Source organism: Mycoplasmopsis iners ATCC 19705, from assembly GCF_000701805.1.
Taxonomy (GTDB): Bacteria; Bacillota_I; Bacilli_A; order Mycoplasmatales; family Metamycoplasmataceae; genus Mycoplasmopsis; species Mycoplasmopsis iners.
The window spans coordinates 1-43,698 of sequence record NZ_JNJW01000004.1 but is presented as its reverse complement, the minus strand read 5'-3'; the positions used below and the strand labels follow the sequence as shown (position 1 = coordinate 43,698).

36 protein-coding genes and 1 pseudogene are annotated in these 43,698 nt (G+C 28.3%); 21 read left to right on the top strand and 16 right to left on the bottom strand.

Features of this window, described 5'->3' with window-relative positions; all coding sequences use genetic code 4:
• Together T395_RS0101665 and T395_RS03380 are read left to right on the top strand one after the other, a co-directional pair.
• Window positions 1-222, top strand: a pseudogene (locus T395_RS0101665) (IS1634-like element ISMsy1 family transposase); the annotation flags it as partial.
• Between the two features lie 66 nt (window positions 223-288).
• Window positions 289-534 (top strand): putative quinol monooxygenase, encoded by a 246-nt coding sequence (locus T395_RS03380; protein ID WP_036458388.1) that lies wholly within the window; start codon window positions 289-291, stop codon window positions 532-534.
• Window positions 535-731: 197 nt separating this feature from the next.
• On the opposite strand, the gene ftsH is transcribed toward T395_RS03380, so the two are convergent.
• From ftsH to T395_RS0101640, 4 genes are all read right to left on the bottom strand, one after another.
• Complete coding sequence (gene ftsH, locus T395_RS0101655; protein ID WP_029512772.1) at window positions 732-2,822, bottom strand: ATP-dependent zinc metalloprotease FtsH; 2,091 nt, start codon at window positions 2,820-2,822, stop codon at window positions 732-734.
• A gap of 62 nt (window positions 2,823-2,884) precedes the next feature.
• Complete coding sequence (gene tilS, locus T395_RS0101650; protein WP_029512771.1) at window positions 2,885-3,781, bottom strand: tRNA lysidine(34) synthetase TilS; 897 nt, start codon at window positions 3,779-3,781, stop codon at window positions 2,885-2,887.
• Complete coding sequence (gene pth / locus T395_RS0101645; RefSeq protein ID WP_029512770.1) at window positions 3,741-4,319, bottom strand: aminoacyl-tRNA hydrolase; 579 nt, start codon at window positions 4,317-4,319, stop codon at window positions 3,741-3,743. Before pth ends, tilS begins: the two co-directional genes overlap by 41 nt.
• Window position 4,320: 1 nt before the next feature.
• The gene (locus T395_RS0101640; protein WP_029512769.1) at window positions 4,321-6,453 is read right to left on the bottom strand and encodes an ATP-dependent DNA helicase; all 2,133 of its coding nucleotides are present in this window, start codon (window positions 6,451-6,453) and stop codon (window positions 4,321-4,323) included.
• 230 nt (window positions 6,454-6,683) lie between these two features.
• On the opposite strand from T395_RS0101640, the gene dnaA reads away from it, so the two are divergent.
• Genes dnaA through T395_RS0101625 form a run of 3 tightly spaced genes read left to right on the top strand, consistent with a single transcriptional unit; the run spans window position 6,684 to window position 9,414 of the window.
• Complete coding sequence (gene dnaA, locus T395_RS0101635) at window positions 6,684-8,084, top strand: chromosomal replication initiator protein DnaA (RefSeq protein ID WP_029512768.1); 1,401 nt, start codon at window positions 6,684-6,686, stop codon at window positions 8,082-8,084.
• Between the two features lie 7 nt (window positions 8,085-8,091).
• A complete protein-coding gene (locus tag T395_RS0101630; protein ID WP_029512767.1) occupies window positions 8,092-9,195 on the top strand; it encodes a DNA polymerase III subunit beta in 1,104 nt (367 codons plus the stop codon).
• Between the two features lie 3 nt (window positions 9,196-9,198).
• Window positions 9,199-9,414: an RNA-binding S4 domain-containing protein gene (locus T395_RS0101625; protein WP_029512766.1), complete on the top strand. Its 216-nt coding sequence runs from the start codon at window positions 9,199-9,201 to the stop codon at window positions 9,412-9,414.
• A 203-nt stretch (window positions 9,415-9,617) separates the two neighbouring features.
• Here T395_RS0101625 and T395_RS0101620 read toward each other — a convergent pair whose 3' ends face one another.
• The 5 genes from T395_RS0101620 to rpmH all read right to left on the bottom strand — a co-directional run bounded on the left by T395_RS0101620 (window position 9,618) and on the right by rpmH (window position 13,968).
• Window positions 9,618-10,598: an aspartate--ammonia ligase gene (locus tag T395_RS0101620; protein WP_029512765.1), complete on the bottom strand. Its 981-nt coding sequence runs from the start codon at window positions 10,596-10,598 to the stop codon at window positions 9,618-9,620.
• Window positions 10,591-11,316 carry a PQ-loop domain-containing transporter gene (locus T395_RS0101615; protein WP_051617797.1) on the bottom strand — a complete coding sequence of 242 codons (726 nt, stop codon included), beginning with the start codon at window positions 11,314-11,316 and terminating at the stop codon, window positions 10,591-10,593. Before T395_RS0101615 ends, T395_RS0101620 begins: the two co-directional genes overlap by 8 nt.
• A 138-nt stretch (window positions 11,317-11,454) precedes the next feature.
• Window positions 11,455-13,488, bottom strand: a complete 2,034-nt coding sequence (gene yidC / locus T395_RS0101610; RefSeq protein WP_051617795.1) for a membrane protein insertase YidC — start codon at window positions 13,486-13,488, stop codon at window positions 11,455-11,457.
• Window positions 13,478-13,804: a ribonuclease P protein component gene (rnpA, locus tag T395_RS0101605; RefSeq protein ID WP_029512762.1), complete on the bottom strand. Its 327-nt coding sequence runs from the start codon at window positions 13,802-13,804 to the stop codon at window positions 13,478-13,480. The genes yidC and rnpA overlap by 11 nt, the downstream gene beginning before the upstream one ends.
• Before the next feature lie 14 nt (window positions 13,805-13,818).
• On the bottom strand, window positions 13,819-13,968 hold the full coding sequence (gene rpmH / locus T395_RS0101600; RefSeq protein WP_029512761.1) for a 50S ribosomal protein L34: 150 nt from the start codon (window positions 13,966-13,968) through the stop codon (window positions 13,819-13,821).
• Between the two features lie 279 nt (window positions 13,969-14,247).
• Between rpmH and serS the strand changes: the two genes are divergently transcribed.
• On the top strand, window positions 14,248-15,525 hold the full coding sequence (serS, locus tag T395_RS0101595) for a serine--tRNA ligase (protein ID WP_029512760.1): 1,278 nt from the start codon (window positions 14,248-14,250) through the stop codon (window positions 15,523-15,525).
• Between the two features lie 68 nt (window positions 15,526-15,593).
• Here serS and nusG read toward each other — a convergent pair whose 3' ends face one another.
• The 6 genes from nusG to T395_RS0101565 form a co-directional block, all read right to left on the bottom strand.
• Entirely contained in the window at window positions 15,594-16,196 is a 603-nt protein-coding gene (gene nusG / locus T395_RS0101590; RefSeq protein ID WP_029512759.1) for a transcription termination/antitermination protein NusG, read from the bottom strand.
• Between the two features lie 14 nt (window positions 16,197-16,210).
• On the bottom strand, window positions 16,211-16,429 hold the full coding sequence (gene secE / locus T395_RS0101585) for a preprotein translocase subunit SecE (RefSeq protein WP_029512758.1): 219 nt from the start codon (window positions 16,427-16,429) through the stop codon (window positions 16,211-16,213).
• A 2-nt stretch (window positions 16,430-16,431) separates the two neighbouring features.
• Complete coding sequence (gene rpmG, locus T395_RS03580; protein WP_084273306.1) at window positions 16,432-16,581, bottom strand: 50S ribosomal protein L33; 150 nt, start codon at window positions 16,579-16,581, stop codon at window positions 16,432-16,434.
• Window positions 16,582-16,646: 65 nt separating this feature from the next.
• Window positions 16,647-17,237, bottom strand: a complete 591-nt coding sequence (locus T395_RS0101575) for a hypothetical protein (protein WP_029512757.1) — start codon at window positions 17,235-17,237, stop codon at window positions 16,647-16,649.
• A gap of 1 nt (window position 17,238) precedes the next feature.
• Window positions 17,239-17,937, bottom strand: a complete 699-nt coding sequence (gene rlmB, locus T395_RS0101570; RefSeq protein WP_029512756.1) for a 23S rRNA (guanosine(2251)-2'-O)-methyltransferase RlmB — start codon at window positions 17,935-17,937, stop codon at window positions 17,239-17,241.
• A gap of 35 nt (window positions 17,938-17,972) precedes the next feature.
• Window positions 17,973-19,217: a class I tRNA ligase family protein gene (locus T395_RS0101565; RefSeq protein WP_029512755.1), complete on the bottom strand. Its 1,245-nt coding sequence runs from the start codon at window positions 19,215-19,217 to the stop codon at window positions 17,973-17,975.
• A 309-nt stretch (window positions 19,218-19,526) separates the two neighbouring features.
• On the opposite strand from T395_RS0101565, the gene T395_RS0101560 reads away from it, so the two are divergent.
• The 15 genes from T395_RS0101560 (at window position 19,527) to gatB (ending at window position 43,332) form a co-directional block, all read left to right on the top strand.
• Window positions 19,527-22,817 carry a PDxFFG protein gene (locus T395_RS0101560; RefSeq protein WP_029512754.1) on the top strand — a complete coding sequence of 1,097 codons (3,291 nt, stop codon included), beginning with the start codon at window positions 19,527-19,529 and terminating at the stop codon, window positions 22,815-22,817.
• 81 nt (window positions 22,818-22,898) lie between these two features.
• Window positions 22,899-28,871: a hypothetical protein gene (locus T395_RS0101555; protein ID WP_051617793.1), complete on the top strand. Its 5,973-nt coding sequence runs from the start codon at window positions 22,899-22,901 to the stop codon at window positions 28,869-28,871.
• Between the two features lie 11 nt (window positions 28,872-28,882).
• Window positions 28,883-31,702: an ABC transporter substrate-binding protein gene (locus T395_RS0101550; protein ID WP_029512752.1), complete on the top strand. Its 2,820-nt coding sequence runs from the start codon at window positions 28,883-28,885 to the stop codon at window positions 31,700-31,702.
• A 1-nt stretch (window position 31,703) separates the two neighbouring features.
• On the top strand, window positions 31,704-32,792 hold the full coding sequence (locus tag T395_RS0101545; RefSeq protein ID WP_029512751.1) for an ABC transporter permease: 1,089 nt from the start codon (window positions 31,704-31,706) through the stop codon (window positions 32,790-32,792).
• 10 nt (window positions 32,793-32,802) lie between these two features.
• The gene (locus tag T395_RS0101540) at window positions 32,803-33,786 is read left to right on the top strand and encodes an ABC transporter permease (RefSeq protein ID WP_029512750.1); all 984 of its coding nucleotides are present in this window, start codon (window positions 32,803-32,805) and stop codon (window positions 33,784-33,786) included.
• Between the two features lie 10 nt (window positions 33,787-33,796).
• Window positions 33,797-35,539, top strand: coding sequence for an ABC transporter ATP-binding protein (locus tag T395_RS0101535; RefSeq protein ID WP_156933069.1), 1,743 nt, complete (start codon window positions 33,797-33,799; stop codon window positions 35,537-35,539).
• Window positions 35,539-36,855, top strand: coding sequence for an ABC transporter ATP-binding protein (locus T395_RS0101530; RefSeq protein WP_029512748.1), 1,317 nt, complete (start codon window positions 35,539-35,541; stop codon window positions 36,853-36,855). The genes T395_RS0101535 and T395_RS0101530 overlap by 1 nt, the downstream gene beginning before the upstream one ends.
• Before the next feature lie 131 nt (window positions 36,856-36,986).
• Window positions 36,987-37,277 (top strand): 4'-phosphopantetheinyl transferase superfamily protein, encoded by a 291-nt coding sequence (locus T395_RS0101525; protein WP_245599329.1) that lies wholly within the window; start codon window positions 36,987-36,989, stop codon window positions 37,275-37,277.
• Window positions 37,278-37,280: 3 nt separating this feature from the next.
• Window positions 37,281-38,030 carry a lysophospholipid acyltransferase family protein gene (locus T395_RS0101520; RefSeq protein ID WP_029512746.1) on the top strand — a complete coding sequence of 250 codons (750 nt, stop codon included), beginning with the start codon at window positions 37,281-37,283 and terminating at the stop codon, window positions 38,028-38,030.
• Window positions 38,017-38,787: a segregation/condensation protein A gene (locus tag T395_RS0101515; protein ID WP_029512745.1), complete on the top strand. Its 771-nt coding sequence runs from the start codon at window positions 38,017-38,019 to the stop codon at window positions 38,785-38,787. Before T395_RS0101520 ends, T395_RS0101515 begins: the two co-directional genes overlap by 14 nt.
• Window positions 38,777-39,358, top strand: coding sequence for an SMC-Scp complex subunit ScpB (scpB, locus tag T395_RS0101510; protein WP_029512744.1), 582 nt, complete (start codon window positions 38,777-38,779; stop codon window positions 39,356-39,358). The genes T395_RS0101515 and scpB overlap by 11 nt, the downstream gene beginning before the upstream one ends.
• A gap of 42 nt (window positions 39,359-39,400) precedes the next feature.
• Window positions 39,401-40,273 carry a pseudouridine synthase gene (locus T395_RS0101505; RefSeq protein ID WP_029512743.1) on the top strand — a complete coding sequence of 291 codons (873 nt, stop codon included), beginning with the start codon at window positions 39,401-39,403 and terminating at the stop codon, window positions 40,271-40,273.
• Window position 40,274: 1 nt separating this feature from the next.
• Window positions 40,275-40,577, top strand: a complete 303-nt coding sequence (locus tag T395_RS0101500) for an Asp-tRNA(Asn)/Glu-tRNA(Gln) amidotransferase subunit GatC (RefSeq protein ID WP_029512742.1) — start codon at window positions 40,275-40,277, stop codon at window positions 40,575-40,577.
• Window positions 40,577-41,908, top strand: coding sequence for an amidase family protein (locus T395_RS0101495; RefSeq protein WP_029512741.1), 1,332 nt, complete (start codon window positions 40,577-40,579; stop codon window positions 41,906-41,908). Before T395_RS0101500 ends, T395_RS0101495 begins: the two co-directional genes overlap by 1 nt.
• Complete coding sequence (gene gatB, locus T395_RS0101490; protein WP_029512740.1) at window positions 41,908-43,332, top strand: Asp-tRNA(Asn)/Glu-tRNA(Gln) amidotransferase subunit GatB; 1,425 nt, start codon at window positions 41,908-41,910, stop codon at window positions 43,330-43,332. The genes T395_RS0101495 and gatB overlap by 1 nt, the downstream gene beginning before the upstream one ends.
• A gap of 42 nt (window positions 43,333-43,374) precedes the next feature.
• Here gatB and T395_RS03675 read toward each other — a convergent pair.
• Window positions 43,375-43,698 (bottom strand): IS3 family transposase (locus T395_RS03675; protein ID WP_029512590.1); only part of this gene is annotated, 324 nt, incomplete at its 5' end.

Sequence of the window (43,698 nt, the reverse complement as noted above, 5' to 3'; positions counted from 1 at the left end):
TACTCAATTTACAAACTTAAAAAGTTCTATGAAGATAATGGCGAAATTCAAAAAGTAACTATGAATATGTTTATAGATGCCTTAAAACTTATAACAATAACAACTAAAACTGTAAATGGTAAAGTTGTTGGCGAAATTATTAATAATTTAGATCCAAACCATTACGAATTAAACAAAATATATAAAGATTTTTCATTTGTTATAGAAAATCTATCATTGTAATTAAAAATAACAAAAAAACGAAAGCGCCTTATTTATAGGTGTTTTCGTTTTTTAGCCCTTTTTAACTTGGAAACTCAGGAATTTAAGGTTGAAATTAGCAGATGAATTAAAGACACTAAAAAACAAGAATTGAACCTTTCAGTTGATGGTGTTTGAAAAGATGAAAATAACTTTTTATTAATTGAAAGATGAAGTTCTGCTCAAGACTATGATAATTTTATTAACTCAGATGACAATAAAGCAAGCTGAAATGTTGTGAAAAAATTTATTGAAAGCAAACCTTTAATTTTTAAATACGAAACAATCTTTTAGTAAGACTAATATAACAACACCTTTTGGTGTTTTTTATTTCCACGTTGTAATTTGCTTAAATGACTAAACTAGCTTTTTTATAGTGGTTTTAATATTTTTTTAATTAGTTAATTACAATGATAGAAAGGCATATAAATCATAATTTTTGAATTTAAAAATCCGGGACTATTTAATCGTTCCCCGGATTTTTTAATTTTTTATTCTTTTTTAGGTTCTTCTAATTCTTTATCGGTTTCTTCAGTGTTTTTTACTTCTTCAGATAACAATTCATCTAAAGAATAAGATTTGCTTTCTAATTTTACATCCTCTTTCTTAGGAGGTAATTGAAGGTGTTTAGCAATGTATTCAATTTCTTCAGCAACAATTGTTTCTTTTTGCAATAAAGCAGTTTTAATTAATTCTAATAATTCTCTATTTTCATTAATTGTTTCGATTGCTTTTTCTTGTGCTTCTAAAATTATTTTTCTAACTTCTTTATCAATTTCATGACCGATTTGGTTTGAAAATGATGAAGATTTCATGTAATCACGTCCTAAGAATGGTGAACTTTCGTCTTTTTCAAATTGAATAGGGCCTAATGAAGACATACCTCATTCTGTAACCATTCTTCTAGCAATTTTGGTTGCTTTAGAAATATCGTCGCTTGCGCCTGTTGAAACGTTGTTCTCACCATAAATAATTGTTTCAGCAGCTCTACCACCCATAAAACCAGTAATCATTGCTATTAATTCTTGTTTTGAAGCATTGTATTTTTCTTCTTCAGGAGTCATTAAATTATATCCTCCTGCTTGACCACGCGGAATAATTGTGATTTTTTGTACTTTGTTTCCACCTGGAACTTTAATACCAATAACAGCGTGACCAGCTTCGTGGTAAGCGACCATTGTTAATTCTTCTTTGGTTATAACTCTATTCTTTTTAGCTGGACCAGACATTACACGGTCAATTGCTTCATCTATGTCTTCTAATGAAATAATGTTTTGGTTAGCTCTAACTGCTAATAATGAAGCTTCATTAATAACATTTTCTAATTGAGCACCTGAAAAACCAGGGGTTCTCTTAGCAACTTTACCAAGATCAACGTTTGGTGCTAATCTTTTGCCTTTTGAGCGTAATTCAAGAATTTCTTCTCTTTCTTTAACATCAGGTAAGCCAACTGTAATAGTTCTGTCAAATCTACCTGGACGAGTTAAAGCAGGGTCTAAAACATCTGTTCTGTTTGTAGCAGCAAAGAATAGAATTCCGCTGTTTTCTTTCATACCGTCCATTTCAACAAGTAATTGGTTTAATGTTTGTTCTCTTTCATCATTTCCACCACCAATACCTGCTCCTCTGGTTCTACCAACAGCATCTAATTCATCAATGAAAATTATTGCTGGGGCATTTTTTCTAGCTTCTTCAACAACAGATCTAACTCTTTTAGCACCTAAACCAACAAACATTTCGACAAAGTTTGAAGCAGATATGAAGAAAAATGGTACGTTTGCTTCACCAGCAGTTGCTTTTGCTAATAAAGTTTTACCTGTTCCTGGAGGACCACCTAATAAAATACCACGAGGCATTCTTGCTCCGGCGCTTTCGTATTTCTTAGGATTTTTTAAGTAATCAACTATTTCTGAAATTTCTTCAATAGCTTCTTTATTACCTGCTATATCTTTGAAAGTTTTATCGCTTTTTATTTTTTTAGCTGGGTTTTTATCATCACCAACTGTGCCACTCATCATATTCATATTTCTTTTCATCATGCTTCTGTATAAAAGATACATTAGAACAAAGAAAATTAATGTTGGGATTAATGAAATAATTATGCTTTTGAATGTTGATTGTTCTTGAACAGGAAGCGGAATATTGATAATGCTGTGGGTGTTTCCACCTTTGTCAGATGCTGCTTTTTGTAAAACAGTTAGATAAGACGTGTTTTCGCTTCAACCTTCAACTCATGAACTTACTAATCCTTTAGTTGTTGTTCAACCACCTATTGCATCAGTTGAATTGATTAATGTTGCTCATCTGCGACCAATATTCGCTTGTTGAATTACAAAACTATTCCCATCTACATAAGTATAAGAAATAGTTCCTAAATAATCATCTATCTTGATGTCTTTGATATATTTTGAATCATTTGTTATTGCATTGTATAGATTGGTTTCAAATGTATTTTGATCTACTACTATTACACCTGATGAAAATCTTTGAACTATAAAATAAATCAAAATACCAATTATTAACGCAAGAAATGCAATTGTTCAAAATAAGGTTATTCTTTTGCTTTTTTGGCTATTTTCCATTTTTTCCTTTCTTTTTATTAATATTGATATTATAAAGAAAACTAATATTAATAAAAAATAAACTATATTAATAGTTTACCTTTTTCTTTGAATAAATATAAACCGTCTTTTAATTTATATTTTGATGTTCTGTTTTGTGATTGTACAAAATCAATTAGGGAATTTAATTTTCCATCTGTTATATTAATGTTAAGAAAATTATTATGAATAAGTTTATATAAAACTTCTTTTTTGTAGGTTAATTGGTCAAAAAATTCTTGTGAATAAACTGCTTTTTTTCAGCTTGCTAATTCTTTATCAACTCTTTTTTCTTTTACAGAATTGTTTTTGTTTATTTTTTTAAAACTATTTAATAAAACTTCCTTTTCTTTAAAGGTTAAAGACAATAAATTGTTTCTAATTTTGTTTCTAGCATAATCATCTGAATGATTTGTGTAATCAAGCATAAAATCAATTCCATATTTAGAACATTTGCTTAATATTTGATTCTTATAGTATTTAAACAAAAAAGGGCGATAAATATTCATATCTAATAATTTATTTTTTTGACGAATTCCATAATGAAATAGGGATTTTGAAGCATTTTTTTGTAACATTGCTGTTTCTAAAAAATCATCTTTATGATGGGCTAAAAGCAATAAATTCGCATTATATTTTTGATAAATGTCTTTAAAAAACAAATATCTATCTAGTCTTGCTTGATTTTCAAAATTTGTGTTTTTGTATCTTAAATCATTTAAAGAATCGACCGATTTATACTCAAAAACAACACTATTGTTTTCGCAAAATTGTTTCACTAATAAATTGTCTTTTTCAGAATCAATTCTTAGATTGTAATTCATCGAACAAACAATAATTTTTGCTTTTTTAAACTTTTTTATAGCTCAATAAAGCAAAAACATAGAGTCTGGTCCACCACTAACTGCTAAAACTAATGTTTTTCTTTTTTCTATTAACATTGAATTTGTCCATTACTGTTTTTATATCATTAAAACCAAAAGAAACTGCGGCTTCAGCAGCTAAATTAATTACTTCACTTAAAACTGGTAATTCGTTTTGTTTAAAATTTGATAATACATAGTCTTTAAGGGGCAATGTTTCGCTTTTACCAATTCCTATTCTCATTTTTTTAAATTCATTACTACTTAATTGTGTTCTGATACTTTCAACACCATTATGACCTGCTGAAGATCCTCCGATTTTTATTGCTGCTTGCCCTAAATCAAAATCTTTGTCGTCATAAATAACCATAATATCACTTGGATCTATTTTATAAAAATTACTTAATACTTGAACAAAATAACCTGAGTTATTCATATAAGTTTCTGGTTTAGCAATAATTAAATCATCAGCTAATACAAATTTACCATTGAATTTTTCTTTATTTAAAGACAAGTTCAAATTTTTTAAAATTTTATCTACTACTAAAAAACCAACATTGTGTCTTGTGAATTCATATTGTTTACCTGGGTTGCCTAATCCTACGATCAATTTCATCTTAAGCCTTTCTTTGATTAATTAAATCTAACATCGAAGTTTTTATGTATTTATTATTATTTTTATTATATATTTTTTCACTATATAAAGAAAAATTGCCAATTATAGTTAAGTTTTCTTTTGCTCTTGAGGTAGCTGTATATATTAATTTATTATTAAGCATATGTAAAAAATCTGAAAAAACTGTAAAAATAACTGAATCGGTTTCAGATCCTTGGAATTTATGAATTGTTATAGCATAAGCTAATCTTAAATTTTCTTTAACTTCATTTAATTCATATTCGACTGTTTTATAGTCAAAATCAACAATTGCTTTACTATTTTTTACACCTTTGAAAAAGCCAATTTCACCATTGTAAACGTCTTTTTGATAATCGTTAACTATTTGAATTAGTTTATCTCCTATATAAATTGGTTTATTTTCAAATAATAAGTCAAAAGGCTTATCTTGTATTTCTTCGTTATTCAATCTGCTTTTTTGAATTATTTCATTTATGCTTTTAACATAATTATTCATAGGAGTAAGAATTATTACATTATCTATTCCAAATTTTTTTGTTCTCTCAGAAAACAATTGTGTAATTTTATTCATTAATTCATCTTTTTTAATTTCAAAAAAATTAACTGAATTAGTTCCTAAATCAACAAGTGAATTGTTTTTTATACCTATGAAGTGATTAGCTATTTCTTGTTTATCGGTTCTAAATATTTCATCCAACTCAGTTGAATTAAAATAATTAGATTTCATTAATTCATCAAGCATATTCCCAGGACCAATACATGGTAGTTGATATCAATCGCCGACTAAAATCATTTTTTCTATGTTTGGACACATTTTTATTAAAAAATGAAATAAGTCAATATTAACCATTGAAAATTCATCAATTATGATTACTTTAGTATTAGTTTTAGGAGAATTATCAACCGATTTTATTTTTTCTGTTTTTTCTAATTTAAGAAAACTGTGAATTGTTCTTGCTTTTAAACCTTTTTTAATTAAGTTAGAAGCAGCTCTTCCAGTAGGAGTTAAGATTTCAATTTCACTTTCTTTGTAAATTTTTTCATTTATTAAATAATCATAAATCCCACTAATTACATAAGATTTACCTGTACCAGGGTAGCCTGAAATTATAGAAATTGAATTATTAATTGCTTTTAAAAAAGCTTCTTCTTGTTTTTTTGATCATTTATTTGATTTATAAACTTCAGTAATATTGTTTGAATTTCTTTGTTTTAAATCTATTAAAAAATCAACTATCTCTTTTTCCTTATAATACATTTTCATAGATGAAAAAGTCAAATCTGATTCAAAAAAAATCAATTCTTTTTCATCAAATAATTTCTGAATATTTTCTTCTAATAAATTTAAATCTAAACAGAAATATTTTGATACAAAAGCATGAATTTCGTTTATGTTATATTGAATACGTGTGTTGTTGGATAAATATTGTTTTGATAAATAATAAAAAATTATTCCTTTAATTATTCAAAAGATTTTTTTGTTGTCTAAGATGTCTGAATAAAGCAATTGTGCAAATAAATGAACCTGATTAAAATCTAAATCATATTCTATAAAAAGGTCATAAACATTTTGGTTTTTAAATATTTCTAAAAAATCAATTTGCCCATATAGTTCAACTAATTTATTGTGGAGCAGAGATAAATTGTTATTAACAAAAAAAGAAAAATTTTGGTCATTTAATTTTAAAATTATCTGTTCTAAATCTTCACTTATCTGTTGTCCAAATAAATCAATGTAATAATTATGATTTTTTGCTTCATCAATTCAATTTTGACCATAGGTTTTTTTAACTTTTTCTATTTTTTTAACACCTAAACCTTTTACATTTTCAATAATTATTTTTTCTATTTCTTCATTTTTCGGTTCAGAAACAGATAATTTTTCAATTCTATAAGTTCTTCTCTCTTCGTCAAAGATGGTTTCAATTTCATAAAAAGTATTTAGATCAATAACATTTTTAGTTAAATAAACAAAAATTTCCTTATTTTTGTTAGTTTTAAATTTTGCAAAAGTATAAGCTCAATCTAAACTTTCGCCACCTTTAATTATTTGAATAAATCTTCCTTTAAACGAATTGTTTGTTTCTTTATTTTTATAATCTTTTGAGTTCATAAAATTATTATAATGAAATATTTTTTTATTAAATTTATTAACAGTTTTTTATTAGTTTTTATGGAGTTATCAACATAGTTAAAAAAATACAATTGTGGATAACTGTGGAAATCTATTTAATATCTATTTTAAAGGCTTTTTAGTAAAAATAACAATGTGGATAAGTGCTAAAAAACTTGTCTTTTTTTTTAATTATTATTGGTTTTTATTCTTTATATTATTATTAATTTATGACAAAAAACACAGACGATAAAATCACAGAAAAATCAAATTTAATAGCATTAACAAAATCTTTGCTTGAATCGATTAAAATAAACATTCAAGACAATTTAATTTTTAAAAAATATTTGTCTCTTTTTCAAATTGTAAAAATAGAAAAAAATATTGTTTATATTTTCACGAATCAGTCTAATAAAACAGCTAAATCAATTATTGATAAATATGATGAAATAATTAAATTAGCAATTACTGAAACATTAGGAATGAATTATTCATTCAAGCTTTATTGAAAAGAAAATATTAAAACAAAATCTGTTAATTTACAAACAGAAAAAGAACAAAAAAATGTTGTTGAAGGTATTGAAGTCAAAAAAAATTTTTCATTTGAAAATTATGTTGAAGGTGATTTTAATAAATATGCAATTGTTTTAGCTAAAAGAATAGCTACCGGTGATACAGAGTATGTTCCAGCATTCATTTATGGAAAATCAGGGTTAGGTAAAACTCACTTATTGCACGCTATTGCTAATGAAGCTAAAAAGAATAATTTGTCATATAAAATAATTAATCCGAGTGTTTTTACAACTGAAATTTCATTATTACTTCAAGAAAATAATCAAGCTAAATTAAAAAAAATGAGAAATGAATTTAATTCAGTAGACATTATTATGTTTGATGATTTTCAAATATTAGGTCAAGGCAATAAAAAAGGAACAACAGGCATTGTTTTTAATATATTAGATCAAAGAAACAGCGATAAAAAAATGACTGTTTTTGCTTCAGATAGACCTTTAGAATTATTAAAAAATAGTTTTGATGACAGAATGATTTCTAGAATAGAACAAGGCATTCCAATGGAAATAACTGATCCAACCCAATCTGATTTATATAAATTAACTAAATTTATTATTGAACAAGAAAAAATGAATCCAGAAGGTTGAGATGATGAAAGTATCAAATTTATAACAAGAAACTTCGCTAAAAATGTGAGGGAATTGCAAAAAGCAATAAATGTAATTAAGTTTCATAAACAAGAAGTTGACAAAAAATTAAATTCAAAATATACTTTAATAACTGTAAAAAATATTTTATCTTCTATTCAAAAGAACAAAGAAAGTATTACACCTGAAAAAATTATTGATTATGTTTCTAAATATTACAAAGTACCTAAAAAAGATATTATTGGTAAAAACAGAACAAAAGATGTTGTTTTAGCTAGAAATATAGCAATAAGAATAATAAAAGAACAGCTAAAATTTTCATTAGAAAAAATTGGTTCAATTTTCGGTAATAGAGACCATACAACAATATTAAATTCACTTGAAAAAATTGAAAAATTGCTAGAAGATGAAGATCAAAACTTAAAAAGAACTATATCTCAAATTAGCGATGATATATACAGATTAAATTAGGAGACTTATGAAATTTATTATTAAAAAAAGAATTTTTGATGAAGCTGTTGAATTAGTTTCAAGATATACTGATCTTATTAATGTTTCATACGGATTAAGATGTATATTATTTGAAGTAACAGAAGAAAAAATTACAATGAAAGCTTCAGATGGTTTTGTAAATATTATTAAATCATTGGATGTTAATGAAGAACAAATTAATGTTGTTGAAGAAGGAAGTTTTTTAATCAATGCTTCATTATTTAAAAATTCTGTTAAAAAAATGTCAGGAGATATAACAATAACAGATGAAACAGGCCAAATTCAAATTTCTTGTTCAGAACTTAAATATAATTTAGCACCAAGCCCAATCAATATTTTTCAAGGTTTTGAAGAAATTTATGGCGAAAAGAAAATTGAAATTAGTACAAGTATATTTAAAGATGCAGTTAAATCAGTTGGCTTCGCTGTTTCTAATGAAGACTACACATTAAAATGTATTAATTTTAACTTCCACGATAGTACAATCGATGTTACAGCAACAGATAGGTATAGATTGGCTAGATATTCAATTAAAACAAATACTTTGTTTGATAAACAATTTGATATTTCAGTTTTAGCTTCAAGTGTTAAAGAATTAATTCCTGCAGGTTGTCCTGAAAAAGCAATTTTATTTTTTAACAATACTAAATTTGGAATCGAGTATAAAAACACTAAAATCACAGCAAGAATTACAGATGTAACTTATCCAAAAATTGATCATCTATTTGATACAACTGAGATTAAACATGTTGTAAAAATTAAAAAAGAAACATTAGTTGATTTATTAAACAAAGCTTTTGTAATCACTATTCCAGGCTATAAAAAAGTTAATTTACACTTCAATAAATCAGAACTAAAAGTTTCTACTATTATTCCGGAAATCGGTCAATCATTAGCAATTAGCCATGAAATTGAATATGAAGGTCAAAAAAATCTTTCATTAGATGTTGATTATAACTATATTAAAGATGCTTTAAATGTTTATTCAGATGAAGTTGTTCTTTTAATGGATGAAAAACCTTCAAAAATCTTGATCTTTTCTAAATCAAAAGAAAATGCAAAACAAATACTTTCACCAACAAGAGGTTAAGAAATGAATATTATAAAAATAAAAGATGATTTCATAACTCTTGGTCAATTTCTTAAAAAAGCTAGAATAATAGATACAGGCGGACAGGCAAAATATTTTTTATTAATGAGTGATGTTAAAAACAACGATAGAAAACCAAATGGCAGAAATGCTAAGGTTTATGTAAACGACGTTGTTTGAGTGGATAATATTTTATATCAAGTTGTTAAAGAAGATTAAAGAGTTAGATTTATTTCTGACTTTTTTATTTTTATTTAAAGGGTTAGAATTAATATCCTATGTATGTAATTTAAAAGATCTAAAAAACATATTAAGCTATTTTATAGTATTATTGGAAAATTTGCACTTTGTAACTTGGAAAGAAAATCAACAAAGAGACATAAAAAAAGACCAGAAAAAACTCTGATCTTTTAAATATTAATTTATAGAAGTTCAATACCTTCTTTTTTACAATTTTCAATTATTTCATCAGATCAAACTCCAACTTGAACTTCTCCAATATGTTTTTTTTCTAATAAAAACATAGAGAGTCTACTTTGTCCAATACCACCACCAATAGTTAATGGTAGAGAATTGTTAATAATATCTCTATGATATTGGCCAAAGAATTTCTGATCTTTATTATCGAATTCAGCTTGTTTAATTAATGATTCGTCATTAACTCTTATTCCCATTGAAGATATTTCTAAAGCTTTATTATTAACATAATCATAAACTATTAAATCTCCATTTAGATTTCAATCGTCATAGTCAAAAGCTCTTGAAGACTGTTTTTTACCATCTTTTAATGGATATCCTATTTGATAAACAAAGAAAGCTTTAACTTCTTTAGCGAATTCTGTTTCTCTTTCTTCAGGAGATAAATTAGGATATTTTTCTAAAAGTTCTGCTGAACTAATAAAAGTAATTTCCTCAGGTAATTTTTTAGTTAAACTAGGGAAGTTAAAAATTAATTGATGTTCAACAAATCTAATTGTTTTATAGATCTTTTTAACAACTGATTGTAAGAAATTTAAATTCCTATCAGTTGAAGAAATAATCATTTCTCAGTCTCATTGATCAACATAATAAGAGTGAAGGTAATCTATATTTTCTTGTTGTCTAATAGCATTCATATCTGTTCAGATGCCTTCGTGAAGACTAAAATGATATTTTCTTAATGCTTCTCTTTTTCACTTAGCCAATGAATGAACTATTTCAAGACGATCATCTATTTGTTCTGGTTTAAATGAAACAGGTTCTTCGCCAGATAAACCGTCATTAATTTTTAAATTTGATCTTACGAATAATGGAGCAGATACACGAACTAAATTTAGTGCTTTACTTAGGTTTTTAATAAAGCTAAATTTTAATTCTTGAATTGCTAATTGTGTTTCTTTAATATTTAATTTTGATTTATACATTTTGGTGTTTTTCTTTTCTTGAACGTCTCATTCTAATCATTAATGATAATTGTGATGAGTAAATAATTAATGATAATGTTTGGAATACTATAGGTGATAATAATGAAGCTAATGGATCTCCATTAATTATTGCAAAGGTGAAGTAAAGAATTCAGCCAATGTTGTTAATTACAAATAACATAACCATACCAATTGACATACTTCCAAAGTTTTTGGTTTCAAAACCTTTTAAAATTTGTGGTAAGAAAGCAAATGTGGTTAATAATGGAACAATTAAACCAGCAACATTTTGGCCAGCATCGTTGAATGAGCCAATTACACCGTAAAGGCCTAAAATAGATAAAACAACAACTACTGCATTTACAGTTAATGTTGAAATTAAGATGTATAAAGCAGCTTTAATTCTTTTGCCTCATGAATCTTTATATAAGAAGTAAAGCACTACTGAATAGATGAAAACACAAATTGTGTTAGCATAAACAGAAGCACCAAGTTTAGCTGTACCAAAACCACCTAAAATAATTCAGCCTAATAGACCAGCATAGAATAATCAAAACGAATAAAATTTTGTATCTCTATGGGTTTTTTTAGCTTTTATTGAATGGATTAATTGTGGGATAGCTAATGAAAGTGTAATGCAAAATACAGCAAGACTTAATATAAGTAGAATTACTGGTATTGCACTACCGTTGTTAGTAATACCGAAAAATTTGTACATATTTTTTCCTTTTATTATTTATTTATAAATAAAGATGGTTAAAAACCTTTCAAATTATATTCTCTTTTACAAATTTATAAGTGTAAAAAAGGTGTTTATAACTAGAGGAAATAAAAAAATGGCGATTTGCCATTTCTATTAGACAGCTACTTTGCTAAGGAATTTACGACGGTATCATGCTGTTTTCTTAATTCAGTGAATCAATAATGTTTGGAAAATTGTTCATATACTTGTAAAGATTCAGTAGATTTGGATACCAGCGGTAAACATAACTGTAAAAATTAGGAACACAATAAGCATAATATTTTGTGTTTTGTTTGATTTTTTGATTGCTTTTGCTTCTTCAATTGTAATTCTTTGTTTTAATCTTCTTCTGTTTAATAAACGAGGTAGAAGTTGAGAAAGAATTTGAGTAGCAATTGCAGCTATTAATAATCCTAAATATTGTCATTGACCTTCGTAAATCAGATTTCTTCAAGAAGTAGCAGAGAAGTCCATCCCCAATCAATGTGTTGATTTAAGCGATGGAACACTTTGAATAACCCTTCACATAGCTATAAAGATAGGAAGAGCAATAAGAGTACTCATTAAAGTATCAAGCGGGTTAATGCCATGCTTTTTGTAAAGTTGTTGAATTTCTTGTTGTTGTCTTGCTTTCATTTGCTTATTGTTTTTAAATTCAGCATATTTAGCATCAATTTTTGCTTTCTTTTGTTTCAATTCTTCTTGACGAGATTGACTAATTGTAGCTTTTCAAGTAAATGCTAAAGCAATAAGACGAGTGATAAGCACAGCAACAATAATAGCAAGAATTGTTGTTCAACCAGCAGCATCTGGTAAAGGATTTCTAATACCAGCTGTTACAATAGCCATTGGATAAGCTAATAAAGCGAAGAATGGACCTAATTCTCAAGCACCTTTTCATGAATAAATAGCTTTTTGTGGAATATCACTTTGATAAGCCATTTTACTTAAATCACTTGATCTTTGGCCTGCTTGATAATCATCATTAATTACATTTGTGTAAATTGTTTTTCCATTTTGATCAACTGCATCAACTATTTCACCATCAGCATTTTTAGCTTTTAAAGGAATGTTGTTTGAATTTTCAACACCTAAATAGTCAACATTTTTAAGATATGAATTTAATACTTGTTCATATTTGATTAAAGCATGTAATTCGCTAGGAGTAAAAGTTCAATCTAAACTACGTCTTGTAGCGGAAGTTGTTATACCTCTCATAATGTTTTGGTATTTTTCAATGAAATTTGCTCCATTGATAAATTCGTTGTTTTTAAACGCTTCATCATAATATGAGTTTTCTGAAGGATTTAAGAATGTTTCACGATATAAGAATTCTAAAACATCTCTGTTGTATGCTAAGTTTGCTTGATCAGCCGAGAAAGTATTTTTTACTTGAACCGTTCTAGCTTCAGCTATAACATATTTTTCTTGAGTTGATTTCTTTGTTGAATTGTTTCAATATTCACCTTTGATTGAGTATAAATCATCATTATCGGTAATTAATTTATAACCTGTAATATTACCGTTTCCATCCTTTACAGGAGTAAAGAAGTTAGCAATACTAAATGAAGGATTTAAGAATTGAATGCTTGATAATTGATCACCATAAATTGATGAATAGCTCTTTGTTGAAGCTGCTTTGAATAAATACTTACCGTTTTGAGAAAGAATTGGGCTTTGTGTTGAATAAGCACCATTTTTTAAAACGTATTGAATACTTGATGAATATGAAGCATATTTACCATATTCACCACCATTTTCGGTTGTTTGAGTCTGAATAGCTTTTAAAGTTTCACTATTATCTCTACTTGATAAAAGGAAGTTTCTTTCTTTATCTAGTTTTAATTCATAGAATTGACCATCTTTTAAGTATGTATCATCTTTTGGTTTGCTACCAGCAATAAATGTTGATACAGACGGCGCAATGTCATTTTTGTTTAAGTAGAACTCAGTTCCAGCACCTGAATATGATGATGTTTTAACAACCATAGATTGAATACATCCGGTCATAGTAACACCAAAAATAAAAGTATATAAAACTACTTTTATTCAAAATCAAATTCTTTTTAGTACATTCTTTCTTTGATTTTCTTCATTACCTTTTTTGGTAAAGTAATCAAAGTTTTTTGATCTGTTGTTATCTTTCATATTTAATTTTTTCGAATAACTTTCTTGTTGTTTCTAATTTAACTGCAAAATTTTGATTTAAAAACTCTTTACGAAGAATTAAAACAAAGTCATATTTTAAGTCATATAAATTTAAAGAATGAACAATTGATTTCAATTGTCTTTTGTAATAATTCCGGTAAACAGCATTGCAAAATTTCTTAGGAACGGTAATTCCAATTCTAAAATTATCGCTAGGTTTGTAATAAACAATCAAATACTTGTTTATTAATTGTTGCTTGGTTTTGATTACTGAATCAAACTCTCAGCTTTTTTGTAAACGATAAATTTTTTTCATATTAGAACCAAAAATTATTTGCTATCTGAAACAGTTAATCTTTTTCTACCTTTAGCTCTTCTGGCTGCTAAAACTTTTCTACCGTTAGCTGTTGCCATTCTTGCTCTAAAACCATGAGTTTTAGTGTGTTTTCTTTTGTTTGGTTGATATGTTCTTAAGCTCATTTTTTCCTCCTTAAATTTTGATTTGCATATGTAAACATTTAAGCTATTTTCAGGGCTAAAATGCTTTATTAATTATATATTATTAAGTATAAATTAAGTTCGCTAAGTTCAAAATAATTTTAAAAAACTGTTTTTGGTCTAAAAATGCTTTTTTATAGTGTAAAAAGTGAATTTTGCCAAAAATTAAAAAAATTAAAGATTTAAATAAATGTTTATTAAATAAACAAAAGTAAATATAATTTGAATTAAAAATAAATCAATTAAAAGAAGGTGAAATTTATGCTAAATTTAAAACTTTTATTAGAAAAAGAACAAGAAATTAGAGAATTGTTTAAAACCAGAAAAGTCGATTTTAACTCTTTAGATAGGCTTTATGAAATTGCTAAATTACGTGGTAACAAAATGTTTGAATCACAACAAAAAAAGGCGGAATTAGGCAAATTAAGTAAAAAATTCGCTGAATTAAAAAATCAACCAGAAGAATTAAATAAATTAAAAAACACCTTAGCAAATCTTAAAAAAGAATACATTCAATTAGACAAGGAAGCTAGTGAATTAGAAAATGAAGTTCATGAAATTTTGATTAGAATTCCTAATTTACCTTTAGAAGAAGTTCCTTTGGGTGATGATGATACACAAAACAAAGTTCTAAATGTTCATGACAAATTAGGTAGAGGCTTGGTTGTTAAAAATATTAAACCGCATTATGAAATAGCCTATGAATTAGGTGTTTTTGACACAGAAAGAGCAGTTAAATTATCTGGTTCACGTTTTGTAATTTACAAAGGTCAAGGAGCAAAATTAGTAAGAGCCTTGAAAAACTTTTTACTTGATTTACATTCAAAAAACAATTATGAAGAATTAGATGTTCCTGTTTTAGTTAAACCTGAAATTTTGTTTGGAACAGGTCAATTGCCTAAATTTAAAGACGATTTATTTTATTTAGATAAAGAAAACTTATACTTAATCCCAACAGCCGAAGTTCCAGTTACTAATTACTTTAATAATGAAATTATTAATTTAAGCAAACCTTACCGTTTCACAGCATTTACAGAGTGCTTTAGATCAGAAGCGGGGAGTGGTGGCAAAGACACCAAAGGTATTATTAGATTGCATCAATTTAAAAAAGTTGAATTAGTCAAAATAGCTAGTGAAAAAGACGCTTTGGGCGAATTTGAACAAATGTTGAGCCAAGCTAAATTAGTTTTAGAAGAACTAGAATTGCCATATAGAGAATTATTATTATGCCGTGGTGATTTAGGTTTTTCAGCAAGAAAAACAATTGACTTAGAAGTATGATTGCCTTCAGAAATTAAGTTTAGAGAAATAAGCTCAGCATCATATATGGGTGATTTCCAAGCTAGAAGAGCAATGATTAGATACAAAGAAAATGATGAAGTTAAATATGCTCACACAATGAATGCTTCTGGTTTAGCAATTGATAGATTAGTTGCTGCAATTTTAGAAAATTATCAAAATGAAGATGGAACAGTAAGTGTGCCAACTAAGTTAATTCCTTATATGAATGGAGTAGAAAAACTTACAAAAGCAGAATAAACTCTGCTTTTTATTTTGCTTAAAAAGATTTATTTATAGGCAAATAAATAAAAAATAATGCCCTAGCATTATTTATCAATATTTTTAAGAATTTTAAATTCGAAAGTGATTGGAACTTTTCTGCCGTTTGATTCCATTTCAACTTCAGCTTCTCTTTTTTGATTATTTAATGAAATAATTCTACCTGTTTCACCTTTAAAAGGACCTGAAGTAATTTCAACAATATCATCTTTGAAAAAGTCATCTTCGAAAATTCCAGCTTCAAAATCAGCGATATATTTCTTTTCTTTTTCAAAACTTTTCTTAATTTCTCTTAAAGAAACAGGAGTAGGTTTAGCACCTTTTCCAGAAGAACCAATTAACCCAGTTACATATTGAGTGTTCCGAATAACAAATCAAGCTTTATCTGTCATATCCATGTGAATAAAAATATAACCGTTGTAAATGTTGATATATTTTACTTTATATGGTTCGCCATTTAATCTTTTCTTTAATTCGTTTTGAGAAATAGTAGGCTTTTTGAAAATTTTAAATGCACCATCTTCAGTTGCATTCATATCAAAAGAATCTTGAACTTGTTCGCTAACTATTCTGTTTTTTAAAGATTCAACAACGTTATCTTCTTTTCCGCTAACAGTACTAATCATGTATCATGAGAATTTTTTATCCATAATTTCTCCTTAATTTATTTAATATTCATACCCTTTCACATAAGTGAAAAAACAGTAGCAATTATCAATACAACACTTACAAAAATGCTTGAAAAAATCACAACTTGAAAGAAAGAAGATCAATTTTTCTTGCTTGATGGTCATCTAACTCTTTTTATTTCTTTAACGAAACGTCTAATTAAAAACTTTTTAGGTTTTTTGATTTTTTTCTCTTTGTTTTTATTCTTCTTCATTTTTATTTTTCCTGTTTGTGTAAAGTATGTTCCCTACATTTAGGACAAAACTTTTTAATTTGTATTCTTTCAGTGCTTGTTGCGCTTTTGTTAGTAACATAATTTAATGCATAACAATTTGAACAACTTAATGTAACTTTTCTTTTTTCCATGTTTGTATTATACCTTTTTCTATTTAAAAAAGACCATCCGGTCTTTTCTTAATATATTTATTATATTAATAATTAAAATATAATGAAACTTTATTTTTGAATTTTTCTTTTCAAATATTAATTTTTTGCGTTGAATAAATTTTATCTTTTTTAGCTATGAAAAAGGCATTTTGGATTAATTTTAAATCTTGAGAATTAAGCAACTTTTTAAAATTAATTAAATCTATTTGTTCGTTTTCTTGATGAATTTTCTTTTCTGCAGTTTCATCAATTAAAGAAACAATTGAAGCAGAATCTAAACAAAGCGAATCACTTTGTCTCTTTTTAGCAGACCAATAACGGATTAAGTTTTTACAATAATAAGCACAATAATTAACCAAAAAAGAACTAAATTTACAACGAACTAAATCAGGTTGATATTTTTTAACAATATTTTTCAAATTACCTAAAAAACTATTAAAAACATCATCAAAAGTTAAAGGAATAAATTTATTAGTTCTTAACTCTTCATGGATAACCTTTTTAATTAAAATTTCATATTTGAGTAAAACTATTTTAATTAAGTCTTTTTGGGAACAATTATTTAAAAAATTCTTTAAGGCTTCATTATCTTTATTTATTAAAATTTCATTTAATAACTTTAATTTTTTGAGCAATCTATTCCTTAGTAAATTTATGAAGCAAAATTCCGGTTGCTACAGAAACATTTAAAGACTGAACTGTACCTTTTTGTTCAATATGAACAATTTGGTCAGCTTCTCTTAAAACAGGAATTGATACGCCATCTCCTTCATTACCAACTACTAAAACGCTTGGATTGTTAAATTCTATTTCATCCAATGAAACTGAATTTTGTTCTAAAGCAGTTACATAAATTCAATAGCCATTTTTTCTCAATCTATTTAGTGATGCAGCAATATTGTTAACTTTAATTATTTTTACACCAACAAAACCGCCAGAAGAGATTTTTAAAACAGTAGAAGTTATACCAACTGATCTTTCTTTAGGAATAATAATGTGTTTTATACCGAAAGCATTAGCGGTTCTAATAATTGCGCCAAAATTATGTGGATCATTAATGTGGTCTAATACAAGAACTCTATTTGGCTTTTCATTTTCTATTGTTTTAAGTTCATAAATAGGAAAATCTTTCAAAATGGCAATAACACCTTGATGATTTTCGTTTGAATAGGCATCAAAGAATGTTTTATCTTTAAATTCAATTTTGCAACCAAAAGTTTTGATTTTGTGTGTAAAAGAATTATCTGAATTCAGAAGTATTACTTTTTCAATCGGCATTTTGTGTTTAAGAGCATCTAAAACACTGTTTCTTCCACACACATATAATTTTTGCATTTTATTATTTATTTTTTTGTCCATTATTTCCTTTTTTAGATTAAGTGTTTTTCCATTAAAATTGCTCTAATTTTATCTGCTTGTTCAAATTCTTTTTTACCTATGAAATAGGTTCATTGGTTAAATAATTCAATTGAATCTTTGTATTGATCAAATTCAGTTAGTTCTTTGTGGATTGTTGATAAAACAGCAAAGATTATTTTTAAATATTTAGCATCAGCTGTTTTATTAAAATCTTTAATCAACGAATTCAATAAGAAATTATATTTAGCAAAATCTTGTTCAGAAAGTGATTTCATTATTTCTTTAAATTCAATTGATTCTTTGTCAATTGTGTGATTTTGGTTGCTTGTGTAATATTTAAAAATTAATTTTTTGTATTTATGTTCAATTGATTGCATGTTTGAGATTAATTCATCTGTTACATTAATTGGAGCAGTAATTTTTGAACTTAAAATAATTAATTTCAGAACAGTTGAGCCATATTTTTCAATAAAATCAGAAGCTAAAATGATATTTCCTAATGATTTAGACATCTTAATGCCATCTAAATTAATTTGGCCAGTTCTTAATCATTGGTTTGCTAAAGGTTTGTCATAAATTGCCCTATTTTGAATGTTTTCATTTTCATGATGTGGGAACGTTAAATCCATACCGCCGCCATGAAAATCTACACCCAAGTCACCAAAATGTTTTGCAATTAATGCACTACATTCTGTGTGTCATCCAGGTCTACCTAAACCAAAAGGAGAATCATATTTAACACCCTTGGTAGTTTTTTTTCATAAAGCAAAATCAGCTTTGAAGTGTTTGCTATAGTCTAAATCATCACTGAATTCCATATTATTTAAATTTTGTTTTGAGACTTCCCCATAGTACTTTTCGTTCTTTTTAACATCGAATCAAACATTGCCCTCATCATCAAAATAAGCACTTTGCTTTTGTCGCATTTTTTGAATGTATTCAATTATTAAATTTAAGTTGTCAGTGACTTTTTCAATATGAGTAATTGTGTCAACATTTAATAAATTAAGTAATTCAAGATATTTTTGTGTATAGAACTCGCTTATTTCTTTTTCAGTTTTGTTTTCAGCAATGGCTTTGTTGATAATTTTGTCATCAATGTCCGTAATGTTGTGGATGAATGTGAAATTAGTACCCAGTTCCCTAAAACCCTTTAAAATAAAGTCATAAGTTAAAATCGGCCTCATATTCCCAATATGAACAAAGTTGTAGACTGTTGGCCCACAAACATAAACTTTTAAATCATTTTTTTGCATTTTTTCCTCTTTTTTATGGCTTTTATCTATAAATATTACTTTATAAACTTATTATAAATAAAAAAATGCCCAAAAAATCATTTTAAGGTATAATAAAGCCAGTTATCTATTTTAAAAGGAAAAATATGGAGAAAAAATTCTTTATGATTTCTAGATTTGTTACCAAGATGAATTTCTGAATTGGAATTCAATACTTTTCTACTACAAACTAGTGTGTTATAAAGGTTTTTTATTTTATGTAAAGGCTACAAAAATATGCTAGTAATAGCATATTTTTTATTACGATAACTACTATTTGAAAGGAGAATTATGAGTAAAAAGAAGTTCAACTTCAGGACTCTTGTATGACCTAAATATGCTCTGTCTGCCGGCTTGTTAATAGCAGCAGCAGGTATTACTTTAGGTTCATTGTATGCTTATTCAAACAATTCAGATGAAAAGAGAGGTAAAACCAACCCTGTTAGTTCATCAATGTTTAAAAATGTTTTTGTTAAAGACTTAAAAGATGTTAAGGCAAATTTCGTTTCTTTAGACAAAACTCAAGATTTAGCTCAATATGACTTTAATACTGACGAAGTTAAAGTTGGTAATAAAGTTTATAAAGCTGAAGATTATTTAACTAAGTTTTATAACCAAAATCACTATATTCCAGTATTGAACATTAAATATGGTTCATTTAACTTCTATAATGAATATGTTTCAGCAGTTAGACCAAAAGAATTCTTTAAATTTACAAAGTGGTTCATGACTAATGTTTCATGAGGACCCGAAATTATTACTTTAAAATCATTCTCAATTGTTAAAGGTGTTGAAATGAAAGGTAATAGTATTACTTTAGGTGCGCATGCTAACACAAATAAAGAATATACAACTATTACTTTCTATCCAGATGCATTCTTTGGTTCATTGCCTATTTATTCAACATTGGGTGGTGAAGGAAATGCGTCAGATTCTTTAGTTTATCAATTGAACCAAAACCTATTAACTTACAATGATGTTACAGGATTCTTAAACAATGTTTCTCAATACAACGCTTTAGCCAATGTTTCATCAAAAACTTTAAGTACATACTTCTTTAGAAATGTAATTGATATTAGACAATTAATTAAGAGAAAAGTTTATGTGCTTAAAAAACAAAATTGAGCTGAAAAATTATCTGCTCAAGCAATTAATGAAATTGAAAAAGCAAGACTTGCTATTGACAACCCTTATTTATTGTTAGTTGATGGTGCTAATTTAGAAGAAGCAAAACAAAACTTACAAAAGAAAATTGCTGAATATTCAGAATTTGACAAATATGGCTTATTTAAAGACATAGATGTTAATAATTTAGAAGAAAAAACAATTATTTATGCAACAATTAATCCAAACGAAGCAGTTGATAGAGATGAAATTTTTGATAGATATCTTAATTTAACCTTTGATGATGGTTCAGAATTTAAAGTGTTTAAATCATTCAAAGACATTGAATATAAGGCTAAAACAGCTAATGCATATTCAATTAAAGATGAAAGCACAATTGAATCAATTGAAAAAGGTTTCAAAGAAGCACAAAACAGAATTTACAATTTAAAGAATGCTTACCAAGATGGAATTGATAAAGTCGCTCGTAAATTCGCTTTATCAATTGACAATTTAGAAAAAGGTAAAGAAACTTATTTAGAAATTTTAAGTTTAGAAAACAATACTGAAATTAGCGCAGAAGAAAAAGAAACTCAATTAAATGAATTAAATGCTAAATTAAACGAATACTTTAAAGCAATTGCTAATGAAGCATCACAAGTTAATGATTTAAAAGATTTAATCAAATACCAAAATGCCTATAACAATAGCGAATTAGTCAAAAACTTAAACAGTGTTTCACCTGATTTATCATATGTGGAACAAATGGAATTAGCAAATAAATACAATGAATTACATCATGATTACAATGAGAAATTACAAAAAATAATATCACCAATTTTGGATGGTGTTGTCTTTACTTCAACCTCATATGCCCCTTACACATATTATGTAGAAGATTTAGCATTTTTACCTAACCAATTAATTTCAATTGAATCATTACAAAAAGAATCAAAAGAAGCTCAACTAAGCTGAAGAGATTTATATAACATTAATGGTTTTCTTGAAAGTAAAAGAGATGATTTAACTGATACATCATCAACTCAATTCTATTTATATGCTAAAGAATTAAGCTCACTTGAAGAAGAATATAACAAAAAACATGCTAATTCGGCTTTCAAATTCGAATTCTCTAAATTACAAAAAGAATTGTTAGAGATCAATGAAAAAAGTAGAGAAATAACAGCTAAAAGATCAGAACATGAAAATATTGCTATAGGCAGCAGTCAAGAAGGTCAAAAAAGCATTGCTCAATTATTGGCCCCATTATTTGTTGCTAATCCAGACTTACCAAAAGGTTATTTACCATTAGGTTACAATGAATTAGGTCCAAATAAATTACCTTTTGCTTTCTTTGCTACAATGGCTTATGAAAATCTAAAAGAATATTTAGAATTGCTTTACAATGGTAATCCATTAGCTGAAAATGAAAATGACAAAGCAGGTTTCAAAAACTACTATGATGCAAATGTTAAAACAGCTCTTGAAACTTATGCAACTCAAATTGCTGAAATCAGAGAATTAGAAGCCAAAAGAAGAGAGTATGCTAGATTGTCTGAAGAATCTGAAAACAATACAGAACTTACTTTAAATTTAGCTTACTATGGAGCACAATCAGCTTATAAAATAGTTGAATTAGACAAATTATTAACAGCTAATAACTTGCCAACTTATAGTCAATTAAATAAAGCAGATGAACTAAATACAGCAATTCAAAAAGCATTAGAATTAGTTGATCAAATGATAGCTGACAGACAAAATTATATAAATATCAGCGCCGAATCATTTGTTGCAAGTATGGATGCGCGTTTTGTTAATTTCAAAGTCAATTTCTTGCTTAAATCACCTTCATTCAGCGATGAACAAATTCTTGAAGCGTACAATGCAGTAATTGCTGAATACGAAAAAGAAAGAGCAAGTGTTTTAGAAGAATTTAAAGAAAAAGTTGCTAAAGTTGAACTCGAATGATACAAACAACGTTCGAAAGAAACCTTATTAAAAATTAAATATGCTAAATATGGTGAAGCCTTTACAAGTAAAAAGTCTAAACAAGATTATGAAAATGAAAAAACTCGTTTAGAAGAACAAATTCAAGAAGCTGAAACCGCTTTAGAAAGCGCAAAAACAGAAGTAGCTGAAAAAGTTGCAGCTTTAAACACAACATTAGAATCAATTACTGTTGATAATTCAAATGTAAAAGTTAAACTTGAAGAAATTTACAATTCACAAGTTGGTTTAATTGACCAAATTCCTAATAAAATAGACGAATACATCACAAATTCAAATGCCAAAATTTCTCAGTTAGCACAAGAAGTTGAGCAATTAAAGGCTGAATATCAAGAGCTAACTAATGAACAAGATAAGATTACTAAACTTAATGAAATTAGTAGAAAAACTATTGAATTAAGATCGCTTTATGTAAGTTTTGTTTTAGCAGAACAATTTAAAGATTTATTTAAAGGTGCTATTAAACAATAATACACAGACATAAAAGCAGATGCAGATAACAATCATGCTTCTTTAATTGAATTAATAAGCATAAACTCAAGATTAACCCAAATGATAAATTCATTGCTTGAAGATTTAGAACTTCCTGAAGAATTAAGCAACATTATTAATGAATTCACAAACACATTGGGCAGTGATTCAGAGTCAATCGTTGATGCTGTCAGAGGTAATTCAGAATATACAAGAAGACTTGAAGAATATAGTGCTAAACGGAAAGTTTATAGTGTAAATAACTCAACACTTAAAGATAGAAAAGCATTATTAGCCTCTGTTGAAAAAGATATTACTTCATTAGATGAAATTCTAGCTGATGACTCAAGTTCAAAAGCAGATTATGAAATTTATTTAGCTATTGAAAGTGAAAAAGATAAACTTTATGCACAACAATCAAGTGAAAGAAAAGCGCTTACAATAATAGGCGCTGAAGAACCAGAAAACGCAGATAGCACACATGAAGTTGATAATTTAAGATACAAATTAAATAAATTAATTTCTGATTACTATCAAAATGATGAAGTAATCAAAAAATTCCAAGATTACTTAAATCAATTAAAAGAAGCTACAAGTTCGGTCCAAACAGCTGCTAGCGCTTATGATAGTGCAAAAGAAACCGAAGGTTTAGATGCTGAATTACAATCATTCAATGATAAAATTGACGAATTAAACTCAATGGTGGGCAATTATGGCGAAATTTTAAAAGAAAAAGCCACATTGAAAACTGCTAAAATGTTGAATGAAGAAGATGGTACGTACTTTGACACCATAATTGAAAATGCTCAAATTGATGCCGGCGATTATGAAGAACAAGTTCCTGAAAAACTCAAAGAATATGTAAGCAACATTGATCAACAAATTGCTAAAATTGATGAAAAAATTAACTCGGTTAGCGCATTATTTGTTGAATTAAAACAATTTGATTCAGTACTTGATCAAAAATATGAAAACTTAAAACAAACTAGAGAAGCTTATTTAATAGAACTCCAAAACTTATACAAAGAAGCAGTATTGAAAGGTTATGCTTATATTTCTCAAGACCAATTAAGAAATGAAGATGTGCGTGATGAAATTCTTAAATTAGGAATTAAAATTTATAACATCAACGCGGCTTTATATGCACTTTCAGGTATAAAAGAAAAAATTGACACATATAGAACTAAATTCCAAAATATCGAAGAAGAATTTAATAAATTAAGTAATTCTGAAGAAATTCAAAATTCTCTAAACGCCTATGAAACAGCCTTAAAAGAATATTTAACTGATGAAAAAGTTAAAGAAGAAAAAGCTGGTGACATACTTTCTATTTTATTCTCAAGCTTAATTGAAGCTGATTTAGAAGCTGCTGAAGCTGAAGGACCTTATGGAGAACTTCAAGATTTAGACGAAGAAATTGAAGCGATGGAAAGTGAAGAAGGCTACGAAGAATATCAAGAGAAAGTTGCTCGTAGAGATGCTTTAAGAGAAGAAGCTCAACCATTAATTGATAAATACTACATTCTAAACCAAATTAAAGAAGGTTTAGAAGATAAAGCTACCGAAATGAGCCAAGCACTAGCATTCGAGTTTGAAGAAGATGATGAAAATGCTAGCGAATATCAAGCTGCAAATGATAAATTAGATAAGGCTTTTGAAGCTCAAGGCGCATATGAACAAGCTGTTTCAACAATAGCAACATTAGTTGAAGAATATAAAGCTTATTCAGCATTATTAGCTCAATATTACAACTATCCAGACAAATTAATTAAGCAATACAGAGATACAATTACTTTCTCAGCTGAAAATATTTTAAAAATTAGAAATGCTGATCTGCTAAAAGAATCGAAACAATTATCGTTAGTTGATAATGCCGACTTAGGTAAAAAATTAACAACTGCTGATGACTTAATTATTGCTAAAAGCAGAATGGAATTAATTGATATATTAACCAAAAAAGGTGTTTTAGCTTTAGACGCAACAAATGAAGAAATTGATAAAGTTATTCGCAAAATGGAATTAACTAATGTTAATAAAGTTAATACTCAACTTGTAGTTACTTTAAGAGAAGTTAGAAAAGTTGGAGAAAAAAGCTTTGATGAAAACTTCACCCAAAACTACTTGAAATTCAATGTTGATGCAAATAACAAAGATAGAAAAATCATTGATGCAGTTAATGATTTATTCAAATTAATAGGCCACAAAAGAGTTGTTATGCCTTCACTTCTTAAAGAAGAAGGTAACGTAAAAGACATTAAAACAGGCAAATTGGTAAAAGGCTACTCAATTTATTCAGATGCCTACCAAGACTTATTAAACACATTAGTTGAAGAAGTTCCATATGCTGCTGAATGATTAAATGGCGAACACTTAGTTGCTAAAGTTAATGATCAAGGTGTAATGGAATATGTTGTTGAAAACGGTGAATATTTAGGCTTTTCACGTGACACACGGATTGGTTTATGAGCAATTCTAAAAATGAGTGATCCAAACTTTAAAGGTGTGCCAACTGATTTCTTAAAATTCGTTGCTGCCCATGAATATGGTCACCACTTTACATTAAACGCTGCTAGCGATTTAGGTGACAAGGGCGATGACGCAATCTTTGTTAGTGCATTATTACCAGGTGCTTCACCACAAATTACAAGTTTCTATAACAAGAAAAATCTTGAACTATATTTAGCAGCTAGAACAAACTTAAAACTTAATACAGATCGTTTACTTGATGGAACTTATGTTGCTGCTGACTTTGGTGAATACCCAGTATTTAAATTACCAAAAGTTAATGAATCAGGTGAATTAGTATATGAACCTGAAAAAGAAGCTAACATTTGAGGAACAGAGCTTTATGAAGATGACATTGTTAAAGCAATGAAAAATCAAAAACGTCGTTTCTTACAAACTTTTGATGGCTTAAAAACAGCGCTTAATGATATTAAAGAAGAAAATGGTTTAACTGGTGACAATGAAAATAAATTAAAACTTTATGATTTATGAATCATGAACGCGCTTGACCAATATTCTGGAACAATTAACCCAACAGTATCTAATGGCATTGCTAAATATTTAGTTAAAGAAGAAGATGGTTCATACACATTCAAACCAGGTTCGTTAGAAATTCTTAAAGGCCAAATTAAAGATGGTCAAGGAAATGAAATTGCCTTTGAAACAGACTCAAAAGGCAATTTACAACCAAAAATTGTTGAGGGTGAAAAAGACTCAAATGGCAATTATGTGCTTATTACCAAAGTTCTTGTTAAGAATGCTGATGGCACATGAATTATTAACGTTCCATTAAATCAAAGATTTGGCTCACCAAATGATCCATACTATGATGCAGATGCTGTTAAATATGTAAATGACCAAATTAATAAAGTTACTAAAACAATTAAACAATTAATTGTTGAAAAATTCTCAATTAATGGTTGAAACACACCATCATCTGACTTAAGCATTGAGTCTAAATTCATACTTGATTGAGCTGAAAGAGGACTAATTTTTGAAGCTGGTGGTGAAAAATATAATGACAAAGCAAATAATGCTTATCGTGATATGGTACTTGCTAGAAATCCAGAAACAGGTGCTCCAGTTTCAACAACAAATAGATTTACCTTATATACAGCTTACAATGATGATGGAACAATTAATGTTAGTCAAACTAACGCGATTAGAAATTACAATATTTACACATCAAACCTTTACTTCACACCATCAATTTATAAATTAGCCTCATTCAATAACAATGAATTTTCAAGAGCTATGTTTGCAATGTCAAGAGCAGGAAGCAGACTTAACAATCCAGTTAATGGTGGTAATGGTTATGTAATGTTCCTTGACAAACAACACCAATACATGCCAAATGTTAAATACGCTGGTGTTTCTGACTATATTCTTAAATCAGATGCATGGGGCAAAGACTTCTTAGATCAATTAGGCATTAAATTGAACTTAAAATCAATGAACGAAGTTCAAAAATTAGCAATGGGATTAGCAGACACAGCATTGTGAATTACTTATGGTGAAAATGATGCCGTATTAGAAAAAGATCCTAATGTTGTTGGTCAATACCCTGACTGATCAAGTGTTGCTAAATTGAAAATTAATACAAGAGCCTTGGGCGCAACAATTCACAATAATTTATTTAACTTGTTTGGTAATGATGAAATAGGTAGAGGAAGCGAAATTCAATTTAGCGATATGGCTAAATTTGCTGAATTTGTCTCATTAGACTTTAAACAAGCCAGATTGGATAAAGTTAACAAAAGAGTTAATTGAAATATTGATTATGCAAAAACTAAAGTTAGTGATTTTGAAGCATTCAAACAAGCTTTAGCAAACGCTATAAATGCTAATAAATCATTAAGCGACAAAGAAAAAGAAGAATACTTAGCAATAGCAAATTCAAATGATGAACAAATTATTGCTAACGAAATCATGAGAAGATTTGGTGAAAGCAAATTGGCTCCTTACACTTCTCACTTGACAATTCAAGATATTATTGATAACAACGATTACGCTTGAATTTTTGACCAAACATATGGTTATGGTGATTACAAAATTGCCGGATTAAACTTAATTAAGCCAGATGTGGCAAAATGAGAAATTAGTTTAGAAACATATTTAAGCATGTATCAAGAATTAGCTGAACAATTCAAATATGTTGCTTCAAACAATGAAGAATTTAAACCAACAATGGCTCAATTCTCAATTTATGATGCTTTAATTGGCACAGGAAAATACCAAAGTTATACATCACTTAACGATGTTGAATTAACCCTAGGTAAAGCTACATTCATTAATGTTTGATCAGCAGTCTTTACTGCTAAACCAAAAACAAGCAGACCTTCAGATGATGTTGTTTCGTACTACGGTTCAAAAAACGATAGAAAATACAACGAAAAATTCAGTGATTATACATTTAGCTGAGCAGAAATTATTAACCGTGATAACTTACAAATAACTTATTCACCTTCAATGGATCAATTTGGCAACTTGCCTTCATACTTAACAGGTCTTTCAGAAGCAAACACAGGTCTTGAATATGTTGTTGATGGTAGTCCAACCCAAAAATGATTAGATAAAGCACTAAGTTTTGATAGAGGAGACACTAGAGGATCAATTAAGAAATCAATTAGCGAATATGAAAGCAATCTTAATGTTGAAGCACAAGACAAAGCACGTAATTTAAATATTAAATACGTTGCTCCAATCTTTGCAAATGAAAAAGATTTCATTGACGGCTATAACTACAATAGTTCATTCTTTGGTCAATTTAGATCAATTAATAATGGTTGATTAAAAGATAGATGATATCGTGAAATCTTAGACTTCAAACTTTATGATGATAAAGGTAAGCCAATTGTTAGTGAAAATATTGCAATAGAAAACTTAAAAGGCGAAAAAGTTCAAAACTTACCTGAAGCTTATTGACAATTCTACATCCAAGCACAAGGTGTTGGTAAAAGAGAGCTTTCTAATATTTGAAGAAATAGTGATTTAGATGCTGTGGCAATGTTTGGTTATTTACCAAGCGATGTTGCTGATAAAGCTAAATATTTAGCATTTAAAGATCTAGAAACTGGTGAAATTAAAACTACAGCAGTAAATCAAAACAATACTAATAATATGTTCTATTACAAAGAACAAAGGTTAGACAATGAAGCAAATTACGAAAAATACCTTGAAACAGGCGAAGGCGAAAATCCAAGACATACTTTAGCTGATGAAGAATACAATTACACAGATTCATTTGGCAACAAACATCAAGGTAAAGGATTTGTGGCATGAGTAACAGACTACGTTGTTATGTCAAAATACAGAAACAAATTATTAACCCCAGGTCATAAATATTATGTTTACTTTGCTTCAAATGAAAAAGGTGATTTCGCTATGGAACTTGATTTAGGTAATGTTGAATCGGTTTCAGAAAACGGTAAAACCTTTAAACAAGCTCCAGTAACAATTGAAAAAGCTAAAGATAATCAATTTGGTGAAAAATATAATGGCAAAGCAATAGCAGTAATTAAAGATCAATTTAATGGAATCATAGGATAGAAAGGAAAAATATGAGAAAAAGTAAATTATTCACATTAGCAATACCAGCAGTTTCATTAACTACTTTTGTTGCTGCTTCATGTGGTTCTACTAATACTTCTAAATTGACTCTTGACTATGATTTAGGTTTAGTAACCGAACCAATTAACTCACTTAATTACATTAAATTTGCCACATTATCTAAAGTTTTACCAACATTAGTTGAAAGCCCATTAAAAGGTGGGCCAAATGAAAGATTGAAAAAAGAATTAAACTTACCAGAAATTAGATTTGGTATATATGGTTTAGATAAAACCAGTAATTCTATGGATGAATATTTAGCTAATCATGAAGCCCCTGAAAGAAATGCCGATCGTTTCTATTCTCTTGACCAATTCGGCTCAACCACAGGTAATGTTGATACAAACAACACTGATTATCACCCAGTAGCTGGAATTTTTACAAACAACAATAATATTCTTTCATTAAACATTTTGCTTAATGAAGGTAGTAGTAAATGAAGCAATAATGACGACGTTTTAGCAGAAGACTATGTTGATGCATTACACTATATTTTGGATATTAATACCGGTTCACAAAACCAAACACATATCTTAAAATCAAAATTAAGAGCAAGTACAGAATTTGTTGATGCTCAACAAACTTACATTAAAAAATACAATAAAGCTTACATCAATCCATTTGCTTATCCAGAAGTAATTAAAGACAAAAACGGTAATTGAATTTATGATGTTTTCAATAAAAATTATCAACCTTGAACTTCACAATCAGCAAATGACGAAGAAGATGTGGCGAGAATTAAAAAATATGCACAAGAATTAGGTTTACATTCAGGAAGGCTTTACTGAAATCATTCAAATAAAGAAATTTTAAGCTCAGTTGCTTATTCACCTGATTTTGATCCGGAAGCTGAAGAAACTATTGTTATGCTTCCAAACCCAGAATATTCATTAAATCTTCATACTGAAGAAGAATTGAAAAAAATTCCGCAAAGAATTGCCACCAGAATTAGAAAATATTTATATTCTGATCCAAGACAAGAATATGCTGACGAATTTAGAGAATTAATTGATCAATCAAGAAGATTGAAAGAATCGCTTGATGCCAATATTACTTATTCAGAGACAAATGCGGAAAATTACAATAGAGCAGTTAATGAGCTTTACAAAGGTAGAGATACATTAACCAATGATGAAGTTGTGAATTTTAATGCTAAAAAATATAGAAAAAACAGAGTTTTAGCATTAGATGAATACACATTAAGATTTGAGTATAACGACACTGAACCTGCTTCATTAAGTAATGCCTACAATGATTTAACTGGTAATATTACACCGGTTAATAGAAAATTTGTTGAATCAATTGGCGGTATTACAGAATTTGGTTTAGATAAAAGTAAATTCTTGACAAATGGCGCTTTTGACATTGATCAATTAGTGTTAGGCCCACAAGGATTTATCTTATTAAAGAAAAATACTCAATATTATTCATCAGACAAAACCATTTCAAACAAAATTAAAATTTACTTTAGTTCAGATCCAAATGTTAATTCAGCAATGTATGATGATGGTTATATTGCCGCAACAAGAATACCAGCTGTTCAACAATTAAATTATTGAACTTCAAGTAAATATAGACCATATATGAACAAATCAACCGGATTTGGAACAATTGGTTTAGCATTCAACTTGGATAATGAAACAAGGCCAAATACATTATTAAGAGATAGATACTTACGTAATGCTATTTATTACGCAATTAACAGAAATGACATGTTAAATGTGGTTGGTTGAAACTCATCATATCCAGTTATAACTTGAACTGCGTTTGGTAATGCAGCTTCAAGCTTTGGTGATCCTGTTGAAGTTGGTTTTGACCACCAACACATGTTGGTTGAAAAAGCCCCTGAAGGTGCTAGTGAAGCTGAAAGAAGCATTCCAGTGCAAAATTACACTTATGTAGATCACTTAGCTAAAAACTATAACTTTGAAAATGTTGATAGAACCGATAAAGCTTATAGATTAGATATTGCAAGAGCTTATTTACAGGCATTTAAGGAAAGACACCCTGAAGTTTCACAAGTTAATTTGAAATTTATTTCAAATTCAACCGATGAACAACAAAATGCCGGAATTGGCTTGCAAGATTTAATGAAAAAAGCCTTTGGCGACTATATCAACATTGAAATTAAGAGCTTGCCAATTAACGTTTATGAAGATTTTAGAACTAAAGGTGAATTTGACTTGTTCTATCATAACTTTGATACATTTGGCACAGACGTTTATAGTTATGTTAATGTTTTCTTAAAACCAGACGAAATTGATACAGCAAATAATAAATCAACTGGTTTTAGAAACAACCCAGCCGGTTCTTGAACTTATGCTGATTACTTCGCTGAATTCGGCTATAAATATGACAAATCAAGCAATACAGTAGTTTCTGAAACTCCTGAAAAAGCAGAAGAAGTTAGAACAAGATTAAGAATTTCCGAAGACATTTGAAACAAATTATTAGACTTATCATTTAGAAGACCAGATGAAAGCATTGGTGATTACACCAAGAGATATTCATCATTCTTTACAAATCAATTTACCGAAAAAGAATTAGCAGAAAAATGAACTGAAAGAAGAGTATTCGCAGTTATTACAGCTTTTGAAAAGGTTGTTAGAGATGGTGCTCCAGTTGTGCCATTAATGGAAGTTGATACTTATTGAGAAATTTCAAGAGTTAATGGTGTAAGCAGCTTGTTCCGTTATTCATTACAATTTGCTTATGACATTGACAGACCACCAAGAGAAGGATTATCAAAAATCATAAAGGACAGTAATTAAGATGAAAAAAGACAAAGTTAATTATGAGTATCTGAATTCATTAGATCAGATACCTGAAAATCAGAAGAAAAAATATGTTTTAAACAATAAAGGTGTTTATTTTACAGGCAGACCACAAAAAAGGTTAAGCTGATATTTAAGATTGCTTAATCCGCAATCAACAGCTTTTAAAACTACTAAAACCATATCAAAAATGTTTTTAGAGTTCCTTCTTGTAGCATGGATAGTTATTACAATTACTTTCTTCTTAATCAACTCAATACCTGGTTCAATGGGAATTTTACAAGGCTTGAGTGATGAAGCTAAGAAGGCAGCTGAAATTAAATATGGACTTAATTTGCCTTTAATTCAAAGATATGGAATTTATCTAAAAAACCTTATTCAAGGGGACTTTGGTTATTCACTATCTGTTTTCCCAGGAGCACCAATTAATGATTTTATTTGAGTAAGATTCCTTAAAAGTTTCTATGTAGGTATCTTCTCAGTTGCTTTAACCTTATTAATTGGTATTCCAATTGGTGTTTATGTTGGTATGAATCCTGATAAATTGCCTGATCACTTAGCTACCTTAATTGTTTCGATTTTCTCATCAATTCCTTCACTTGTATTTGCTTTATGATTGCTGTTAATAGGTCGTTCGCTTAATTTACCTTATTTATTTAATGAAAAAGATATTGCCACCTATGTTTTACCAGGATTGGCATTATCGCTTGGTTCAATAATTGTTTATATTAAATATATTAGAGTTGAATTAAATCGTGAATTAAATTCACAGCATGCTAAATTCTGTTTCTTGAAAGGTGTAAGTAAAAGAAGATTTGTGTGAACACATGCTCTTAAACCTTCACTTTTCCCAATCGCTACATTCTTCCCTGTTGTTATTTTCGGTTCATTTATTGGTTCATTATTCGTTGAACAAATCTTCTTTATCACTGGTTCAGGTGGATTATTATTAAATGCTATTACTTCAAAAGACTTCAACATCATTTTATTCATGGTAACAATCTTCTCATTACTCACAATTCTTTCATATACCTTGCGTGATGCATTGTATAGAATTATTGATCCGCGGGTAAGAAGAAGAGGATAGAAAGGACAATATGGCTTTATTTAAAAAGAAAAATAGAGAAGTTGCTCCTACCAACAAAATGTCTGAAGCATTAGCACCAAATCCAATTCTGCAACCATTTAGTCATAAAAAATGAGAAATTATTGGAAATATTCTTAATTATTATGAAACTTCAAATATGCACAAAAGGCAAGGGCCTGTTAAGGAATTCTTTTATCGTTTCAGTAGGTCGTTTGCTGGTGTATTCGGCGCAGTAACATTATTAATTTTAATTGTGCTAGCGGTTATTATTCCATTCTTCACTCAAGACCCAACTTCAATGAATATTGAAGCAAGAAACCAAACTTATTTCACAGACGGACACATTTTAGGTACAGACGTTTTAGGGCGTGATTTATGAGCTAGATTATGATGAGGTTTAAGATACTCATTAGCATTATCATTTGTAGTTACTATTATCGAAGTGGCAATTGGACTTTCAGTTGGTATAGCAATGGGTCACTTTAGAATGTTTGATAAAATAATGACTTTCTTTATTAAAATCATTTCAAACGTTCCTTCAATCATTATTTTGATTGTGTTCACAATTGTGCTTAAACCTACTTTCTGAGTTATTGTGTTTGCTTTATCATTTACTTCATGAACAGGTATGGCAAACCAAATGAGATCACAAGTTATGCGTGCTAAAAACTTTGAATGAGTTAATGCTTCAAAAATTTTAGGTACGCCTACTTATAAAGTGTTATTAAATTACTTACCTGTTGTTGTGCCAATTTTGGTTACACAAATTGTGTTTTCTATCCCAGGTGTTATTCTTTCAGAAACATCATTAGCTTTCATTGGATTGTCAATTCCTTCGATTCCAACACTTGGTAATTTAATTACTGACGGTTCAAAAATTTTCGTTTCATCACCAAGATATGTTTTAATACCTTCATTTATGCTTGTTTTAGTGACAACATCAATTCAATTGATGTCAGCATCAGTACAAGATAGTTTATTAAGACAAAGATAGGAGTTTATTTATGAAAATAAAACCAATCAAAAAGAACTATAAAATAGCTGAAATTGAAAGAGTAAATATTAGAAAAAATTCTTCAACTTCAGAAGATTACGCAATGATGATGAAACACAAAAAACAAGCTCAAAAATTAGCAGAATTAACACAAGAAATAAGTTTAACTAGAAGTGAAGACAAAAATAACGAGATCAAAGAATTATTAACAACTCTTGAAGCTAACAAAAACAATTCAACAAATGAAGTTGAAAAAACTGAAACAAATAATCAATCAGTATTTATTAAACCAAAAGATGAGATTTCAAATCCACAAGGTTATTCAAAGAAATTTCATCAACCAATTATTTGAAAAACCAAAGAACAACCAAAAGATTTATTAATTGTTAGAAAAGATGAAAAAAATTCATTAGGCAAACGTTTCATTGACTTTTGAAAAAACTTATTCCATTCAACAAAAAACACATTTATTAAACTTTTACAATTATTAAGAATTAAAAAAGCACCAAAAGCAAATCAAGCTTTAATTGATTTCCAACAAAATATTGAAAATGCTAAAGAAGAAATTGTTTTTGGTAAAAAAGTTAAAGTAGCAGCGGAAATCGAAGATGTTTATTTAACTTTTAAAAACCCAGCTAACCCTAAAGAAAAAAACCTTGTGCTTAGAGGTGTTTCATTAAAAGTTTATGAAGGTATGGTTCATGCTATTATCGGTGAATCAGGTTCAGGTAAATCTGTTATTACTTCATTGCTTTATGGTTTAACTGGTTCAAATGCTATTATTGAAGCTGGTAAAGTTAAACTTTATGGTATGGAAGTTCAAGCTTTCAATTTATACAATTGAGAAAAATCTAAACTCAGAGGAAATATTGTTTCGGCGGTTTTCCAAAACCCAATGTCTATTCTTGATCCAACTATGAAAGTTGGCAAACAAATCATGGAAGGTATGTTAATTAACAAAATTGTTAAAAACAAAAAAGAAGCTTATCAAGAAGCTCTTAAATACCTTGAAATGACAAAAATTAATAATCCAGAAAAAGTTATGAAATTATATCCACATGAATTATCAGGTGGAATGATTCAACGGATTGCTATTGCTTCAATTATTTCTTTAAAACCAAAAATTTTAGTTATGGATGAACCTACTACTGCTCTTGACCCAACAGTTCAAGCCTTAGTATTAGACATTATTAGAGAATTGCAAGAAAAATTCAAAATTGCTATTGTCTTCATTACTCACGACTTAGGTGTTGTTTCATCAATTTCAGATTTTATTAACATTATGTATGCTGGTCAAATTGTGGAAAGTGGTACAAAAGAAGAAATCTTAATTAATCCACAACACCCTTATACTTGAGGTTTAATCGTATCAATGCCTGACTTTAATAAAGATACAAGATTACAAGTTATTAGAGGTGCAGTACCTTCAAGTCTTAATAATATTAAAGGTGATGCTTTTGCAGTACGTAATGATTATGCTTTAGGAATTGACTTTGAAACAGAACCTGATTTCTATCAAATTTCACCTACTCACTTTGTTAAATCAAATTTATTAAACGAACAATCTCCTGAATATCAACCACCAAAAATTATTAAAAACTTATGAGCTAAATATGAAAAAGCTTTAATTAAAATTAATCATTCAACAGCTAACACTTTTGTTGATAAAACAACTTATGAACATTATCTTCAAGAAGCTAAATTACACAATGAGCAAGTTGAAGCAACTCAAGAATTAGAAAGGACAGAATAATGGCTAAATACTACTGTGAAAAAGGTAAATTCGGCAAAAAAATCTGTCGTGAAATTGTTGAGGGAACTGACAAAATGTTAGATCCTAAAGGGAGAAATGTTTTAGTAGAAATCAGAAATTTAGATATTGAATACGGCCAAGGAATTAAAAAATTTACAGCCATTAATAATTTAAATTTAAACATTTATGATGGTGAAGTTTTAGGTTTAGTTGGTGAATCTGGTTCAGGTAAATCAACAACCGGAAGAGCTTTAATCGGTTTAACTCCACACCAATTTGGCTATATTAAAATTCTTGATAATATAATTCCTAAAAACATCGAAAAAGTTTCAAAACTTGGCAAGAAAAGAAAAAACATTATTGACTTTATGGTTAATAAAGTGCAAATGATTTTCCAAGATCCAACAAACTCTTTAAATCCCTATAAAAATGTTGAATACGTAGTTGGTGAAGGTTTATCAAACTTAAAAAATTCTAAATATATTTATTTAGTTACTGAAGATGCAAACTTCTATGTTGAATTAAACAAAAGGCTTGAAGAATTAAATGTTGCTCCTTTAGTAGAAAACTACAAACAAAAGTTAGAATTGGCTAAAAGTGAAGAAGACTCTTTCCAATATGTTTATGTAGATTTATATGAACAATTAAAAGCACGTAATTATATGGGTAAACAATTCAGTGAATTATTTGCTTGATATGACGAAGCAAAAAAACTGAGAGAAGAAAATGCTAAATTAAGTGAAAAAGAGTGTAAAAAACGCTTAATTATAGACATTTTAAAACAAGTTGGTTTAGATGACTCTGTGCTTGATAGGTATCCATTAGAATTCTCAGGTGGTCAACAACAACGTTTAGGAATTTGTAGAGCTGTTGTGTTACAACCTAAATTATTAATTGCTGACGAACCAATTTCTGCGCTTGACGTGTCAATTCAAGCCCAAGTTATTAACATCTTTAATGACTTAAAAGAAAAATATAATTTAACCATTTTATTCATTGCCCATGACTTAAGAATGGTTGAATATATTTCTGATAGAATTGCAGTTATTAACAAAGGTGTTTTATTGGAAGTTGGCCCAACCGAAGAAATTATTCACAATTCTTATCACCCATATACTAGAAGTTTATTGGACGCAGTGCCTTCGATTGAAAGTAAAAAAGGCTCATTGCTAGGCTATATTTATGATCCAGCAATGCATGGCTATGATGAAGAAAATCAACCTAAATGACAAGATTTAGGCAATGAGCACTTTGTTTTAGCCACCGACCAAGAATTAGCTGAATTTATTAAAATTAAGAATAATAAACAAAATTAAGCAGGTTTAATCCTGCTTTTTTGTTTAAATTGGCCTAAAAGCGTTGATAATTTACAGATATCAACAAAATCGATTTAATTAATATTAAATATTAATATAAAATTAAATAACATATGAATATAGGAATAGACATGGCAAAAATAAGCCGTTTTGCCAACAAAGATAAAGGCTTTATTGAAAGGATTTTGCATCCTAATGAAATTAAGTATTTGGAAAGTGTTCCAGAAAGTTTAAAAACCCAAACATTGGCATCATTATGAGCAATTAAAGAAGCAATTTATAAAGCGAATAATGATTATTCTTTTTATTCAAACTATGAATTAAAAAGAATTGACCACCAATGAAAGCACGAGAAATTTGCAATATCATTGACCCATGAAGATGATTATGTAGTTGCCGTTGCGATAGAGAAAAAGGAGTAGTTTATGAGTTTTATTTTTAAAATGATTTTTTGTTGACCTTTAATGCTTTGATATATGTGAAGGTTAAGGGCGTATGCTAGAAAATATAAAAAATTTCCTGCACAACACACACCACAACAAAGAAACAATTGATTGCTTAAAAGAGCAAGATTAATTTTGTGATTATATAACGTTAAAGTTCAAGTTGAAGGGTATAATAACATTCCAAATACTGGAGCAATTTTAACACCAAACCATAAATCAAATTTAGATGCTATTATTATGCTTTATGCTTTAAAAAAGCAAACTAAAGACGCATCAGTGTTAAATAAAATACCAAACTTTTTAGCTAAAAAAGAATTAGAAAAATCTAAATTAGCTATGGCTGCTATTAAATTGTCAGATTCAACTTTAATTGACAGAAACAATTTTAGAAGTGCTTTTGCTTCATTAGCGGAATTTGGAAGCGGAATTAAAGAAAGAAGAACTTACGGAGTAGTTTTCCCAGAAGGCACAAGAATAGATAGTGCTGAATTAGGCGAATTTAAAACCGGAGCTTTTAAAGTAGCAATTAGCCAATACCTTGCTGTAGTGCCAGTTGCTATTTCTGACACTAGAGAAGCTATGAAAAAAAGCAGAAGTAAAAAATTAATTGTTAAAGTAACATTTTTACCTGCTATTAAACCTGCAAATTTACTTGCTAGTCAACCTCAAAAAATTGCTGAAAGAGTTAAAAAGGCAATCGAGGGAGAATTAAACAATGAACAAAACTAGTATTTATGAAAATGTTGATAAAAAATATGACATTAAACTAGAAAATTTTGATGGCCCATTAGATTTATTATTGGCTTTAGTTCAAAAGAAAAACATAGACATAATGGAAGTTGATGTTTTAGAATTAGCAGTTGAATATTTAAGAATAATTAACGATTTAAAAGAGATTGAGATTGATATAGCTGGAGAATATTTAGTTATGGCTTCAACATTGTTGTTGTTAAAAACTAGAATGACACTCCATACCCCAGAAGAAAAACCAAAAATTGAAGAAGACAAACGTGAATTGTTGAAAAGGCTTTATGAATATCAACAATTCAAAGAAATTTCAAAAACTTTGAGAGAACAAGAAGGCTTGAGAAGAGAAATTTACATTAAAAAACCAAGCAATGTTGATGATTATATAGTTGATGATCCAGAAAACGACAAAAGTGCGCTTGAAGGTCATTCTAACCCAATCAAGTTAATCACCATTTTAAGAAAATTTTTCGAAAGATCAAAAGCTAACCAATTAAGAAAAACAAAGTTAAACCATTTTGATTTAACACCAAAAGATCAAATTCCATTTATTTTGAAATTATTCAGAGAGAATGAAAAGGTAACTTTTGAAATGATTTTTAGCCAGCCTTCTATAGAACATTTTGTTATTACATTATTAGCCGTTTTAGAATTAGCTAGAGATCAGATTATTAGAATTTATCAAGATGAGCAATTTGGGGAAATAACCTTTGAAAGAGGACCAGAATATGAAAAATAATATTTTAGAAGCTCTATTATATGTTCAAGGAGATGAAGGACTTGATTTAGAACAAGTTAAAGAAACTTTTTCACTTCGTAATAAAGCAGAAGCTAAAAAAGTTATGAATGACTTTATTAAAGACTACAATGCGCGTAATGGCGGTTTAAAAGTTGTTGAATTTAATGAAATTTATAAATTAGCAACAAGAGAAACATATAAAGAAAACATTCAAAAAATGGTTCAAGTTGTTAAAAAACACCGTTTATCAAATGCTGCAATTGAAGTGGCAGGAATTATTGCTTACAAACAACCATTAACCCGTGGAATGATTAATAAAATCAGAGGAGTAGCTAGCGACCAAGTGTTAAACACTTTATTAACCAAAGGGGTTGTTAGAGAAGCCGGAGTTAGCCCAACACCAGGGAAACCTGTTTTATATGAAGTAACAAACAAGTTTTTTGACTATTTTAAGATTAAATCATTAAATGAATTACCAAGAATGACAGAATTTAATTTCATTGATGTTGAAGAAGAGACAAATGAAGAATTCAACTTATTTGATAGCCAAAGAAGCGAAAACAATGTTTAATAATTAGGTGCTTTTTGCACCTTTATTATTTTTAGGAGTTAGATGAGCGCAAATTGAAAACATTTTGTAGTTTCAAAAAACAATGATCAAAAAAAGCTTTTAAATTTTTTAAAAGATGTTTTTAACTCTTATCCTTTAAGCCTTATTTATAGACTTTTAAGACAAAGAGACGTCAAAATAAATGACAAAAGAGTTAGTGATGAAAAAATTAAGTTGAATGCCGGCGATAAAGTCTCAGTATTTTTTGCTAATGATATTGAAAAGAAAAATGAAGTTGATTTAGACAAAATAAATATCGAATTTAAAATTGTTTATGAAGATTCTAATATTCTTTTAGTTGATAAACCAAACGGAATATCAATGCATTCTGAAACTAATTGTTTAGATCATCAAGTTTTGAAATATTTTGCTTATCGTAACGATATTGATGAATTTAAACCTAGCCATGTAGGACGCTTAGACAAAGAAACAAGTGGTTTAGTGATATATGCTAAAAATTATTATGCTCTTGCTGAATTAAATCGTAAAACAGCTTTTTTCGACAAAATTTATGCTTTCAAATCCAACTATAATGGTAAAGATAGAGAAATAATTTTAGACATTAGTAAAAATACTGAAGGTTTTTTAAACGCCAAATTAACCAAACAACAAAAAATTGAACCAAACATTGCCAAAACTTTTATTTACAAAAAAAATAATGCTTGATTTGCCAAATTAGAAACAGGCAGAAAACATCAAATCAGGTTATCAATGAAAAGTATTGGTTATCCAATTTGGGGTGATAAAAAATATAGTGGTAAAGAAGCAGAAAGATTGTTTTTACACTGTAAAACAATTAGATTCGCAAAATTAGAAGGTAAATTAAAATACTTAAATAATAAAGAATTTAATGTTAAAGTACCATGAAAGGAATAAGATGCAAAAAATAGATAAAGAAAAGCTAAAATCAATAGTGGCTTCAATTATGCTTGAACCCAAAAACGAAGTTTTAGATGCGATCATTGAAGAATGACACATTATTGAAAATAATTTAAGATTCTTAGATAAATTAGATTTACAAGATGTTAAGCCTTTAACTCATTTGAATGAAATTCCATTAGTTGACTTTTTAAGAGAAGATGTTGTTGATAATTCATTTGCTATTTCCAAAATGGAAGCTTTAAATAATGCTAAAGAACATGATGCGGATTATATTATTACTAAAAAGGTGGTTAAATAATGCAAATTAAAAATAAAGGTAATTTTTCATTAGCTTTAAATGAATTAAAAAATGACCAAAACAACTGTGTTACACATCTTTTTGACAATAATCAAAGCTTAAATGCAAACGGTAATTTAGCTAATGCTATCTTTACAATTAAAGAAAATTACGCAACTAATGATGCTCCTTCAACTGCGTCAAGTAATATTTTAAAGAACTTTAGACCTTCATATAATGCAACTGTAATTGACAAATTAATTCAAGCCGGAGCAGTGAAAGTTGCTAAAGTAAATTGCGATGAATTAGCACTTGGTGGAACTGGAACATTTAGCGCTAATGGATTAATAAGAAACCCATTAGATAAAGAAAGATTAGCTGGCGGTTCATCATCTGGATCGGTTGCTACTTTAACTGAAAATATTAGTTTTGCTTTAGGTTCAGATACAGGAGATAGTGTTAGATTGCCTGCTAGTTATTGTGGCAAAGTTGGGTTTAAACCTTCATATGGAGCAATTAGTAGATATGGTTTATTTGCTTATGCTTCTTCTTTAGACACTGTGGCTTATTTTGCTCATAATGTTAATGATATTGTTGCGATTTCGCAAGTAGCATATGGCAAAGACAATAAAGATTTTACTTCACTAGATGTTAAAATTGACAATGTTATTTCCCAAAAGCCTAATAAAATAGGTGTTTTAGATATAGAATGCTTAAATGACGCTTTAAAAGCACAATACAAAAATTTAATTAATGATTTAAAACAAGCGAATATAGATATTGAAATTATTCAACCAAATGTTGATATTTTAAGAGCTATTAAACCTGTTTATGACATTATTTCTTATTCAGAAGCTTCTTCTAATTTATCTAATTTAAACGGAATTGCTTTTGGTAATAGACAAGATGGTGAAAATTGAGAATCAATAATGATCAATACTAGATCTAATGGTTTTGGTAATATGGTGCAAAGAAGATTGACATTAGGTAGCTTTTTCCTTTATTCACAAAACCAAAAAGAGTTATATGTTAAAGCACAAAAAGCCAGAAGAGTAATTAAAAATTATTTAAATGATTTACATTCGCAATATGATGTGTTGCTTTTTCCAGCTTATGCGGATGTCGCAACATATATTTTTAAAGAAAATCCAAATTATGATTACATGGAATACATTTTGACAGGTTCAAATTTAGCTGGTAATCCTTCATTAACTATTCCTTTTGCTTCAATTAACAATTTACCAATAAATTTAGCCTTAGAAGGCAAAATTTATGAAGATGAAAAATTATTATCACATGCTTTATGAATCGAAGAATTTTTAAGTAATAAAACATATAAAGGAGATGAATAATGAACAATTTTGAAGTTATCATTGGCATTGAAATTCATCTCGAATTAAAAACAAAAACTAAAATGTTTTCAAGTGCAGCTAACGATTTTAATGCTTTGCCAAATACATCAATTAATCAAATTGATTTAGGTTATCCAGGAACTTTACCATTATTAAATAAAGAAGCGGTAATTAGCGGAATTAAATTAGCCAAAGCATTACAAATGCAAATTGATGATGAATTACATTTTGATAGAAAGAATTATTTCTATACAGACTTACCCAAAGGTTTCCAAATTACACAGTTTTATAGACCAATTGGTTCAAATGGTAAATTAAGCATTAAGACAACTAAAGGTGAAAAAGATATATTAATTGAAAGAATTCATTTGGAAGAAGACACTGCTAGACAATATCATGAAAATGGTGAAACTAAGTTAGATTATAATCGTGCCGGTGTGCCATTAATTGAAATTGTTACTGAACCAGTAATTCGTTCAAGTGAAGAGGCAGTTGCTTACATTGATATGATTAGAAGAACTGCTTTAAGTTTAGGAATTTCGGATGCTAAAATGGAAAATGGTTCATTAAGAGCAGATGTTAATATTTCTTTAAGACCCTATGGCTATACTGGTTTTGGCACAAAAGTTGAAATTAAAAACATGAATACTTTTAGTAATGTTAAGGCTGCTATTGATTATGAGATTGCCTTACAAAGCAAGAAAATTTTGACCAATGAGCCTATTTTACAGCAAACCAAGCGTTTTGATGAGGCCTTAAAAGAAAACGTTGTAATGAGAACTAAAACAGGTGAAACTGATTATAAATATTTCCCAGAACCAAACATTCCTTTTATTAAATTAAGCCCAGAATTTATTAACTCTATTAAATTAAATGAACTTCCTTGAGAAAAGGAAGCCAGATATATAAGCGAAGAAATTAACCCGATTTATATTAATAGCTTAGTTAATAACTTAGAATTAGCTGCTTATTTTGATTCAATTAATTATAAAAATAGAGACAAGTTATCAAAATTATTCTTCGCTGAAGTTGTGTCATTAGCCAATTCACAAGGAGTTGAAGTTGTTGATTTAAACATTAAACAAGCTCATATGGAACAAGCAGTTGAATTATTAGACCAAGAAATTATTTCTGGTAAGTCGTTCAAAAAATTAATTACATTATTACCTAATTATCAAAAAGAAAATCTTGATGAATTAGTAGAAGAAAATAATTTAAAACAAATTGTTGATAAAGATTTAATCAACAATTGAATTAATGATATTTTTGCTAATAACGAAGCTTTATTAAGTGAATACCCAAACCGTCCTGAAAAAGTTGTTAAAATGATTTTAGGATCATTAATGAAAATTTCAGGCGGGCAAGTTAGTCCAACATTGGCAAATGATTTAGTTTTAGAAAGATTAAACGAAAAATTTAAATAAATCAAGATAACACCATAAACTAGGACAAGTTTTATAGACAATTTATAAAAAACTCAAAGCATCTCAATATTGTTGAGGTGTTTTTCAATTTAACACAGATTGAAATCTTTCATTGTTATATCATTCAATGTAATCTTTGATAATGTTTTTGAGTTTATCAAAGCAAATTGTTTTGTAATTTACAAAGTTTAAACACTCAGATTTGATGTTTGAAAAGAAATATTCAACTTCCCTATTATCTAATGAATTTCCGACCCTGCCCATAGATACATTTCCATTGTTTTTTGCAACTACATCGAGATATTTAGATGATGAATATTGAAATCCGTGATCTGAGTGAAGAATTCAAGGTTTTTTAAACTTTAT